This window comes from Deinococcus budaensis (genome assembly GCF_014201885.1).
In the GTDB taxonomy this organism is placed as follows: Bacteria; Deinococcota; Deinococci; order Deinococcales; family Deinococcaceae; genus Deinococcus; species Deinococcus budaensis.
On the sequence record NZ_JACHFN010000007.1, the window covers coordinates 56,630 to 110,670 of the forward strand.

Annotated in this window: 57 protein-coding genes (2 of these 57 running past the window's edge); 25 read left to right on the plus strand and 32 right to left on the minus strand. The window is 71.1% G+C overall.

From position 1 onward, the window contains the following. From HNQ09_RS10470 to HNQ09_RS10480, 3 genes are all read right to left on the minus strand, one after another. On the minus strand, positions 1–10 hold the start of the coding sequence (locus tag HNQ09_RS10470) for a peptidoglycan-binding protein (protein ID WP_184028837.1). Its footprint begins 1,502 nt before the window's first position; only the first 10 of its 1,512 coding nucleotides appear in the window; it begins with the start codon at positions 8–10; the stop codon falls past the left edge of the window. A gap of 236 nt (positions 11–246) precedes the next feature. Beyond that, a complete protein-coding gene (locus HNQ09_RS10475; protein ID WP_184028839.1) occupies positions 247–654 on the minus strand; it encodes a hypothetical protein in 408 nt (135 codons plus the stop codon). Positions 655–1,344: 690 nt separating this feature from the next. Then, positions 1,345–1,821, minus strand: a complete 477-nt coding sequence (locus tag HNQ09_RS10480; protein WP_184028841.1) for a hypothetical protein — start codon at positions 1,819–1,821, stop codon at positions 1,345–1,347. Between the two features lie 268 nt (positions 1,822–2,089). Here HNQ09_RS10480 and HNQ09_RS10485 point away from each other — a divergent pair, with 268 nt between their 5' ends. The 6 genes from HNQ09_RS10485 to HNQ09_RS10505 all read left to right on the plus strand — a co-directional run bounded on the left by HNQ09_RS10485 (position 2,090) and on the right by HNQ09_RS10505 (position 6,406). Further along, positions 2,090–2,986 (plus strand): ABC transporter ATP-binding protein, encoded by an 897-nt coding sequence (locus tag HNQ09_RS10485; RefSeq protein WP_184028843.1) that lies wholly within the window; start codon positions 2,090–2,092, stop codon positions 2,984–2,986. Beyond that, entirely contained in the window at positions 2,983–3,771 is a 789-nt protein-coding gene (locus HNQ09_RS10490) for an ABC transporter permease (RefSeq protein ID WP_184028845.1), read from the plus strand. The genes HNQ09_RS10485 and HNQ09_RS10490 overlap by 4 nt, the downstream gene beginning before the upstream one ends. A gap of 70 nt (positions 3,772–3,841) precedes the next feature. Beyond that, a complete protein-coding gene (locus tag HNQ09_RS10495) occupies positions 3,842–4,582 on the plus strand; it encodes a hypothetical protein (RefSeq protein WP_184028847.1) in 741 nt (246 codons plus the stop codon). Continuing rightward, on the plus strand, positions 4,579–5,364 hold the full coding sequence (locus HNQ09_RS10500; protein WP_184028849.1) for a hypothetical protein: 786 nt from the start codon (positions 4,579–4,581) through the stop codon (positions 5,362–5,364). Before HNQ09_RS10495 ends, HNQ09_RS10500 begins: the two co-directional genes overlap by 4 nt. Next, positions 5,361–5,732 (plus strand): flavodoxin family protein, encoded by a 372-nt coding sequence (locus HNQ09_RS18905; protein WP_246363285.1) that lies wholly within the window; start codon positions 5,361–5,363, stop codon positions 5,730–5,732. Before HNQ09_RS10500 ends, HNQ09_RS18905 begins: the two co-directional genes overlap by 4 nt. Beyond that, positions 5,729–6,406, plus strand: coding sequence for a phosphoenolpyruvate carboxykinase domain-containing protein (locus HNQ09_RS10505; RefSeq protein WP_246363302.1), 678 nt, complete (start codon positions 5,729–5,731; stop codon positions 6,404–6,406). Before HNQ09_RS18905 ends, HNQ09_RS10505 begins: the two co-directional genes overlap by 4 nt. A 17-nt stretch (positions 6,407–6,423) precedes the next feature. Here HNQ09_RS10505 and HNQ09_RS10510 read toward each other — a convergent pair whose 3' ends face one another. The 7 genes from HNQ09_RS10510 to HNQ09_RS10540 form a co-directional block, all read right to left on the minus strand. Next, a complete protein-coding gene (locus HNQ09_RS10510; RefSeq protein ID WP_184028854.1) occupies positions 6,424–7,674 on the minus strand; it encodes an SLC13 family permease in 1,251 nt (416 codons plus the stop codon). A 52-nt stretch (positions 7,675–7,726) separates the two neighbouring features. Then, positions 7,727–8,563 (minus strand): AfsR/SARP family transcriptional regulator, encoded by an 837-nt coding sequence (locus HNQ09_RS10515; RefSeq protein WP_184028856.1) that lies wholly within the window; start codon positions 8,561–8,563, stop codon positions 7,727–7,729. 220 nt (positions 8,564–8,783) lie between these two features. Then, the gene (locus tag HNQ09_RS10520; protein ID WP_184028858.1) at positions 8,784–9,269 is read right to left on the minus strand and encodes a universal stress protein; all 486 of its coding nucleotides are present in this window, start codon (positions 9,267–9,269) and stop codon (positions 8,784–8,786) included. A gap of 123 nt (positions 9,270–9,392) precedes the next feature. Continuing rightward, positions 9,393–9,617: a hypothetical protein gene (locus HNQ09_RS10525; RefSeq protein ID WP_184028860.1), complete on the minus strand. Its 225-nt coding sequence runs from the start codon at positions 9,615–9,617 to the stop codon at positions 9,393–9,395. A 169-nt stretch (positions 9,618–9,786) separates the two neighbouring features. Beyond that, on the minus strand, positions 9,787–10,683 hold the full coding sequence (locus HNQ09_RS10530) for a DUF6544 family protein (protein ID WP_184028862.1): 897 nt from the start codon (positions 10,681–10,683) through the stop codon (positions 9,787–9,789). Further along, positions 10,680–11,507 carry a 2-oxo acid dehydrogenase subunit E2 gene (locus tag HNQ09_RS10535; protein WP_184028864.1) on the minus strand — a complete coding sequence of 276 codons (828 nt, stop codon included), beginning with the start codon at positions 11,505–11,507 and terminating at the stop codon, positions 10,680–10,682. Before HNQ09_RS10535 ends, HNQ09_RS10530 begins: the two co-directional genes overlap by 4 nt. Positions 11,508–11,581: 74 nt before the next feature. Beyond that, complete coding sequence (locus HNQ09_RS10540) at positions 11,582–12,907, minus strand: hypothetical protein (RefSeq protein ID WP_184028867.1); 1,326 nt, start codon at positions 12,905–12,907, stop codon at positions 11,582–11,584. Between the two features lie 178 nt (positions 12,908–13,085). On the opposite strand from HNQ09_RS10540, the gene HNQ09_RS10545 reads away from it, so the two are divergent. Further along, on the plus strand, positions 13,086–13,343 hold the full coding sequence (locus tag HNQ09_RS10545; RefSeq protein WP_184028869.1) for a hypothetical protein: 258 nt from the start codon (positions 13,086–13,088) through the stop codon (positions 13,341–13,343). Between the two features lie 88 nt (positions 13,344–13,431). On the opposite strand, the gene HNQ09_RS10550 is transcribed toward HNQ09_RS10545, so the two are convergent. Then, positions 13,432–13,626, minus strand: a complete 195-nt coding sequence (locus tag HNQ09_RS10550; protein WP_184028871.1) for a hypothetical protein — start codon at positions 13,624–13,626, stop codon at positions 13,432–13,434. Between the two features lie 222 nt (positions 13,627–13,848). Between HNQ09_RS10550 and HNQ09_RS10555 the strand changes: the two genes are divergently transcribed. From HNQ09_RS10555 to HNQ09_RS10565, 3 genes are all read left to right on the plus strand, one after another. After that, positions 13,849–14,184: a DUF4342 domain-containing protein gene (locus tag HNQ09_RS10555; RefSeq protein ID WP_184028873.1), complete on the plus strand. Its 336-nt coding sequence runs from the start codon at positions 13,849–13,851 to the stop codon at positions 14,182–14,184. 61 nt (positions 14,185–14,245) lie between these two features. Beyond that, the gene (locus HNQ09_RS10560; RefSeq protein ID WP_184028875.1) at positions 14,246–14,866 is read left to right on the plus strand and encodes a hypothetical protein; all 621 of its coding nucleotides are present in this window, start codon (positions 14,246–14,248) and stop codon (positions 14,864–14,866) included. A gap of 15 nt (positions 14,867–14,881) precedes the next feature. Next, positions 14,882–15,814 (plus strand): LiaF transmembrane domain-containing protein, encoded by a 933-nt coding sequence (locus HNQ09_RS10565; protein WP_184028877.1) that lies wholly within the window; start codon positions 14,882–14,884, stop codon positions 15,812–15,814. 145 nt (positions 15,815–15,959) lie between these two features. On the opposite strand, the gene HNQ09_RS10570 is transcribed toward HNQ09_RS10565, so the two are convergent. The 6 genes from HNQ09_RS10570 to HNQ09_RS10595 form a co-directional block, all read right to left on the minus strand. Beyond that, positions 15,960–16,433, minus strand: a complete 474-nt coding sequence (locus tag HNQ09_RS10570) for a methyltransferase family protein (protein ID WP_184028879.1) — start codon at positions 16,431–16,433, stop codon at positions 15,960–15,962. 11 nt (positions 16,434–16,444) lie between these two features. After that, on the minus strand, positions 16,445–16,921 hold the full coding sequence (locus HNQ09_RS10575) for a DUF6691 family protein (RefSeq protein ID WP_184028882.1): 477 nt from the start codon (positions 16,919–16,921) through the stop codon (positions 16,445–16,447). After that, complete coding sequence (locus HNQ09_RS10580; protein WP_184028884.1) at positions 16,918–17,493, minus strand: YeeE/YedE family protein; 576 nt, start codon at positions 17,491–17,493, stop codon at positions 16,918–16,920. The genes HNQ09_RS10575 and HNQ09_RS10580 overlap by 4 nt, the downstream gene beginning before the upstream one ends. 54 nt (positions 17,494–17,547) lie before the next feature. After that, positions 17,548–18,348 (minus strand): TSUP family transporter, encoded by an 801-nt coding sequence (locus tag HNQ09_RS10585; protein ID WP_184028886.1) that lies wholly within the window; start codon positions 18,346–18,348, stop codon positions 17,548–17,550. Then, a complete protein-coding gene (locus tag HNQ09_RS10590) occupies positions 18,345–18,662 on the minus strand; it encodes a rhodanese-like domain-containing protein (RefSeq protein ID WP_184028888.1) in 318 nt (105 codons plus the stop codon). The genes HNQ09_RS10585 and HNQ09_RS10590 overlap by 4 nt, the downstream gene beginning before the upstream one ends. 64 nt (positions 18,663–18,726) lie before the next feature. Beyond that, positions 18,727–20,121, minus strand: coding sequence for an MBL fold metallo-hydrolase (locus tag HNQ09_RS10595; RefSeq protein WP_184028890.1), 1,395 nt, complete (start codon positions 20,119–20,121; stop codon positions 18,727–18,729). A gap of 61 nt (positions 20,122–20,182) precedes the next feature. On the opposite strand from HNQ09_RS10595, the gene HNQ09_RS10600 reads away from it, so the two are divergent. Beyond that, the gene (locus HNQ09_RS10600; RefSeq protein ID WP_184028892.1) at positions 20,183–20,449 is read left to right on the plus strand and encodes a metal-sensitive transcriptional regulator; all 267 of its coding nucleotides are present in this window, start codon (positions 20,183–20,185) and stop codon (positions 20,447–20,449) included. A 62-nt stretch (positions 20,450–20,511) separates the two neighbouring features. Here HNQ09_RS10600 and HNQ09_RS10605 read toward each other — a convergent pair whose 3' ends face one another. Both HNQ09_RS10605 and HNQ09_RS10610 read right to left on the minus strand, forming a co-directional pair. Continuing rightward, the gene (locus HNQ09_RS10605; protein ID WP_184028894.1) at positions 20,512–21,606 is read right to left on the minus strand and encodes a peptidoglycan recognition protein family protein; all 1,095 of its coding nucleotides are present in this window, start codon (positions 21,604–21,606) and stop codon (positions 20,512–20,514) included. A 63-nt stretch (positions 21,607–21,669) separates the two neighbouring features. Then, positions 21,670–22,671 carry a peptidoglycan-binding domain-containing protein gene (locus HNQ09_RS10610; RefSeq protein WP_246363286.1) on the minus strand — a complete coding sequence of 334 codons (1,002 nt, stop codon included), beginning with the start codon at positions 22,669–22,671 and terminating at the stop codon, positions 21,670–21,672. A gap of 501 nt (positions 22,672–23,172) precedes the next feature. Between HNQ09_RS10610 and HNQ09_RS10615 the strand changes: the two genes are divergently transcribed. The 4 genes from HNQ09_RS10615 to HNQ09_RS10630 all read left to right on the plus strand — a co-directional run bounded on the left by HNQ09_RS10615 (position 23,173) and on the right by HNQ09_RS10630 (position 27,782). Further along, positions 23,173–23,592, plus strand: a complete 420-nt coding sequence (locus tag HNQ09_RS10615; RefSeq protein WP_184028896.1) for a hypothetical protein — start codon at positions 23,173–23,175, stop codon at positions 23,590–23,592. A 334-nt stretch (positions 23,593–23,926) separates the two neighbouring features. After that, positions 23,927–25,765, plus strand: coding sequence for an N-acetylmuramoyl-L-alanine amidase (locus HNQ09_RS10620; protein WP_184028898.1), 1,839 nt, complete (start codon positions 23,927–23,929; stop codon positions 25,763–25,765). Between the two features lie 583 nt (positions 25,766–26,348). Further along, entirely contained in the window at positions 26,349–27,512 is a 1,164-nt protein-coding gene (locus tag HNQ09_RS10625) for an AI-2E family transporter (protein WP_184028900.1), read from the plus strand. A 69-nt stretch (positions 27,513–27,581) separates the two neighbouring features. Then, positions 27,582–27,782: a hypothetical protein gene (locus HNQ09_RS10630; protein WP_184028902.1), complete on the plus strand. Its 201-nt coding sequence runs from the start codon at positions 27,582–27,584 to the stop codon at positions 27,780–27,782. 242 nt (positions 27,783–28,024) lie between these two features. Here HNQ09_RS10630 and HNQ09_RS10635 read toward each other — a convergent pair whose 3' ends face one another. Then, positions 28,025–30,733 (minus strand): ATP-binding protein, encoded by a 2,709-nt coding sequence (locus HNQ09_RS10635; RefSeq protein WP_343057738.1) that lies wholly within the window; start codon positions 30,731–30,733, stop codon positions 28,025–28,027. Between the two features lie 493 nt (positions 30,734–31,226). On the opposite strand from HNQ09_RS10635, the gene HNQ09_RS10640 reads away from it, so the two are divergent. Next, positions 31,227–33,401 (plus strand): GMC family oxidoreductase N-terminal domain-containing protein, encoded by a 2,175-nt coding sequence (locus HNQ09_RS10640; protein WP_184028906.1) that lies wholly within the window; start codon positions 31,227–31,229, stop codon positions 33,399–33,401. Between the two features lie 34 nt (positions 33,402–33,435). Next, positions 33,436–34,929, plus strand: a complete 1,494-nt coding sequence (locus HNQ09_RS10645) for an aldehyde dehydrogenase family protein (RefSeq protein WP_184028908.1) — start codon at positions 33,436–33,438, stop codon at positions 34,927–34,929. A gap of 83 nt (positions 34,930–35,012) precedes the next feature. Here the strand turns inward: HNQ09_RS10645 and HNQ09_RS10650 are convergent, their stop codons facing one another. Continuing rightward, positions 35,013–35,426, minus strand: coding sequence for a response regulator (locus tag HNQ09_RS10650; RefSeq protein WP_184028926.1), 414 nt, complete (start codon positions 35,424–35,426; stop codon positions 35,013–35,015). A gap of 78 nt (positions 35,427–35,504) precedes the next feature. Then, on the minus strand, positions 35,505–36,557 hold the full coding sequence (locus HNQ09_RS10655) for a tyrosine-type recombinase/integrase (RefSeq protein ID WP_184028928.1): 1,053 nt from the start codon (positions 36,555–36,557) through the stop codon (positions 35,505–35,507). A 401-nt stretch (positions 36,558–36,958) separates the two neighbouring features. Between HNQ09_RS10655 and HNQ09_RS10660 the strand changes: the two genes are divergently transcribed. Both HNQ09_RS10660 and HNQ09_RS10665 read left to right on the plus strand, forming a co-directional pair. Continuing rightward, positions 36,959–37,489, plus strand: coding sequence for a hypothetical protein (locus tag HNQ09_RS10660; RefSeq protein ID WP_184028931.1), 531 nt, complete (start codon positions 36,959–36,961; stop codon positions 37,487–37,489). 385 nt (positions 37,490–37,874) lie between these two features. After that, positions 37,875–38,747: a site-specific integrase gene (locus HNQ09_RS10665; RefSeq protein ID WP_184028934.1), complete on the plus strand. Its 873-nt coding sequence runs from the start codon at positions 37,875–37,877 to the stop codon at positions 38,745–38,747. Positions 38,748–38,752: 5 nt separating this feature from the next. Here the strand turns inward: HNQ09_RS10665 and HNQ09_RS18690 are convergent, their stop codons facing one another. Next, positions 38,753–39,337: an SDR family NAD(P)-dependent oxidoreductase gene (locus HNQ09_RS18690; protein WP_246363287.1), complete on the minus strand. Its 585-nt coding sequence runs from the start codon at positions 39,335–39,337 to the stop codon at positions 38,753–38,755. A gap of 156 nt (positions 39,338–39,493) precedes the next feature. After that, positions 39,494–40,237 (minus strand): SDR family oxidoreductase, encoded by a 744-nt coding sequence (locus tag HNQ09_RS10675; protein ID WP_184028937.1) that lies wholly within the window; start codon positions 40,235–40,237, stop codon positions 39,494–39,496. 247 nt (positions 40,238–40,484) lie between these two features. Between HNQ09_RS10675 and HNQ09_RS10680 the strand changes: the two genes are divergently transcribed. From HNQ09_RS10680 to HNQ09_RS10690, 3 genes are all read left to right on the plus strand, one after another. After that, positions 40,485–41,420 carry an AraC family transcriptional regulator N-terminal domain-containing protein gene (locus tag HNQ09_RS10680; protein ID WP_221269751.1) on the plus strand — a complete coding sequence of 312 codons (936 nt, stop codon included), beginning with the start codon at positions 40,485–40,487 and terminating at the stop codon, positions 41,418–41,420. Positions 41,421–41,592: 172 nt separating this feature from the next. Further along, positions 41,593–42,195 (plus strand): TetR/AcrR family transcriptional regulator, encoded by a 603-nt coding sequence (locus HNQ09_RS10685; RefSeq protein WP_184028943.1) that lies wholly within the window; start codon positions 41,593–41,595, stop codon positions 42,193–42,195. Positions 42,196–42,283: 88 nt separating this feature from the next. Next, on the plus strand, positions 42,284–43,276 hold the full coding sequence (locus HNQ09_RS10690) for an NAD-dependent epimerase/dehydratase family protein (RefSeq protein ID WP_184028946.1): 993 nt from the start codon (positions 42,284–42,286) through the stop codon (positions 43,274–43,276). Between the two features lie 368 nt (positions 43,277–43,644). Here HNQ09_RS10690 and HNQ09_RS10695 read toward each other — a convergent pair whose 3' ends face one another. Continuing rightward, positions 43,645–44,541 (minus strand): SDR family oxidoreductase, encoded by an 897-nt coding sequence (locus tag HNQ09_RS10695; RefSeq protein ID WP_184028948.1) that lies wholly within the window; start codon positions 44,539–44,541, stop codon positions 43,645–43,647. Between the two features lie 2 nt (positions 44,542–44,543). Next, on the minus strand, positions 44,544–44,702 hold the full coding sequence (locus HNQ09_RS10700; RefSeq protein WP_184028951.1) for a hypothetical protein: 159 nt from the start codon (positions 44,700–44,702) through the stop codon (positions 44,544–44,546). Positions 44,703–44,870: 168 nt separating this feature from the next. Here HNQ09_RS10700 and HNQ09_RS10705 point away from each other — a divergent pair, with 168 nt between their 5' ends. Then, complete coding sequence (locus HNQ09_RS10705) at positions 44,871–45,458, plus strand: TetR/AcrR family transcriptional regulator (RefSeq protein WP_184028954.1); 588 nt, start codon at positions 44,871–44,873, stop codon at positions 45,456–45,458. 305 nt (positions 45,459–45,763) lie between these two features. On the opposite strand, the gene HNQ09_RS10710 is transcribed toward HNQ09_RS10705, so the two are convergent. From HNQ09_RS10710 to HNQ09_RS10725, 4 genes are all read right to left on the minus strand, one after another. After that, positions 45,764–46,423, minus strand: a complete 660-nt coding sequence (locus tag HNQ09_RS10710) for a class I SAM-dependent methyltransferase (protein WP_184028957.1) — start codon at positions 46,421–46,423, stop codon at positions 45,764–45,766. A 105-nt stretch (positions 46,424–46,528) separates the two neighbouring features. Next, positions 46,529–47,458, minus strand: coding sequence for an NAD(P)/FAD-dependent oxidoreductase (locus tag HNQ09_RS10715; RefSeq protein ID WP_184028961.1), 930 nt, complete (start codon positions 47,456–47,458; stop codon positions 46,529–46,531). Further along, complete coding sequence (locus HNQ09_RS10720; RefSeq protein ID WP_184028964.1) at positions 47,448–47,909, minus strand: Rrf2 family transcriptional regulator; 462 nt, start codon at positions 47,907–47,909, stop codon at positions 47,448–47,450. Before HNQ09_RS10720 ends, HNQ09_RS10715 begins: the two co-directional genes overlap by 11 nt. Positions 47,910–48,200: 291 nt before the next feature. After that, positions 48,201–49,103 (minus strand): alpha/beta fold hydrolase, encoded by a 903-nt coding sequence (locus tag HNQ09_RS10725; protein WP_184028967.1) that lies wholly within the window; start codon positions 49,101–49,103, stop codon positions 48,201–48,203. A 158-nt stretch (positions 49,104–49,261) separates the two neighbouring features. On the opposite strand from HNQ09_RS10725, the gene HNQ09_RS10730 reads away from it, so the two are divergent. Continuing rightward, on the plus strand, positions 49,262–49,825 hold the full coding sequence (locus tag HNQ09_RS10730) for a TetR/AcrR family transcriptional regulator (protein WP_184028970.1): 564 nt from the start codon (positions 49,262–49,264) through the stop codon (positions 49,823–49,825). A 581-nt stretch (positions 49,826–50,406) separates the two neighbouring features. Here the strand turns inward: HNQ09_RS10730 and HNQ09_RS10735 are convergent. Continuing rightward, on the minus strand, positions 50,407–51,441 hold the full coding sequence (locus tag HNQ09_RS10735; protein WP_343057740.1) for a LacI family DNA-binding transcriptional regulator: 1,035 nt from the start codon (positions 51,439–51,441) through the stop codon (positions 50,407–50,409). 660 nt (positions 51,442–52,101) lie between these two features. Here HNQ09_RS10735 and HNQ09_RS10740 point away from each other — a divergent pair. Next, positions 52,102–53,847, plus strand: a complete 1,746-nt coding sequence (locus HNQ09_RS10740) for a glycosyl hydrolase family 28-related protein (protein WP_425485875.1) — start codon at positions 52,102–52,104, stop codon at positions 53,845–53,847. A 171-nt stretch (positions 53,848–54,018) separates the two neighbouring features. Here HNQ09_RS10740 and HNQ09_RS10745 read toward each other — a convergent pair whose 3' ends face one another. Continuing rightward, positions 54,019–54,041, minus strand: partial view of a TetR/AcrR family transcriptional regulator gene (locus HNQ09_RS10745; RefSeq protein ID WP_184028976.1) — the end only. The gene runs 628 nt beyond the window's last position; only the last 23 of its 651 coding nucleotides appear in the window; its start codon lies off the right edge, out of view; the stop codon is at positions 54,019–54,021.

The window sequence follows — 54,041 nt, forward strand, 5'->3', positions numbered from 1 at the left end:
GGGGGTGCATGGCCCACCAGACCCCGCGGCGGGGCCAGCACGCGCGGCAGCGGCACCCCGCCGGATGCACGTGCCGGACGATCCGCCGCCTGCCTGCCTCGGCCCGGCGGGGCTGACTCCTGAAGCGGGTGGCCTCGTCTCCCAGCTCGGTGGCGCGGGTCTGACACGCGGCGCACCCGCAGCCCGCGCGGTGGGTCGGAGGGCTGCCCACCGGGAGAACCTCCCCCTGCCTGCTGCCATTTCTGTTCATGTTCTCCCCTTTCGCAGAGCGGGCCACGGCCCCTGCCTCTCAGCGGGGCAGGCGGCCCCGAACCCGGGGTTCCTGGAAGACGGCGGGCGACCTCGCCGGGGCAGGACGCCCCGCTTCTGCCGTTCGAGCTGGCGCTGAAGGTGCGCCGAGGGGGGCAGGTAGCGGTCGGTGGTCGGAGCGTTGTCTGTCACATCGGCGCTCAAGTCCACACCCGCAACGGCGCGGTAGGCGTAGATGTACCCCTGGAGTTTCTGTCGCCAGAACCGCGCCCAGGCACCGGCTTGAAGCGCGTTGGCCGTTCTCCAGTTGCCAAGACGAACCGACAACAGGAGCTGTTCGCCGAACTGGGCCAGGTTGGCGAAGTGCGTGACCGAGCTATCGGTCCAGCCCTGGATGTTTTTCATGGCGACTTCACCATGACGATGGTGGACGCGCTGACGCGGTGCAAGGTCACGGTGGGTACTTTCTACAGCGCAGGCACAGGCACGCTGGAGGCCTGGGCCAAGCGGTGCTTTGATACCGCCAACGGCCAAGACACGGGCTGCACCCTGGGGATGGCCCGCAAGTATGCCGAGAGGTGCGGGTGCCCTGAGGCGCAAATGCGCCGCCGCCTTTCACCGCCAGCTCGCGGCGCGTGGCCTTGCCGCGACCGAGCATTACGCCGTGTGTGCCCAGGTCCTCCACCGCCATTGCGGTCAGAGCGAGGGCCTGGGCGGCCAGCCCGACGGGGGGAAAGACGCTGCATCCCCACCCCAATGGGAGCCAGCGCCTGTACGCCCACCACCCCCACACCGACCACTTGCCGCCGCCCTCCCCGCATGGGGCGCTGTTTCTGGGTCAGCCAGTTGGTGAAGCCCTCGAAGCGGGAGTGCCCCGTACGCCGCGTCCGTCCTGGTCATGGGTCGAGGGTGGGCCCTGGAGGTGACAGGGCTGTTCCCGCGGTGCACCGAAGCGCAGCGGTGTGCCCTCCCGCCGCGGTGGGCGGCCGCAGTCTCCCACTGCGCGAAAGATCGAACGGGACCCCGCATCCAGCCCCCGGGACTGGCCGGGGTCCGGCTCCTACACTTCGGCTTCATCAATAGGGGAAAGGCCGCTCAGGCCACCGGCAGGTGCCGTCTCGCGCCGGTCCAGACGTCGAGCAGTGAGCGGGAGAAGGGGCGGGCCAGCAGCAGCAGCAGGGCGAGCGCGAAGGCGAGGTTCCCACTCGTGAGCACCCCCAGCGGGACGATGGCGAGCGCGAACAGCGCCCCCAGCACGGCGCCCCAGCGCACCCACGCGGTTCTTCCCAGCAGGGCCAGGCCGACGCCCGCCTCGAACACGGCGAGGGCCAGCACGAAGGCCGCCGGGGCGAGGCCCACCACGGAATGGAAGAACCAGGCGTACAGCGGCACCGGGGAACTCCCTCCAAAGGTGACGTACGAGCCGGGGTCAGTAACGCCCACATACACGTTGACGCCCGACATGACGAGCATAAAGGCGGCCAGGACGTACCGGGCTGCGGCTGGCCGGAGCAGGCTCAGCGCGGCCAGGCCGAGCGCGAACAGCCACCAGATCACCACAGGCGTTAGCATCTTCATCGTTTCCTTCCCCGGGCGGGCTGACCCGGACAGGCTCAGCCTCCCCCGATCCAGTTACGGGAGGGTTACCGCCACCCCAGGCCCAGGAGTGCCGCTGGTGGGGCGGTGAGGTGGGGCCAGGACGGCCTGTCTCCCGTCGTAACGGCCGGGTAACTTTCCTATGGCACGGTAAGGTCGCGCCTGAGCAAAGCCCGCGTGGCCGCCGCGACCACCGCCACGCAGCCCCCGGGCCGGGGAGCTGGGCGACCAGGGGAGGATCACGATGACGACCGCCGCCGTGGAACTGCGTCGGGCCACCAAGCGCTTCGGACCTGTCCAGGCCCTGGGCGAGGTGAGTCTCCGGGTCGAGCCCGGCGAGGTCGTGGCGGTGCTCGGCCCCAACGGGGCGGGCAAGACCACCGCCATCAGCCTGCTGCTGGGCCTGCGCAAGCCCAGTTCCGGCACCGCGCGGGTGTTCGGGCTCGATCCTCGCCTTCCCGCCAGCCGCGCCCGAATCGGCGCCATGCTTCAGGACCCCGACACGCCGGGCCCGCTGCGGGTGCGCGAGTTGATCGAACTCTTCCGCCGCCTGTACCCCCGCGCCCTCCCCGCACGGGAGGTGCTGGGCCTCGCCCGCCTTCAGGACAAGGCGGACGCCTACCCCGCCCAGCTTTCCGGGGGGCAGCGGCAGCGGCTCTCCTTCGCCCTGGCGATCTGCGGCGACCCGGAGGTCTTGTTCCTCGACGAACCCAGCACCGGCCTCGACGTGGAGGCCCGCCACGCCCTGTGGGAACAGGTCGCCCGGCTGGCCGAGGCCGGTAAGACCGTCGTGCTCACCACCCACAACCTGGAGGAGGCCGACGCGCTCGCCGGGCGGGTCGTCGTCCTGAGCCGGGGCCGCATCGTGGCCGACGGCACCCCCGCCGAGATCAAGGCGCGGGTGGGCGGCAAGCACGTCCGCTTCCGTCTGGCGGGGGCCATCCCGGCACTCCTCGCGGCGCTGCCCGGGGTGGACCGCGTGGACGTGGCGGGCGAGGCGGTGAACCTGTACACCCGGCAGGCCGAGGATCTGCTGCGGGCCCTGCTGGGCACCGACTGGCCGGTGCGGGACATCGAGGTGACGGGCGCGGGGCTGGAGGAGGCGTTCGTGGAGATCACGAGGGAAAGGAGCCCCGCATGACCACCACCCATCTGCCCACCGCCCTGCCCGCGCGGCGTCCCCTGCGGGCCTTCGGCTCCCTCGTGTGGTGCGAGACCCTCAAGGTGGCGCGCAATCCGGCCCTCATGGTCCCTATCCTCGCCCTGCCGCTGATGCTCTTCGCCTTTTTCGGCTGGCCCGCGGTGGGGCAGCGGGATGCCACGGGGCAGGACGTCGGCACGGCGCTGTTGGTGGGGTTCGCGGCCTACAGCATGATGATGGTCGGCCTGTTCTCCTTCGGCGTTTCGGTCGCCACGGAGCGCGGGAGCGGCTGGCTCACCCGGCTGCGGGTCACGCCGCTGACCCCACTCGCCCTTTTCTCGGCCAAGGTCGTCATGGCGCTGCTGGTCGGTCTCCTCGCCCTGGTGCTGCTGTTCGCCTTTGCGGCGGGGGTGGGCGTGGCGCTGCCCCCGCTGACCTGGCTGGCCTTGCTCGGGCGGCTCCTGCTGGGGACGCTGCCCTTCGTGGTGTTGGGGCTGTGGATCGGGTACGCCTTTGCGCCGGGAGCCGCCGCCGGGGTCGCCAACCTGATCCTCCTCCCCGTCGCCTTCGCCTCGGGCCTGTTCGTGCCGCTGGACAGCTTGCCCGGCTTTCTGCGGACCCTCGCGCCGTACCTCCCCGCCTACCACAGCGCGGGCTTCGCCCAGGGCGCCCTGCGTGGCGAGGCGGGGCTGGATCACGCCCTGTGGCTTATGGCCTACACGCTGGCCTTCGCGCTGCTGGCGCTGTGGGCCTACGGGCGGGACGAGGGCCGGACTTATGGCTAGAGCGGCCGGGCCGGGCGAGCCACGCGGAGGGCGCGGCGCCGGTTCTGACCCTCAGGAGAGAGGAGCTGCGGTGAGCGCATGGCCGACAGACCCGGCGTGGCGCCCGCTCTACCGGGTGGGAGCGGCCTGCGCCGCCCTCTATGTCCTCCTGCTCCTGATTCCGCTGGTGCTGCTGGGCGTGGCCCCCCAGCCCCCGCTCTCGGGTGGAACGGCGATGCTCGACTACATCGCTGCCCACAAGGCGGTCTACCTCACCGAATTCGTCTCTTTCGTGGGCCTCAGCGTGCCCGCCATGGTCGTCTTCCTGGCGCTCACCGTAGCCCTTTGGCCCCTGAACCGGAGCTTCGCCGCGCTGGGAGGGCTGATCGGCATCGCCTCCGAGATCGTCGCGCTGGCGTACAACAGCAGCCCGCCCTCGCTGAACGGCGGCCTCCTGCTCCTCAGTGATCAGTTCGTGGCCACCACAGACCCCGCGCGCCGCAGCGCCCTCGCCACTGCCGCCGAGGGGTTGATGGCCGTCAGCAACGCCGTGAACGCTGCCGGTATCCTCACCGCGCTGGGCATCGGGCTGATCTCCCTGCCCATGCTGCGGGGGATCTTCCCTCGGCGTGTGGCCTGGCTGGGCATCGTGACCGGCGCGGTGGGCCTCGTGTGCGAAGCGCTGCGGGACCTGATCGGCGCCTGGTATCTCGTGTACGGCCTGCTGCTCCCGCTCTGGTTCCTGGCGGTGGGCTGGAGGCTGTCCCGGCTGGGCATGACCCAGGACGCGGCGAGGAGCACGGCCCACTCCACCTTGGGAGGACAGCGATGAACACAATCAGCTCGGACCCCTCGTTGGCTCGGCGGCAGACACCCGACGTTCTGGCTGGGGCAGGAGACGCCCCCTGGAAGCCGCTCTACCGGGTGGGCGCGGTGGCGGCCCTGGTCGTGGCCGCGCTGACCGTGGCCGGCGTGGTGACGTACGTCGTCTGGCCCCCGCCCCAGGGAACGGTGGCCGAGTGGTTCGCCCTGTTCCAGCGGAGCCCGCTTGAGGGGATGCTGGGGCTGGACCTCCCGGTACTCCTCTCGTTCCTCGCCAACATCCCGGTGGTCCTCGCCCTCGGCCTGGCCTTGCGGCGATCCGGCCCAGCGCTGATCACCCTCGCGGGGGCGCTCGCCGCCGTGGCGATCTCCACCCACCTCTCGTCGAGCCGCCTGTTCGAGATGCTCGCGCTGAGCGGGCAGTACGCCCGGGCGACGACGGACGCCGGGCGGGCGACCCTGGAGGCCGCGGGACAGTCCATGCTCACGACCTACCTCGGCGCGTCGGCCGGGCCGAACCCCCTGCCTGGATGGCATTACCAGGGCACCGCCTTCAACCTGAGCTTCGTCCTGTGGGCGGTCGCCGCCGTGTTGATCTCGGCCCTGATGCGGCGGGACGGGAGCTTTGGGCGGGTCGCCGGACCGCTGGGGATGGTCGGCCACGCCCTGGCGCTGGGCCTCTTCCTGCCGGGGGTCGGGGTCTGGCTCTCGCTGCTGTCGCTGCCCCTGCTGCTGGTCTGGTACCTCCTGATCGCGCGGGGCCTCTTGCGGCGGGGAAGGGGGACGGCATGAACACCCTGGTCGTCTACGACTCGCAGCACGGCAACACGGAGCGGGTCGTGCAGGCCATCGGGCGCGCGCTGGGTACCCCAGGGGAGGCCCAGGCCGTGCGCGTGGGTGAGGTCTCCCCGGGACGCTTGACGGGCTTGGAGCTGCTCGTCGGCTCCCCGACCCAGCGGTTCCGGCCCACACCCGCCATCACCGGGTGGCTGCGGTCCATTCCGGCGAATGGACTCGGGGGCGCTGGCGTGGCCGCCTTCGACACCCGCATCCCGGTGGCGGAGGCGGGGTCCGTCCTCCCGGGTTTCTTCGCCCGCCTCGCCGGGCCGGGAGCCTACGCGGCCCAGCACATCGCGGAAGGCGTTTCACCGCCCCGCTGAGCCAGTGCCCCTCGGCGGACCCCGCCTACGACGACTCGGCGGGCGTGCCCATCGAGGCTTTCATCTTCGGCGGGCAGCGCAGCACGGCGATGCCGCTGGGGTACCAGTCCTTCAACTGGACCTACGGGGTGTACGCCGCCGCCACGATGGGCAGCGAGACCACTGCCGCCGCGCTGGGCGCCACCGGGGAGGTCCGGCGCGACCCCTTTACGATGCTGCCTTTCGTCGGCTACCACATGGCCGACTACTTCAACCATTGGCTGGACTTTGGGCGTCACCTGCCGAACCCGCCGCGCGTCTTCCTCGTGAACTGGTTTCGCCGGGGCGACGGGGGGCAGTTCCTGTGGCCGGGCTTCGGCGAGAACATGCGGGTGCTGAAGGGGGTCGTGGACCGGGCCCACGGCCGCGCCGCTGCCATCGAGGGGCCGCTGGGCTGGATGCCCCGCTACGGCGACCTCGACTGGCGCGGGCTGGACTTCAGCGAGGAGCAGTTCAACACCCTGATAAGCGTGAACCGGGGCGTGTGGCAGCGCGAGCTGACCGAGCACGACGCCCTGTTCACCCGCCTGTACGACCAGCTGCCCAAGGAGTTTCTCTTTATCCGCGGGCTGGTCGTGTCGGGGCTGTGGCGGGCGCCGGAACACTGGGGGCCGGGACGGCCCCGCAACGGGTGACCGCCGATGCCGGGCCGTCACAGCAAGTCGAGCAGGACCCAGGCGAGCCCGGCCCCCAGGACCGCCATCGCCAGGCCCCAGGCCAGCAGCAGGCGAAAGACCCGCGCCCGGTCCACCTCCGCGGGCAGGGCGGCCAGGCAGAGGGCCCCGAGCGTCGAGAGGGGGCTCACGTCCACCATGTGGGAGCCCACGTCCACCGCGATGACGCCGCCCACCAGGCTGCCCGCCCCGACCTTGTGCAGCAGGTCCGGTACCAGCGGCACGAGCAGGGGCATCACCACCCCGGAGGAGGAGCTGCCCAGGCTCAGCAGCCCGGCCACAAAAGCCAGCAGGGCGTGAAAGAGGCCGGGCGCCGCGAGGCGGGCGAGCAGGTCGGTGGCGAGGTCGAGGCTGCCCGTCCCCTCCAGCAGGTTCACCAGCGTGCCGATCCCGCCCACGAGCAGGATCACGCCCCAGGGGAGGTCGCGGACGGCGCTCTCGGCGTCCCCCGCCCGCAGCAGGGTGAGGAGGGACGCCAGCACGAAGGCGGCGGCCGCGGCATTCACGCCCAGCAGCACCACGAGCACCAGGAACGCGGCGAGGACAGCCAGGGTGAGGCGGCGCACGGGGGTCAGTGGGGGAACGTCGGGAGGGTCGGCCGTCCCGCCCGCACCCGCCCGGACCCGCAGCCCCCCCAGCAGGAGGTAGGCCAGCCCGGCGCTGAGGGACTGGAGGGCGGCGACCCCCGCGAACACGGTGAGGGGCAGGGCGGGGTCGTTCAGCCCGAGGCCCTCCAAGAGCGTCACGTTGAGGCTGCCCGTCACCGCGACGGGGGAAAAGGTGCCCGCGTTCGCCCCAGTGCACAGCAAGATGGCCATCAGCAGCGGGGAGACCCCCGCGCGGACGGCGGCGGGGAGCGCCACGGGCGCGAGCAGGGCCACAGCGGCGATGTTGCCCGGCCCCAGCGCGGACAGCGCGAAGGCCAGTCCGAAAAATGTGAGGGGCAGGCGCTGCCCGCTGGGCCCGGCCGCGCGCAGCAGCCCCCCGGTCAGGACATCCAGCGTGCCGTTGCCCCCCGCGAGCCCGAACAGCAGCGAGACGCCAATCACCGTGAGGACCAGGGTGGACGGGAAGAGCCTGGCGATCTCGGCCGGGGCCAACCCGGCGCCCCAGCCGCCGACGGCGAACGCCGCCGCCAGCCCCAGCAGGCCCACGTTGAGGTCCGTCCGGACGATCCCGAGAAACAGCGTGGCGCCCAGCACCAGCAGCGCGAGGAGGGCGAGGGTCATGCGGGCAGGCTACCCCCGCCCCCGTTCCAGGTCGTTACGGGTGAGCTGGGGCCTAGACCAGGGTCAGCAGGTCCGCGAAGGGGCCGGCGCACCTGCCGTCACTGGTCAGCGGGCAGTTGTGGGTGAGGGGCGCGTCCGCCCGCTGCCCCCGCTGACAGATCGGCTCGCCCGCCTTGACCTGCTCGGCGAGGGCCACCGTCTCGGGCATCGGCGTATCACCTACCTCGGCGTGCAGAAAGCGCACGAAGCGGCGGTAGTGCTCGGTCGCCGCGTACTTGCCCTCGATCACCGAGAGGCAGGTCATCAGCTTCTGGTGGTGGTTCTCCCCGATGTAGGGGTCGGCCCGCAGCGCCGTCACCATGTCCCGCACCGCGAGGTCGCAGTGCAGGTGTTCGCAGTGCAGCAGGGACCGCTCTATGCACGCCCGCGTGTACACGGCCCGGTACTCCTCCCGGGCGGCCTCGGCCCACTCGGCCCGCAGGTGGGGCAGGAAGTCCCCCGTGTAGGTCTCGATGGCCCGGTTCAGCGCGAAGAACCGGGCGTCTCCCTGCGCGTGTTGCGCCCGGTCCAGCGAGGCGTAGAGCTGGAAGACGTCGCTGGCGCGCAGCACCTCGTCCGAGAGGTGGTAGGTGCCGGACTCCTCCACGACGCTCTCGGGGCTGCCCAGGGCCGCGCGGACGCGGTGCAGCGCGACGCGAAAACGGTTGCCGCTGCGTTCTCCGGCGTCCTCCTGCCAGAGCGCGTCGATGATCTCGTCTCGGGTCGGCCCGGCGGGCCGGGCCAGCAGGAAGAACACGAGGTTACGCGCGCTCTCCGCCCCCCACTTCACGGGCAGGCTGTCCCACAGAACTTCGACGTGTCCCAGCGACCGAAGCGTCAGACCAGCCATGCACCACCTCGGGAAGGGCGTGGAGGGGAGGGAAAGGGGTGCCTGCCAAACCGCAACCTTAACGTTCTTTCATCTTAGGTGGCCTCCTCGTGAGAAGTAATGAGAAGACCAGCGGCGGTCATACGGGCGAGCGGGACGGACATTGAATGCCCGCCGCCGTTCCCGGGGGGAGGGGCCACCGCGAGGCACCGGCACCTCACTGCTGGATTCCCCCCCCACTTCACGGCTCGGACCGCGCTCCGTCAACGCCAGGATGGGCGGCACGGTGACGGTCGCCCAGCACCTGAACCCAGCGGGACGGGACGGCCTCAGAGGGTGGGCGGCTTCCGGTCAGGTGCACGGGCAGGGCGCTGAGCCGCGCGAGATTCACCGCGAACTTCCCGAGGGCGTCGTCGGTGAGGCCCCCCGCCCCGCTGATCCCCAGGACGATCAGGTCGGCGGCGTGCTTACGGGCGTAGTGCGCGATGGCCCCCTGCACGTCGTGATCCCTCACGGGCAGGACGACCCGGGCGGGCGGGCGGCGCGCCCCCGCCGCGAGCGTTTCCAGGTGACGGTCCGCCGAGGTCCGTTCAGGGGGGGTGTCGCGTTCCAGGATGTGCAGGAGAGTGACGCGCCCACCCAGGGCGCGGGTGAGATCGTAGGCGTGGTGTGCCGCAGGGTGGCAGGCGGGGTGGTGATCCACGGGCACGAGAAGGTGCCGGAACATAGGTGCTCCTTTCCCACAGTTCGGGGCTGCTGCCTCACCCGGCCCGTGGGGTGTAACCGGGGGGTTACGAACCCCCCGCGGGGCCGGATGCGGAGGCCCGGAGGGCAGGCTCGGCGCGACCCATCACCCCGGGCTCCCCTGAAGCCGGGGCGCGAGCAACAGCCCCGCGGGGATGACGACGCTCACCAGGCTGCCGGGGTTCGGCGGGCCGGAGTCCAGCCCCGTGAGCACCAACGGCAGCAGCGTCGCCGCGAGCAGGGCGGGCTGCCACCAGGTCCAGCCGAACACGAACGCCAGCGCGGCCACCAGGAAGCCCACGGCGGCCACGACCCACAGTGCGGCGAACACCGCCGTGCCCCCGTGCCCAGGTCGAGGTGCCCATCCACCACCGTCGTCGTGTACGGCAGCCCCTGGACCTCCGCCAGCCGCAGGTACGCCGTGAAGCCCATCAGGTGAATCAATCCGTGCAGGGCGGGGACCAGCCCTGCTCCCCAGTGCAGCATGTTCGTCATCCCCCTCACTGCCCCCTCTGCCGCACGTACTCGCGCACGTCGGCGTTGTAGACGACCTCCTCGGTGGTGAACACGGCCCACGGGCGGCCCTGGTCCAGCCAGAGTGCCGCGCTCTCCCGCGGCAGCGTCATCCCGCCGAACTCGCCCCAATCCAGCGTCTGGTTGAGCCAGAGGGTCTTCTCCTGGCTCGCCGGCCCGTGGTAACGCATCGACTCGAAGAGGGTCGGCCGTCCGGTCGCGGGGTCGAACCTCACCACGTACGTCTCGCGTTCCTCTCCGAAGGGCACGCTCAGCAGCGCCGTCTCGTCGTTCACGGCCGTCCAGTGCACGCGGGGATCGGTGAGGTACACAGAGGGCATCCAGACCGTCTCCGACCACAGTCCCAGGTTCGCGCCCTGCGCCCCCTTGGGATCGCCGACGCTCGACGGGAAGGGGCGGGGCAACTCCTGGCGACTCACCCCGTCCAGGTACGACTCGTTCACCCGCAGCAGGGGGAGGCCGAACCACGTTGCCTCGATGTAGTGGCGGTAGTTCCGCCCAGACTCATGGACGAAGCGGAAGCGCGCGGGAAAGGCCGGGCCGCCGGGAATGAAGCGTAGACTTGCCCGGCCCGTGACCACGGCGGAGGTGATCACCGGGATGAACTCGCCGTACGTCTGGCGGTAAAAGCGCTGGACCGGGGCAGGCAGCCCGGCGGGCAGGGGCACCGCCTCCGGCGTGCTCAGCCTGGCCGGGTACGCGGGGAAGGGCTGGGGCTGGACCTGCAAGCCCGCCCATCCCAGCAGGGCGAGACCGGCGAGGATACCCGCGCTCCACCCGAGGGGACGGCGCCAGCCGACACGGCGGCGGGCGGCGCGGCCCGCGGAGTGGGCGGCGGTGATGCGAAGGTGTCGGGTGTTCATACGGCCTCCATCTCGGACCGGGTCGTGGCCCCGGCCAAGTTCTCCAGGCCCTCGGCGCGCTCCAGCCGTTCGCGCAGGTCCCGCGCGAAGCGGGCGGCGGGCGCGCCGTCCACGAGGTCGTGGTCGAAATCCAGCGTCAGGCTCAGCAACTCGCGTGGCACGATTCTCCCGTCCACGACCGCGGGTTTCTCCCCGATGCCGCCGACGGTGACCGACAGTGTGTGGACGGGCAGGGCCAGGCCCCAGCCGCCCCCCGGGCCGAACATCCCCAGGCAGGTCAGGCCCACGGTGCCGAATCGCGCCTTCCACACGTGGGGGTGGCGGCTCACCCAGCTGTAGACGGCGCGCCGCACGGGACCGGGCAGCCGCAAGAACAGGTCGGCCAGCCGCGCCTGCCGCCCGCTGGGACTCGCCCCCGGGTGGGCCTGCACCGCGCGCAACTCGTCGTGCAGCTCACGCAGGGAACGGCGGTTCGCCGCGCGCAGGATGTGGGCGAGTGGAAAGGACCGACCCTGGGCCGTGACCTCGACGATGACGCCCACGTCCACGTCGTCGAACACGACGATGCGGCCCCGCCCGTCGCGGTAGGCGTGCAGGCTCCGGTCGGCGTCCACGGCATGGGCCAGGCAGGAAGCGATGAAAGCGGTGAAGGAGCGCGTCTCCCCGGTGGCCGCGTGGTGCTGCCGCAACCGCTCGCGGGCGGAGGTCACGTCCACCTCGATCAGGCCGCGAATGGTGGGCCTGTGCCGAGCGAAACGCGCCGCGTCCACGACCACCTGCCGCGAGCGGGGGAAGGGGAAGACGTGGGAGGGGCTTCGGCTCATGGTCGGTCCTTTCTCGCGCTGTGGATCAGCCGCTCCCCGCCGCCCGCGCCCGAACGGCGGGAAGGAGGACCCGCCTACGCTGGATGGGGAGGAGGCAGGTTCGCCAGACGCGGCTCACGCGGCCTGCGCCACCACAGCCACAGGGCGCCAAGGGTGAGCAGCAGCGCGCTAAAGGTCACCAGCCCTCCCAGGACGGGCACCTGGGCGAGCAGGGCCAGGACGAGGGCGCCCACCAGAACGGCCGTGAGAGGCTGAACCGGATGCCCAGGCCGCACCGCTCCGGCCAGCCACCTCCCTAGCAGGAAGGCAGCCAAGCCCTGGGCGGCAAACCACGCTGCCCAGGTGAGCAGCGCCCCGACCCCCAGCAGCACGGGCGCCCCGATCAGTGCGAGGGGCAACCCCAGATTCCACAGCCCCAGCACGCTGAGCCCCACAGCGACGAGCACGGTGGCGCCCGCAAAGGTCAGCACCGCGAGGGGGAAGCCCACGAAGGTGAGCGCCCCGTACCCCAGGCTGGCCCCCGGCAGGGCGCGCAGCCGCGCGGTGATCGCCGTGAGGGGACCGCGCGCCAGCCACACCAGGAGCAGCCCCGCGAGCGCGACGGCCACGAAGTCACGCAGGAAGTTCAGCCCCACGTTCGTCGTCTTCACGGCCACCGGCGCCCGCACGTTCGGCACCCGCGGGGCGGCCAGTGGCGCGTACTCCACCCGCCCCGCCACGGCGCCCTGCGGGAGGGTGGGCCGGTCCGGCATCCGCAGGGTGAGGTTCCCGTCCACTCGCCCGCCTTCGCTGAAACGCACGCCGGAGGGGAGGGGGTCGGGGCGGGCCACCCCGGGCGTCCAGTTCTGCGGCCAGGTGGCGCGGTTGTCCACATCGAAACGGGCGTCGCCGCCGATGGGGCCGCCCACCTCCACCCCGTAGGCGCCGACATAGGCGTTGCGGGCGACGGTGCCGTTCAGCCTGGTCTGGGCGCCGCCAAAGGCCACGTCCCGCCCAATCCGCGCGCCGGGCGCCACGTCGAGGCCCACCCCGGCGGCGAGGAGGTCGCGCCCGATGGCCGCGCCCCCGCCCACCCGCAGCACCGAGCCCGCGAGCCGGGCGCTGCCCGTCACCCGGCCTCCCAGGGTGACGCTCTGCCCGGCCGCCCAGACGTTGCCGCCCACCGGGCCGTTCACGCGCACGGTGTTCCCCGCCGTGATCAGGTCGCCGGTGACGGCGCCGTCAATCTGCACGTCCTGGCCGGCCACGTACAGGTCATCGCGGATCACCTCGCTGGCGGGGACGCGCACCACATCCCCCGTCCGCCACGACAGCCCGGGCGCGCTTCCGCCCAGGGCAAGGCCGACGAGCAGGGCGCTCGTCCGGTGGGTCAACTTCACTCGTTCTCGCTGGTCGCGCATGGCGAACCCCCTGGGGCCACACCTGGGCCTGCCCTCCGGCGCGGCTTCCACCGGGTGTTCCCGACCCCTCTGGCCTGGATGCTGGGGCCTGCCTGTTACGTGGGGGTTACCACCCGGGACTTCACTGGGAGCGCCCGCCCTGCACGCGGCGGACGTGGGCCTCTCGGTTTCAGGGGTAGTGGACGTGCCGCGCGAGGCGGCGGACTTCGTGCTGCTCTTTCGCGACCTAGCGGTGCTGGGACGCGGCATCCGGCGGGGGCGGGTGACCTTTGTTCACCCGCTGAAGGCCGTGTTCACGACCACCCGCGCGAACTTCGGGAACTATGCTGAGCATGGCGGGCACGGCCCTGTGCCTGCCATGCCTGCCGCCGCTGCCCAAGCCGACTCCGCTGAACGACTTCCTCCCGGACCTGCCCAGCATGGCAAGTGCCGCTGACCGGGTGGACCCCGAACTCGGCGCTGGCCCGCGCCACTGGGATCCCCGCTTCATCGGGCGCTTGGTGACGGTCTTCGGGCCCGTCCGCTCAGCCTTCGACTTCCTGACTGTCGGGGTGCGGCTCTCCCTGCTGCGAGCCAAACCGGCCGAGTTCCGCACTGCGTGGGTTCGCGGAGTCGCTGCTCACCGAACTCGTCGTCACGCTCATCATGCGGACGCGCCGCGTGCCCTTCTGGCGCACCGTTCCCGGGAGGCTGCTGGGCGGGTCCACCGTCCTCGTCATCCTGCTCGCGCTGATCTTGCCCCACACCCCCCTCGCCCCGGCGTTCGGGTTCGTGCCGCTGCCGCCAGGGCCGCTCGCGGCCATCCTCGGGATCACCGTCCTTGTACATGCTGGCCACGGACGCGGTGAAAGGTGCTGTCTACCGCCGGGTGGGGGAGGCGGGGGCGGTAACCCCCCGGTAACACCCGGGGCCGAAGCTGGGCCTGGAAAGGAGGGCTTGCCATGACGGACCAGACGAAGACGGCCCCGCAAAACACGCCCGCCCAGGCCCCGCCTCCGGTTGTGGAGGAGCTGGAGGTGACCGGCGCGGAACTCGTGGCGCAGGTGCGCCACCTCGCCCGCGAGGGAAATGCCCGGCGGGTCACCATTTTCAGCGAGGAGGGCGAGGAGCTGCTCAGCATGTCCCTCACCCTGGGCACCGTGGCGGGCGGCCTGGTGGTGCTCTCCGCGCCCGCCCTCGCCGCGCTGGGGGCGCTGGCGGCCCTGGTGACCCACGTGAAGGTCGTGGTGACCCGGGACACGCCGGACGCGGGGCCTCCGGTTCGCGCTGATCCCTGACGCCCGAAATTCATCCTTCCCGGTCCGGGCCGCGGCCGCACAGCGGCCCAGAGGAGCCCCTATGCAACGGCGAGAGTTCACGAACGGGTGGGGCTGGCTGCTGCTCGGCATCGGCCTGCTGGCCCTGCTCGCCAACTTTGGCGTGTTGACCAGCGTGTCCGGTCTGCTGTGGGGCGTGCTGTTCGGCCTGGGCGGCGCGTTCTTCCTGGGGCTGGCCCTGCGCCGCGCCGGGGACTGGTGGGCCTTTATTCCCGGCGGGGTGCTGTTCGGGCTGACGCTCGCCACGGCCTCGAACGGGGCCACCTGGGGCGGAGCCGCCTTTCTGACATCTATTGGGGCGGGCTTTCTGCTCATCGCCGGGCGGCACCCCGAGCACTGGTGGGCCGTCATCCCCGGCGGGGCGGTGCTGTCGGTCGCGCTGACGGCCGCTTTCCCGGGCCAGTTCGGCGGGGCCCTGCTCTTCCTGGGGCTGGCGCTCACGTTCCTGGTGCTGGCCCTGCTACCCCCGGCGCGGACCCATGGGGGGACCCACCGCTGGGCGTGGTACCCCGCCGCTGGGGCCCTCGCGCTCGCCGTGCTGAGCGGCGGTTGGTTCTCGGGCGCCCTGGGCACCCTGTGGCCACTCGCCCTGATCGCCCTGGGCGGCGTGCTGCTTTTCGTCCCGCGCCGCGGGCGGCGCTGAGAGGGGGAAGACGGTATGAGTGATCCTGTCGCGTCCGGTGCGGGCGGGGGGCTGGGGAGACGGCCGCCCTCCCTGGTGGGGCCCCTGGTCCTGATCGCCCTGGGGCTGCTGTTCCTGCTGACCAACCTGGGGGTGCTGTCCCCCGGCGTGTGGGACACCCTGTGGCGGCTGTGGCCCTTCGCCCTGATCGCCGTGGGGGTGGAGGTGCTGGTGGGGCGCCGGACCCGCTGGGGCGGCCTCGCCGTGCTGGGGGTGTTCGCCGTCGCCGCCGTCGTGGGCGTGTGGTGGAGCGTCCGGACCCCCGCGGGGGCTGCGCTGACCGATCAGCCAGTCCGGGTCGCCGTGCCCGCCGGGGTCCACCGGGCGGAATTGACCCTGCGCTCCGGGGTCTCGCAGCTCGCCCTGCGGGCTGGGAACCGGGGCGACCTCGTGAGTGGGCAAGTGCAGATTGCCCGGAACGAGCGGCTCACGAACGAGTCCAGCCAGCGCGGGGGGACGGCGGTGGTCCAGGTGGCCGTGAGCGGGTCCTCGTCCGGCAGCTTTACTGGGCAGAACACGCCGCGTTGGACCCTCGCGCTGGCCCCCACGCTTCCCTGGACGCTGAACGTCTCGACCGGGGTGGGGCGGGCGGACCTCGACCTGCGGAACCTGCGGGTGACGGACCTGACGCTCGCGGGCGGGGTGGGTGAGACGACGGTGACCCTCCCGGCGCGGGGCGAGACCCGGGCGGACATTCGCAGCGGGGTGGGGGCGCTGACCGTCCGCCTCCCGGCGGGGCTGGCGGCCCGGGTGGTCGCCAACGCGGGCCTGGGCGCGGTGCAGGTGACCCTCCCCGTCACGCGGGATGGGGACACCTCCGTGATTGGGGACCCGGGCACCAACCCCAACCGGGCAGAGGTGCGGGTGAACGGGGGCGTGGGGCGGGTCCTCATCGAGCGCGCACCCTGAGACGCTCGGCGGGGATCGGGGGCCCCCACTCGCTCCCCGCCGCCAACCTCACTGGGGGAGGGCGCCTGGCGGTCCGCCCTCCCCCGGAACACCCGCCCGGTGACGGCAGGGGCGAAGTGAGAACGGCCGGGGCCACCGGGCACCGTCAGTACACGCCGGGGAGGAATCGGCGAACGCGCCGCTGGTAGGCCGGGTACTCTGGGAAGTGCCGCGTCAGGCGGCGTTCCTCGTCCCGGGCCTTGCGGTCGAACAGGAGGGCAAGCCCGCCGCTCAGCCCCAGCGCCCCCCGGTGCCCGTGAGCCAGCGCCCAGCCCAGCGAGGCCAGGAGCAGCCCTCCGTAGACCGGATGGCGGGCCAGGGCATAGGGGCCAGTCTGCACGAGCTGCCCTTCCGTCCGTGGCTCGGGCAGGGGCGTGAGGTTGGGGCCCAGGCGCAGACCACTCCAGCCCACGAGGGTGCCTCCAGCCAGCACCAGGGCGGTGCCCGCGACCCGCAGCCCCCGTGGCGTCCCCCAGCGAGGTCGCAGCAGCGGCAGGGCCACGATCCCGGCGAGCAGGAGGGCCTGGGCCGCCACGTACCCTTCTCCCCGGGCGTTCCAGCGGTGTTCGAATGCGGTCATGTGGTCCCTCCTCAGTGCGGGAGCCGGTCTTTCAAGACGCCATACAGATACGTCCCCAGCAGCGCGAACGCCAGCACGATCAGGATGGGCCACACCCCGGCCCCCAGCAGCACGAAAATCGGTCCCGGACACACGCCCGCCAGCCCCCAGCCCACCCCGAAGGTCAGGCCGCCGAACACGTAGCGCCGCCAGCCCTTGTCCTTGGCGGTCACCTGAATCGTCTGCCCGTCCCGACTTTTGAGGCCACTGCGGCGCAGCAGCATCGTGGTCACCATCCCGGTCAGCACCGCCGAGCCGATCAGCCCGAACATGTGGAAGGCCTCGAAGCGGAACATCTCCTGAATGCGGTACCAGCTCGCCGCCTCCGATTTGACCAGCACGGCGCCGAAGTATAGCCCGGCGAGGAGGTAGGCGAGCAGGCCGGTCGCCGCGCGGGTGGTGGAGGTGGACTGGGGGTGAACACCGGAAATGTTGGGGGCACTGGTCACCGGATCACCGCCATGAAGAGCGGGAGCAGGAAGTTCGCGCTGAGGATGCCGCCCACGAAAAAGGACACCGTGGCGATCAGGCTGGGAGCTTGCAGGGTGCTCAGCCCGGTGATGGCGTGCCCGGAGGTGCAGCCGCCCCCGTAGCGGGTGCCGAAGCCGACGAGCAGGCCGGAGAGGGCGAGCAGCAGCCACACGCCGGGACTGCCCAGGTCGGTCAGTTCGGCGGGCACCAGGCCGGGCCGCAGCTCCACGCCGAGGTCCCGAATGGACTGCGCGCCCGCCGCGCTCAGCCGGGCAGGTTCCGGGTCGGCGAGCAGCGCGCCCGCCACGAAGCCGCCCAGGATCAGGCCGCCCGCGAACACGAGGTTCCACCGTTCCCTCCGCCAGTCGTAGCGGAAGAAACCGGGCCTGACCCGTTCGGGCAGCAGGATCGCGCAGGCGTGGCGCAGGTTCGACGAGATGCCAAAGGACTTGTTGCCGAGCCACAGCAGCAGCGGCACCGTCAGGCCGATCAAGGGGCCGCCCACGTACCAGGGCCAGGGCGAGCGCAGAAAGTCGAGCAGTTCAGTCATGCGGGCAGGAACCTCGAAAAAGGGGGGGTGAGGAGGTGGAGTTCGGGCACGGCCTTACCGGGCCAGACGCGCCTGGGCGGCCGCAGGAGGACTGAGCACCCTGGGCACGTTCGTCGCCAGCACGTACAGGCCCATCACGACCAGGAAGCCCGCAAAGCCGCGTTTCAGGCTGTCGTTGGAAACCTTCTTACCCAGCCGGGCACCCAGAAAGCTCCCCGCGATGCCGATGGCGGTGAAGGTCAGGATCAGGTCCCAGTGCATGGACAGGTTGTGCTCGGCGAGGACGTGCGTGTACTTGGAAAAGCCCGCGAAGCTCTTGGCCGCGATGATCAGCAGGCTGGTCCCCACCGCGAGGCTCATGGGCAGTCCGCCCAGCAGCACCAGCGCGGGGATGATCAGAAATCCCCCGCCCACGCCGACCAGCCCGGTCAGGACGCCCACGCCCAGCCCCTCCAGGCCGATCTTGAGAGGAGAGCGGGGATGGGGGGCGGGCTGAACCTCCCCCCGCTGCGGGCGGAACATCATGGCGGCGGCGAGCAGCATCACCACGGCGAACAGCAGCAGCTGCACCGCGCCGGAGAGGAACACGCTCAGGGCCGCGCCCAGGAAGGTGCCCGTCACGCCGGGAACGCCGAACCACAGCACCGAGCGCCAGTCGATCTGCCGCTTCAGCGCGTAGGGGATGGCCCCGACCAGGCTGATGCCGCCCACGATGGCGAGCGATTCGGCAATCGCCAGCTTCTCCGGCTCGCCCACCAGGTAGACCAGCACCGGGACCGTCAGGATGGAGCCGCCCGACCCCAGCAGCCCCAGCGAGAGGCCGATCAGGGCCGCGCCGACGAGGGCGAGGATCACGGCCGCCCGCCCCGGTGCAGTTCCCGGCTCCCCTGCACCCAGGCCGCCGTGCCGCCCGAGCGGTTCAGCAGGCCCGTCTTGCCCAGCCTCGCCAGAGAGGCCGCCGCCTGCGAGGAGCGGTGGCCGCCCGCGCGGATCAGAACGGTGTTCGGCCTGGTCCCGTCCTCGCGCCCGGCGAGTTCGCTGAGGGGGAGGTTCACGGCGCCGGGGACGTGTCCGGCCTCATACTCGCCGCGCTCGCGCCCGTCCACGAGGCGGGCACCCCCGCGCCGCCTGCCCCCGAGTTCAGTGATGAAGATGTGCTGGTAGGTCATGGGACCACTCGCTTTCATGGAAGACGGAGGCGGCGCGAATCCTGCCGCCTCCGGGAAGGGCGTTTCAGGCGGGTTGTTCCTGCCTCTGGGCTTTTGCCCAGGCGTCGTACCCCCCGGCGAGTTCCAGCACGCCGAAGCCCTCGGCGCGCAGCAGGCTCGCGGCGGCGGCGCTGCGTGCCCCGCCCTGGCAATGCACGACGATCTCACGGTCACGCGGCAGGGTGCCGAGCTTCCAGGGCAGGCGTCCAGCGTGGAGCTGCCGGGCGCCGGGGATGTGCCCCTCCTCGTACTCGGTCTTCGCTCGAACGTCCAGAATCAGGGCGTCCGGGTGTTGCGGCAGCTCGGTCGCTGGGATGGGCGGCGCGGGGACCGTTTCCAGATCCTCGGCGCTGGAGACGAAGCCCACCACCCGGTCCAGCCCCACCATCCACAGGCGGCGGCGCAGGGCCTCGGCACGGCCCTCGGGGGCCAGCAGAATCAGCTCGCGGTCGGGGGTCAGCAGCCACCCCGCCCAGGTCTCGAAGGTCTTGCCGTCGGGGAGGTTCACGCTCCCCACGGGCGCGGCGGCCTGATGCTCTTCCTTCTTGCGGGTGTCGATGAGGCGGGCACCGGCGGCGAGCTTCGCCTTCACGTCCTCGGCGCTCAGCTCGGCCAGCGGCTTCACCTCGCCCAGCAGAGCGGGGCCGCCCCGGTTTTCCAGCTTCATCCGCCCGTAGTACAGCGGCGCGTCAGGCTGGCCCGAGAGCAGCTCCTTCGTGAACGCCGCCTCGTCGCCCCGCTCGACCATATGGCCCCACCAGCTCAGCGCCCGCTCGTAGCCGACGGTTGTGGTGGGCACCGCCCCCAGCGCCTTGCCACACGCACTCCCCGAGCCGTGACCGGGCCAGACCTGCACGTAGTCGGGCAGGGTCAGGAACCTGTCGCGCAGACTGGCGAACATCTGCCGCGCGCCCTCGAAGCGGGTGTCCTGGCCGCCCGCCGCCTCGTCGAGCAGGTCGGGTCGGCCCAGATCGCCCACGAACACGAAGTCGCCCGTCAGGATCATGCCCGGCGTGTCCCCGCGCGGGGTATCGGTGACGAGGAAGCTCAGGTGCTCCGGCGTGTGACCGGGGGTATGCACCGCCTGAATGCGGACGTGGCCGACCATGAAGGTGTCGCCGTCGCGCAGCCTCTCCTGGTGGCCGTCCTGATAGGTGTACCGCCAGCCCTCGCCGCCCTCGTCGGAAAGCAGGAGCCGCGCGCCCGTGGCCTGGGCCAGCTCCCGGGCGCCGGAGAGGTAGTCGGCGTGGATGTGCGTCTCGGTGACGTGGGTGACCCGCAGCTTCTGGGCCTGGGCCTCCTCCAGATACCGGGAGATGTCCCGCACCGGGTCCACCACCAGGCACTCGCCAGTCTGCTGACAGCCGACCAGGTAGGACGCCTGGGCCAGGTCGTCGTCGTAGAAACGTTGGAAGTACATGCCCGGATCGTATACCCCCTCCCCCTATCCTGTCAAATACCCCAGGGGGTATACTGGAAGCATGACCGCGAGCGTGCCCGTGAGTGACCATCAAGCCGAGAAGACGAGGATTCTTAACCGCCTGCGCCGCCTGGAGGGGCAGATTCGGGGCCTCCAGAAGATGGTGGAGGAGGAGAAGGGCTGCGTGGAGGTGATGAGCCTGTACGCCAGCGCGAGGAGTGCCCTGGAGTCCACCGGGGACGTGATTCTGGAAACCTACGTCGAGATGTGCCAGGCGCGCGGCGAGAAGCCCGCCGACCTCGTGAAACTGCTCAAGCTCGCCCGCTGAGGAGGGCGGCGCGCAGCAGGGGCCGCCCTGCGCGCGTGAGGTGGGGCTGACCTGCGGGGGGGTCAGCCCACCAGGGCCAGCCAGGTGTTCGGGCCGACCACGCCGTCTGCCGTGAGGCCCTGCGCCGTCTGGAAGCTGCGAACGGCGCTTTCCGTGCCCGGCCCGAAGGCGCCGTCCAGCATGACCCCGTAGCCTCTGGCTTGCAGCTGGCCCTGCGCCGCCCGCACCGCCTCGCCGCTGTCGCCGCGCCGCACGGTCAGGACCAGCCGCTCCCAGGTGGCCGACCCCACCACGGCGTCGGGGGTCAGGCCCGCCGAGGTCTGGAAGGCGCTCACGGCCGTCCCGGTGCCGCCGCCGTAGTTCCCGTCCACCGCGAGGGTCTGGCCCCGGGCGCGCAGCAGGGACTGCACGCTGCGGACGCGCTCGCCGCTCTGGCCGTCCCGGGTGGTGGGCCACACCCGCACGCTGACGCCCAGCCGCGCGGCCACGTCGCGGCGCAGTTGCGGCAGTCTGGCATACAGCACGTCTCCCGGGCAGGAGGTGTTCAGGAAGTCGCGGTGCCCGTAGATCTCGGTTGCCGGAATGCCGTACTGCCCGCACAGCCAGGCGCATGTGCGCACCAGCGCGTCGTACTGGGCGGCCGGGGGAGACACGCTGGTGTAGGTGCCCTCGTTCTCGATGCCGACCGACACGTCGTTGAAGCTCTCGCAGTGGGCGCCGCGCACATGCTGGGTACCCGTCTGCGCCGCTTCCAGGCTGCGGTGACGGCCCTCCAGCACGTACCCGCCCCGGCTGATGGTGAACTGCTGGCCGGAATCGGTCCAGCCCCGGTCGAAGTGAGCCTGCTGAATCGAGCGCGCCAGGCTGTGGGCCTGCGCCTGCGAGAGGTCGCTGACGTTGGCGCTCGCGGTGTGATGCACGATGATCCTTGTGGGCCGCGTGGCGAGCAGGGTCACGGCTTCCCGGGGCGCCTGGGCCTTCCAGGCGGCCGTGGTGGCGATGGCCGGGCTGGTCACTGCCTGGCCGTCCAGCCGGTTGACGGGCGCGTCCGGGTCGAGCCTGGCCGCCTTGTTCAGGCCGCAGCCCGCCAGCAGCAGACTGCCGCCGAGTGCCGCGCCCCAGCGCAGGACCTGGCGGCGGGTGGGGGGGGTGTTCATTCGGCCTCCTCGGGAAAGCGGCGGGCGACCTCGCTGCGCGCCACCGCTGCCTGCTGCCCTGGGTCAGTTCCAGGCGCAGTGGACGTGGTTGCTGTGGCCGCCGGGCGGGTCGTAGTAGGCGTTGAAGGTCTGGCCGGGATCGGACCCGGCGGCCAGGCACGCGTTGCGCGCGGCGGTGTGGGCGCTGTTGGGGGTGCTCAGGCTCACCCCGTTCCAGATGCCGATGTCGAGTGCCAGACCGGCGTAGTGGTCCGAATACGTCGAGTGGACCCCGCCCGCGATGGACGTGATGAAAAAGGAGTTCCCGGCGTTCGCCATGGTCAGCATGCCCTGGAGCATCGAACGCTTGAGGTACACGGTGAGGCCGCAGTTGGCGTCGCCCGCGCAGCCGCGCCTGGCCGCCAGGCCGTTCGCTGTGTCGACGACGTTCTGGCGCGGGTTGCCTCCGGACGTGCTGCTGCTGGTGCCCAGCGTGACGCGCCCGCTGTTCAGGATCTGCGAGGCGAGGCTGGCGGTGGTGCCTGTTGCCCCCGTGCTGCTGCCGGTCACCAGGGCATGCCAGGTGTTGAGGCCCGCCACGCCGTCCACAGTCAGGCCCCGCCTGCTCTGAAAGTCCCGCAGCGCCGTGTTCGTGCCGCTCCCGAAGACGCCGTCTACCGTGACGGCGCTGTAGCCGTAGCCGCTGCGCAGCTGGTCTTGCACCGCCCGCACCGCGTTGTTGCTGTCCCCCTGCCGCACGGTGACGATCAGCTTTTCCCAGGTGTTGCCGCCCACGGTCCCGTCCACCACCAGGCCGTTCGCCCGCTGGAAATTCCGCACGGCCGTGTCGGTGCCGCCTCCGAAGGCGCCGTCCACAGAGAGGCTTTGCCCCGCGTGGCGCAGCAGGTATTGCAGGGTCACCACGTCGCGCCCCGAGTCGCCGGAGCGCAGCGCCTGCCAGGTCAGCACCGACTGGGCACCCAGCAGGGCGTCAGGCGGGGTGGCGGCGGCCGGTTGCGCCCGCTGCACCCCGCAGGCCGAGAGAGAAAGGGTGAGGGCGGCCAGGATCAGGGTCGAACGCATCATGCACTCCTCGGATGTCTGTCAGGGCACTGGCCTGGAACCGGCAGGCGGAGCGGGGGCCAGGGGTGGGTTCAATCCGGAACCTCCAGAAGTGGAGATGCGGGGAGGATGCCCGGGTTGTGCGGACAGGCGCGGTCTATCACCACACCTGTGATGAAGGTGTTGGGGGGAGAAAGCCCTGAACGTGGCCGTCGGCAGGCCGCCCACGACCGGCACAGCGTCCAGGGAGGATGCCCGATCCACGGCGCTCGCCTGCCCGGAGGCCTTCTCCCCAGGTTGACCGGGTGCCCCCGCTCTCAGGCGGTCAGAGCGCGGGAAATAGGGGAGGGGCCGCTTCTCCGCGGGTGCGCTCAGGCCAGACTTCCCGGGCAAACCCGCGTCTGCGGCGGGGGTCTCGGGGGCGGGTGGTCCCCGGCCCGCCGGGGCCTTTCAGGCCGGGCCTGCCTCCGGGCGCCGGTCGGTCCAGGACCCACCCGGCGCTTTTGCTGCGTAGTCTGGGCAGCGATGACCACTGGCGCCCAGAGTGAACGGATGAACGCCTTCGGGCAGGCCCTGATGACCCTGATGGTGGAGCACGGGGTCGCGGCTGTGCGCCCCAGGGAAGCGAGCGGCCTGCTGGGCCTGACGGAGAGCGGCAAGTTCGTGAGCGCCGACCTGGCCTTCGAGTTCCTGGCCCCCGCCGATCACCGGGCGGCCGCTGCGGCGCTGGGCGTCGTCCCGGGGGTCCCGGCGGGGGAGGCTGGCGCGCGGGACCTGGCCGACGTGCAGGGGTTCGTGCGCGCCGTGGGGCTGCTCTACGACAGGTACGGGGTGCACAGCCTCGAATTCGGGCCAGGCGCGCTGCTGGGCTTCCGGCCGGGCAGGTCAGGCATGACCTTCGTCACCGACCACGTCGCGGTCACCCTCCAGCGGCGGGAGCCGTAACCCGGAGCCGTCCACCTGAGTTTCCGCCCCTGACGCCGAACCCTGCCCCGTTTTTGCCTGTCCGCCCCGTTTGCGGCTGCGCGCGCTCACAGCGCCGGGCCACCTCTCCACCACCTCTCAGGCACGCGGCTCAGCCTGCGCCCCGGCTCATGCGGGGGGGACGCCCACACCTCCACAACCGGGGCGCCCGGGCGACGTTCCGGCTTCAGGCCGTCTGGCTCGGGCCGGGCGCTGCTGAAGGAGGCCCTGCTGAATCACAGCTGGCCCGTTACAGTGGGTCGCGTTCCCCGTCCAGGCCGTGTTGCCGGGACCGACCGCTTCTTCAGGAGGTTTCATGCTGCGCCGTTGTCTGCTCCTCACCCTGCTGCTGACGGGAGGCCCCGTGGCCCTGGCCCAGACCGCTCCGCCTGCCCCGGCCTCCGCCGTGGGTGCCCCGGCCCTGCTGCCCCCCATCAGTGACGCGCCGATCTTCGTGGCCTATCCGCCGGACCGGCACACGGTCCCCTTTGACCATGTCCTGCTGGAAGGCAGCGTGCAGCCCGGGGCGTCCCTGACCCTGGGCGGCCAGCCGGTCGACGTGGGCGCCGACGGCCTCTTTATCGAGTGGGTGCCGTTGAACCCCGGCGAGAACGTCCTGGTGCTGGAATCCGCCCGGGGCGGCACGGTGGCCCGCCAGGAACTGCGGGTGACCAGCGCGCCGCCGCAGGTTCTGACCGGCGCCGCGCAGATCGTGGCCGCCAGCCTGCTGCCCGCCGCCGACCGGGTGGCCTACGTCCAGCCCCAGAGCCTGGAGGGCCGGGCCGTCCCTGTGGCGTTCACGGGCACGGCGGGTGGGCGGGCGTCCTTCCGGGTCGGGGACCTCGGCCCCTTTCCGATGACCGAGAGCGCGCCGGGCCGCTACGAGGGCACCTTCCTGCTGCCCGAGCGGCTGGCCGCCGCGCCCGTGGCGTTTACGCTGACCGCCGCCGACGGCACCACGGCCACGGCGAGCAGCCCCGGCCAGCTCAGCGTGACGGCGACCGGTCCCCGGGTGGCGGAGGTCACGGCGACCATCCCCGGGCGGGGGGTGCAGGCCGGCACCTTCGTGTGGCGCAACGGGCCGGGCCGCAACTACGTGGTCTATCCCCGCCCCGGCGCGCTCTCGGTGGTCGTCGGAGAGGAGGGCACGACCTACACCGTGCAGGTGTCCGGCACGCTGACCCTGAGCGCCCCGAAAACGGCCCTCACCCTGCGCCCGGAGGGCACGCCGCTGCCCCGGGCGGTGTTCACCCGCATCGACGTGAAGGCGGGCGAGACCCACAGCGAGGTGCGGCTGAACCTCCCCACCCGGGTGCCCTTCACGGTCGAGCAGGCCGCCGCGCCCGGCGCGTCCAGCCTCGACCTGCGGCTCTTTCACACCGTCTCCGACGTGGATTACATCGTGTCGGACTTCCCGGCTGGCCCGGTCCGCGACGTGCGCTGGACCCAGGAAAGTGACGGCGTGGCCCGCGTGCGGGTGGACCTCCGCGGCGCGCCCTGGGGCTACGACGCGACCTACGAGGGCACGACCCTGGTGCTGCGGGTCCGCAACGCGCCCACCCTGGACGCCCGCGCGCCGCTGACGGGCCGCACCATCGTCTTGGACCCCGGCCACGGCGGCGACGAGTTCGGCGGGGCCGGACCGCTGCGGGTGCCCGAGAAAAACCTGATGCTGCCGCTCTCGCTGCGGGTGGCCGAGCTGCTGCGCGCCAGGGGCGCTGCCGTCGTGCTGACGCGCGAGGCCGACGTGACAGTGCCCATCTACAACCGCCCGCTGCTGGCCGAGGAGAAAAACGCCGACCTGCTGGTGAGCATTCACGCCAACGCCCTGCCCGACGGGGTGGACCCCGCCACCAAGCGCGGCAGCGGCGTGTACTACTACCACCCGCAGGCCCGCGCGCTCGCGGACGCCCTGCAAGCCAGCCTGGTGGAGCGGCTGCCGGACGTGGGCAACGACGGCGTGCACTACCAGAACCTCGCTCTGGTCCGGCCCACGACCCAACTCAGCGTGCTGATCGAGACCGCCTTCCTGACCGACAAGGGCAACCTGCGGCTGTTGATGAGCGCGGCGGGCCGCGAACGTTTCGCGCAGGCCATCGCCCTGGGCATCGAACGCTACTACCGGGAAGCGGCCCTGGGGCGCCCGGGGTCTTGAGGTGCCCGCCGAGGCCTCCGGGCCTTGCGACCAGACCCTCATGAACAGCTGCGCGGAGACGCGCTTCCGGCCCCGTCTCCCGCAGAACCTGGTGTCTGTGGCGTTCGGGCGATCGTTCGGCGTCCATCCAGCGCCAGCGGCGCCGGGAACTCGCGCAGACCGTGGCGTGACCCCGCCACCTCCGGGTCAGGCAGGCGCATCCCGCCTGAACGGGCGCACCTGCTGCCCCTCTCACCCATCCATGCGGAAGGCTCGTCCGTTCCTGCGTTTCACTCCTACGGCCACCTCTGTCAGACGCGCGTTGAGACGGCTGCACACTTGTGGACGGCCAGCAGATGCCCCATTCCGATGCAGTCCCAACATGGGGTTCACGGTTCCCCGACTTCAGCAGTTCCTCACCGCCTGAGGGCCTCCCCCCACCTGAAAAGAGAGTTCAAGCGGCCAGGAGAGCCTTTCATGCCAGAGAAACTGGCGAGATCAGGGGCGGGGCCACCCACCAGGACTTAAGCTCAGCGCATGATGAATATCTCAGGGTCAGGCCTGGCCCGGCCGCTTGCCGGTCCCACCTCTGCGGGGAGCGGCCATGCGGCCTGCGCCTGAGGAAAACAGGCCCAGGGAGGCGTCCGGGCAACCCCGTCTGGTCATCGTCAACCTGCTGCCGACCGCGCTGATCGTCCTTGCCCTGCTGCTGGCGCTGAACTTCTTCGGCCTCGTCGCCACGCCTCTCCTCGTCATCACGCTGGCGGTGCTGCTGGCCGCCGCGCTCAACCCGCTGGTGCTGTGGGGCCAGACCACCCTGCGCCTGCCCCGTCCCGTCGCGGCGATCCTCACGGTGGCGCTGCTGCTGGGCAGCCTCGCCTTGCTGGGCAGGCTGCTGGTCCCGGTCCTGATCGCGCAGGTGTCCAGTTTCGCGGCGGGGCTGCCTGCCGACGCCTTTCTCCTCGGGCAGCGGGTCGACGCGTGGCTGAACGAGCGTCCCACCCTGAATGCCCTGCTGGGCGAGAGCGTGCTGGACGACGTGAGTTCGCGCGCCACGGCGCTGGTCACCGGGCTGATTCCCCAGGTCGTCAACCTCGCCCTCAGCACCGCGGGCACCCTCGCGCTGGGGGTGTTCGGACTCGTCATCCTGACCTTCACGCTGGCCCAGCCCGCGCCGCTGGTGCAGGGCCTCCTGAGCGCCGTTCCCGAAGCCCGCCGGGAGTGGGTGGGGGCCGTCGCGGCGCGGGTGATGGGCAGCCTCAGCCGCTGGGGGCGCGGGATGCTGCTGCTGATGCTGGCCGTGGGCGGGGCCAACGCGCTGGGCCTCTGGGCGCTGGGGGTGGACAACTGGCTGCTCTACGGGGTGATCGCGGCCTTCGGCGAGATCGTGCCGACGGTCGGTCCCATCTTCGCGGCGCTGCCGCCCATTCTCGCCACCCTGGCCGACGAGCCGGGCAAGGCCCTCGGGGTCGCCCTGCTCGCCCTGGTGATTCAGCAGGTCGAGAACTACGTGCTGGTGCCGTTCGTGCTGGGCGGCAGCGCGAACCTGCACCCGGTGTCGGTCACGGCGGGGGTGCTGCTGTTCGGCAGCGTGTTCGGGCTGGTCGGCGCCTTCCTGACGGTGCCCTTCCTGATTCTGATCAAGGCGCTGTACGAGGAAGTGCTGCTCGCCCGCCGCCGCCCCGCCTCCGAGGCGGATGCCCAGGCCATCGTCGAAGGGGCCTCTGCCGAGGCGCACCCGGAGAGGCACGGGACAGGCGGAGGGTGAACCCGGCCGCTTCTCCTGGAGGAAGTCTGCCGGCCGGTGGGATTCGGGGAGGGAGAGAAGCCCGCTCCGGTGGCGATACCGGCCGCGCAGGTGTTCGAGCTGAGCGTGCTGGGTCCCGGCGGGAGCCGCCCGTCGCGGGACGTGTCCGTGCTGACGGCGTCCCTGATCGCCGACAATACCCTGATGAACTACACCCTGATCCTGCCAGCGAACAGCCGGGGGCGGCCGCTGGACGATCAACGCCGGCCGTCTGCCGTAGGGGAGTGGTGACGCCGTGAAGCGGTGAGCCAGTCCCGAGCCTGGCAAGTCAAGCCCGGGCAGAGGTGAGGCGCAGCAGCTCTGCCCTGACGGGGCAACACGGACGTGCTGAGCGCAGCAAAGGGGAACCATATGCCTGGATAGCGTTCCCACCGCCGTTTGGGCCGCCGCACGGCTGTCGTGGAAGAGTTCGTGCCGGTCAACCGAAGGGGGCGGGGCGCTGGTTCGCCGTCTCCCTCCTGCCTGGCCGGAAGCTACGCTCCGGGCAAGGTGAAGAAGAAGGAGGACCCCTGTCCCGGGGTGCTCTCCAGCCACAACCGGCCGCCGTGGCGCTCGACGATCTTTTTGCACACCGCCAGCCCGATGCCGGTGCCCTCGAAGGCCTCGCGGCCGTGCAGGCGCTGGAAGATCACGAAGATGCGCTCGAAGTACTGGGGTTCGATGCCGATGCCGTTGTCGGTGACCTGAAAACGCCATAGTCCGTCCCCGTCGCGCTCGGCCGTCACGCGGACCTGGGGCCGCACCCCCTCGCGGTGGTACTTCAGCCCGTTGGCGATCAGGTTTTGCAGCAGCTGGTCGAGCTGGGGCGCGTCCGCGAGCACCATCGGCAGCTCGCCGCGCGAGAGATCCGCGCCCGGGGGGGCCGACAGCCCAAGGCGGCTGGCCACCGTGTCGAACACGGCCGCGCTGTCTACCGGCCGCAGTTCTCCCCGCTGGGTGTGCACCCGCGAAAAGGCCAGCAGGTCGTCGACGAGCTGCTTCATGTGTTCGCCGCTGTCCACGACCTGCCGCAGGTACAGCTGCCCGCGCTCGTCGAGCACGTCCCCGTACTTGCGCAGCAGGATGCCCGCGAAGCTGGTCACGGCCCGGATGGGGGCTTGCAGGTCGTGCGAGGCGACGTAGGCGAACTGCTCCAGCTCGGCGTTGCTGCGCCGCAGCTCCTCGTTGGCGTGCAGCAGGGCCTGCTCGGCCCGCTTGCGCTCGGTCACGTCCTTGACAAAGCCCACCATGTGGGTGACCTGCCCTGCGGCGTCCCGCCGGAAGTAGCCCTCGTCTTCCACCTCGCGGACACTGCCGTCCCGCCTCACCACCCGGAAAGGCAGGCGGAAGGTGTCGCTCCACTGGATCACCCGCGCGATCTCCCGCTGAAAGCCCCCGCGGTCGTCCGGGTGAATCAGGAGTTCGGTCCAGTCGGCCAGGGTGCCGCCCAGTTCCTGCGGGGCGTATCCGGTGATCTGCTCGACCGCGCCGCCGTACAAGATGGCGTCCGTCGCCGGGTCCCAGTCGTAGAGCAGGGCGCCGGAGCCGCGCACGGCGACCTCGTAGCGCTCGCGCCACTCGGCCACCTCGCGGGTGCGCGCCTCCAGCTCGGCCACCCCCCCGGCGCGTTCCAGCGCCAGGCCCAGGCTGCGCACCACCGATTCCAGCGCCGCCTGGTCGGGGCGGGTCCAGTGCCGCACGCCCCCGAACAGCACCACCGCGAAGACCCCCCGGGGCTGCCCGTCCACCAGCACCGGCAGGGTCGCGGAGGCGCCCAGGTGGCTGACCATCCCGCCGAGGTTGTCGGTGTCGCGGGCGTACTGGTCCTGGTAGTAGGGCGCGCGGCTGCGGTAGGGGATCAGCAGGTTGTTGGCCTCGTGGTAGGGCAGCCCCGCGTCCGCAGCCGCCTGAAGGGCCGCGTTGCGCAGCTCGCCCGTCTGGCCACGCAGCACCCAGCGCTCCCCCTGCGGCTCGAAATACAGGGCGTAACCCTCGGGCAGCAGCGAGAGCGCCACCGCCTGCGCGCGCCGGACCAGCACGTAGGGGTCCACCTCCACGCTCAGGTCGCGCGTGAGGTCCGCGAAGCTCTCCAGCGCCCGGTTGCGGGCGTCGAGTTCGGCGGTCTGGCGCGCCTGCTGCGCCGCCTGCTCGGCGCGTTCCAGCGCGAGGGTCAGGCCCCGCCCCACCGCCCGCACCAGCGCCCGGTCGCGCCCGGACCAGCGCCGGGTGTCCTTGAGGCCGATCAACAGCAGGTGCCGGACCTCGCCGCCCACGACCAGGGGATAGGCGGCGGCCTTGCCGTAGGCCTCGCTGTGCTCGATCCCCTCGCGCCCGGGGTCCCAGCTGTCGGTGAACACCGCGGTCCCCGTTTCCAGGGCGCCGCGCAGAAAAGGGGTGCTGTCCGGCAGTCCGGCCCTCAGGCGCTCAAGCAGGGCCTCGCCCATGTCCTCGCTCCAGGCCTGGGCCTTCCAGAGGGCGCCCTCGCGGGTGTAGTAGCCGACGCTGGCGCCCCCAAAGCGGGTGTGCAGCGCGGCGATGGCCTGCCGGGTCAGGTCCAGCACGTCAGTGGTGGTGCCCACCGCCTCCGTAAAGGCCACGAACGCTTCCTGGGCGCGGGCGTCGGTCAGGGCGCCTCGGGTCCGCTCCTCGACCTGCCGTTGAAGGTTTTCAAGCAGCTGGCTGCGCCCCACCGCGACGGCGCACTGGGCGGCCAGGGTCCGCAGGAACCGCACCTCCTCCGGGGTGAAGTGGTGGGGTTCCCGGAAGTCCAGCACCAGGACCCCCAGCGGCCGGTCGTCGAGAAACATCGGCAGCACGGCGGTGGCGACGACCGCCACGCTCCCGCTGCGGGCCGCGAGCTGAGGATAGGCCCGCACCAGGTCTTCCTGATGCTCGAACAACAGCGCCTCACGGCGGCCCAGGGCGTCGGCCGCCGGAGCGTTCTGCGCCAGGGGACCCGCCTGCCAGAGCGTGAGCACCCCCTCCGCGTGGCCTTCCACGGCGGCGAGGTTCAGGCGCTCCCCGGCCTCGTCGGTGAGCAGCACCGCCCCCGCGACGGCGTTCAGGGCCTGGCGCGCGGGGGTAAGCACCACCCGGAACACGTCCTGCTGGGTCCGGGCGGCCGCCAGGGCCTCCGTGACCGCTTGCAGGCGCTCGCCCAAAGAGGGCGGCGCCGAATGGGTCGGGGCGAAAGGTCTGGACACCGGGCCAGGATACTGTCGCCCGCCGCCGGGTGCGGCCCTTGGCCTTGGCATCCCCGGGCGGCGGCCGCCTCCCACTGGCCCAGAGGCGCGTGAGGGAGGTGCGTGCGTGAGGATGGACGCCTCGCGCGCTTCACATCTCTGCCCAGGGAGTCCCCACAGGCGTGAGGGCCGCCTGGACCGCCCGCCCCCGTCGCCTCCGTGTAGGGGAGAGGAACACGAGCTGAGAGCTATAAATCAGTATATACGAGGCATACTTCCTCCCTTCGCCCCCTCCCACCCCCCACCCTTTCCTCCCCGCCTTGCGCCGCCCCTCGTCCGCCCACTACAGTGGGCCGTACCCACAGTTCTCCTCGGTCGGGCGGGGCCAGCCCCGCGCTGCTTCTCCGGCCCCTGCGCCGCTGCCCCGACCCTCTCCGGTGGCCTCTCACCCGTCCCGTCTCCTCCCCCCGCGCGGGTGTAGCTGGACCCGCCGCCGCCCCCCAGGAGCCTTCCCATGACTGCACCTGCCGACTCTCAGGCCGACTCTCAGGCCGTCTCCCAGGTCACGCCGCTGCTCACGGCGACCCAACAGGCCACCCTTAAAGCCTTTGCCGATACGGTCTTGCCGCGTGTGGACGGCCTGGACCCGCCCGAGTTCTGGGGGGTGGCCGCGTCCGATCTGGGCGTCCACCAGGCGCTCGCCCAGTATCTGGACACCCAGCTTCCGCCCGAGGTGCGGGGCGGCCTGCTGGGGCTGCTGGACGCGATGGCGTCCCTGAGTTTCGCCGCCCAGAGCCAGGCGGTACGCGAGGCCATCTTGCGCACCGTGGCGGGCCTTTCGCCCGAGGCGGCAGGGGGCGTGGGCGCCCTGCGGCAGCTCACCCTGCTGTTCGGCTACGGCCTGACCGACGAGCGCGGCCAGAATCCGCTGTGGCCCCACCTGCGCTATCCCGGCCCTCCCGGCCCGGCACCCCAGACGCCTAAGACCATCACGCCGCACGAACCGGAAGACGGCGCCGTGCTGGAAGCTGACGCCGTGGTGATCGGCTCAGGCTCGGGCGGCGGCGTGGTGGCGGCGTCGCTCGCGCAGGCCGGAAAAAGCGTGGTGGTGCTGGAGGCGGGCGGGTATTTCAACGAGGCGGATTTCCACGGCCTGGAGCTGAACGCCTACCAGACCCTCTACTACCGGGGCGGCTACCACCCCACCGCCGACGGCAACGTCACCCTGGTGGCGGGCGCTGGCCTGGGCGGCGGCTCGACCGTGAACTGGTCGAACTCGGTGCGCCCCAGAGACGACGTGCGGCGGCGCTGGGCGCACGAGCACGGCCTGACCGACGTGGCGGAGCCGAGCTACGACGCGCACATCGACGCGGTTCTCGCCCGCATGGGCGTCAACGACCGGTGCAGCGACTTCAACGGGCCGCACCAGCGCCTGCAAGAAGGATCGCAGAAGCTGGGCTATCAGTTCGTGAAGGCGGCGCTCAACCTCGATCCCGGGCGCTACGACCCTGACCGCGCCGGCTACGCGGGCTTCGGGGACGCGACCGGCGCCAAGCAGGGGACCCTGAAGACCTTCTTGCAAGACGCGCACGACGCGGGCGCGCGCATCCTGGTGCGGACTCAGGCCGAGCGGATTCTGGTCGAGGAGGGCCGCGCGGCGGGTGTGCAGGCCACGGCGACGGTGGGCGGCGAAGCCCGCCGGATCACCGTGCGCGCGCCCCAGGTGGTCGTCGCCTGCGGCGCGCTGGAGACGCCCGCGCTGCTGCTGCGCTCGGGAATCGGCGGCCCGGCGGTCGGGAAGTACCTGCGGCTGCACCCGGTCGGTATGGCGGTCGGCGTGTACGGGGAAGACCAGCGGGCGTGGTGGGGACCGCCCCAGAGCGCGATCATGAAGGAGTTCGCGGACCGCGAGGAGGGCTACGGCTTCATCATCGAGAGCGTGCAGTACGGCACCGCGCTGCTGGCCTCCGGCACTCCGTGGACCGGGGGGGTGGAGCACAAGGCCGTGATGAGCTTGCTGCCGCGCATGGCCTTTTTCATCAACATCACCCAGGACCACGGGCATGGGCAGGTCACGCTGGACGCGGCGGGCAACGCGGTCCACACCTACGCCCTGACCGACGACCTCGACGCGCGCAACTTCCGCGCGGGTCTGGCCGAGTGCGTCCGGTTGCACGAGGCGGCGGGCGCCGAGGAGATTCACGGCCTGGCGCCCGGCCTCGCGCCGTGGAAGAGGGGAGAGGACCTCGAGGCCTTTATCGCGGCGCTGGTGAGTGTGCCTCCCGGCGCGGGCGGCCAGACCATGTTCAGTGCCCACCAGATGGGTTCGGCGCGCATGGGGCTGGACCCCCAGACCAGCGTGGCGGACGTCAGCGGCCAGCTGCACGACGTGCCCGGCGTGTGGATCGGGGACACCAGCGCCTTTCCGACGTGCAGCGGCGTGAACCCGATGGTGTCGTGCATGGCCCTGGCCCACCGCACCGCCAGCCGCCTGCTGGCGGTCATGGACGGGCCGCCGCTCGCCGCGTCCCCGGCGGCAATGGGCACGCCCGCGCCCGCCCCGGCGCCGCTCCAGCTGCATCGGGTCGATCAGGCGGTGCAGCCCGCCTCCGGCCTGACGCCCGAAGCGGTCAGCTCCGCCTCCTCCTCGCCCGCCGCCAGCGACCTGCCCGGCGTCACGCCGCTGTGACCCCTCGCCCCGTCCACCTCCAGGGAGACTCCAGATGACTGCCCATCCCCAGGCCAACGCCGACCCCGCTGCCCCGCCCCTCGCCCCGCCCGCCTTCCACCGGCGCGACCGCTTCCTGATTGGGGGCGAGTGGGTGGCCCCGCTGGGGACAGGCACCCTGGAGGTCGTGAACGCCGCCACCGAGGAGGTGATGGGCCAGGTCCCCGAAGGCACCCGCGAGGACGCCGAACGGGCGGTCCAGGCAGCGCGGGCGGCCTTTGGGGGCTGGTCGCAGACCCCAGTCGAGGCGCGCGCGGCGCTGCTCGACCGCGTGAGCCGGGGCCTGAGCGCCCGCCAGAGCGAGATCGCCACCCTGGTCGCGCAGGAGGTGGGGATGCCGTTCATGCTCAGCAACGTCATCCAGGTGGGCCTGCCCGCGATCACCTTCGCCTCGATGGCCGAGGAACTGCGCCGCTTTCCCTTCGAGGAGCCGCTGGCCAGCTCCGTGCTGCTGCGCGAGCCGGTGGGCGTGGTCGCCGCGATCACCCCCTGGAACTACCCGCTGCACCAGATCGCCGCCAAGGTCGCGCCCGCGCTGGCGGCAGGCTGCACGGTCGTCCTCAAGCCCAGCGAGGTCGCGCCGCTCAACGCCTTTGTGCTGGCCGAGATTTTGCAGGCGGCGGGGCTGCCGCCGGGGGTCTTCAACCTCGTCACCGGCACGGGCGCGGTGGTGGGCGAGGTGCTCGCCTCGCACCCCGAGGTGGACATGGTGTCCTTTACTGGCTCCACGGCGGCCGGGCGGCGGGTCAGCGAGCTGGCGGCGCGCACGGTCAAGCGGGTGGCGACCGAGCTGGGCGGCAAGAGTCCGTACCTGATCCTCGACGACGCGGACCTGACCGGCGACGCCCTGACGCAGGCGGTGGTCAGCGGCGTCAGCGGCTGTTACCTGAATTCCGGCCAGACCTGCTCGGCCCTGACGCGGATGCTGGTGCCGCGTTCCCGGCTGGCCGAGGTCGAGGCGGTGACGCAGGCGGTGGTCTCGCAGGTGCGGGTGGGCGACCCCTTCGATCCGGCCACGACCCTGGGGCCGCTGGTGTCGGACGTGCAGCGCGAGCGCGTGCGGGCCTACATCCGCCAGGGCGTCTCGGAAGGCGCGCGGCTGATCGCGGGCGGGCCGGACGCGCCGACCGGGCTGGAGCGCGGCTACTACGTGCAGCCCACGGTCTTTTCCGACGTGACGCCCGAGATGGCGGTCGGCCAGGAGGAGATTTTCGGCCCGGTCCTGGTCATCCAGCCCTACGAGAACGAGGAGGACGCCATCCGCATCGCCAACTCGACCGCCTACGGCCTGTCGGGCGGCGTGTGGTCGACTGACCGCGAGCGGGCCGTGCGGGTGGCGCGGCGGCTGCGCACCGGGCAGGTGTCCATCAACGGGGGCGCCTTCAACCCGGTGGCGCCCTTCGGCGGCTACAAGCAGTCGGGCAATGGCCGCGAGTTCGGGCGCCTGGGCCTGGAGGAGTTCCTGGAGGTCAAGGCCCTGCAATTCTGAAGCCGGGGGCGGGGAGGGGGGCGTCCCCACCCGCCCCCCGCGTCAGCGGGCCTCGCCTCCTCCCGTTCAGGTGCCCCCCCCGTTCAGGTGTGCGCGAGCTGGGCCGCGCGCCAGTAGTCCAGGCAGGCGTCGATCTGCTTGAGAAAGTCGCCGAACCCCGGGGCCTTGACCAGGTACGAACTCGCGTGCAGCGTGTAGGCCCGCGACACGTCGCCCCGGTCTCCCGACGTGGAGAGCATCACCACCGGAATCAGGGTCAGCTCGGGGTCGGCCTTGAGCTGTTCGAGCACCTCGAAGCCGCTCATGCCCGGCATGTTGATGTCCAGCAAGATCACGTCCGGACGTTCCGGCGCCGAGCGCAGCCAGTCCAGCGCGACCGCACCCCGGTCAAAACACCGCAGGGTGCAGTCCGGGCACAGCTGCTCGAAGGCTTCCCGGGCCAGCCACTGGTCGGTGACGCTGTCATCGATCAGCACGAAATGATGGGGGACAGGCACACCTCAAGGTAAAGTCTGCATTAAGTTTTCAGGTGCTGGCGGCTCACAGTTATGGCCGGGGGGCACCGGGCCGCGCCCTCAATCGGCCTCTTCTGCGGCGGCCAGCGCTTCCAGCCGCACGTCGGCGTCGAGCTTGGCGTAGATCGCGCTGGTGGTCACCGAGGCGTGCCCCAGCACGTCGGACACCACGTGCAGGTCGCGGGTCGCCCGGTAGAGCCGGGTTCCGGCGGTCCGGCGCAGGGTGTGCGCCCCCCACATGTCCGGCGGCAGGCCCAGGTTCCGGAAGTAGCCGTTGACGATGGTGCGCAGCCCCGCCGTGGTGAGCTGCTGTCCCCGGTGGCCGCGGTGAAAGGAGACGATCAACGCGCCCTGGTCCTGCGGCAGGTCGCCCGCCAGCACCAGGGCCTGCCGCAGCTGAAGCCAGGCCGCCAGCACCTGCGCCGCCGCCGGGGGCAGGGGCACGCGCCTGGCTTTGCCGCCTTTGCCGCGCGTGACGTGGACCTCACGCAGGCCCAGCCCCACGTCCGCGACCCGCAGGTCCACGATCTCCTGCGCCCGCAGCCCGAGGGTGGCCCCCAGCACCAGGATCGCCCGGTCGCGGGCGGTCACCGCCGGATCGGGTGCGGCCTCCGGCGCGGCCAGCAGCGCCCGGTACTGTGCGGGCGGCAGCGCGCGCTTGCGGGCATGGGCGGGCGTGGGGTCGCGCGGGGCCGGCACCGCCAGCGTGGGATTTTCCCGCACCGCCCCTGCCCAGTGCAGCGCCCGGTACAGCGCCCGCACCCCGTAGAGGTAGGTCGCCACACTGCCCAGGGTCAGTCCCGCAGCCTGGCCGCCCTGGCGCAGCCGCTCGCGGGTGTGGATCACGTAGGCTTCCAGCTCGTCGGGGGTCAGGTGCTGCACGCTCAGGCGCGGCGCCCCGGGCGGTCCCGCGTAGGCCAGGAAGTCGCGCACCGCCACCCCGTAGGTCCGGAGCGTCTGAGGACTCACCCCGCCCGCCCGGCGCGACTTGACCCGCAGGTGATGGCCCAGCAGGTCGAGCAGCCCTTCAGCGTCCTGGGTCTGCGCGGCCCGCAAGGCCTCGCGGCGGCGGTTGTCGGGGTTGGCCCACCTGGAAGCGAGGACGAGGGTCACCCTCTGACTATACTTACGCTTAGGGCTATAAACACAAGTATCCCCCGTCTTCCAGCGGAAGTGGCTGGAGCCGGGTGTTCCAGCAGGTGTCCTGAGCTGTGGCGAGAGCTGGAGACCGACCTTGAGGCCGAGCTGTGTTGGGTGGGGGGTGCCGGAGAGTGTCAGGTCGAAGACGGGGGCTTGCCCTGGTTTGCAACGCACAATATTGATCCGTATCTAACGTGCTGCGTTCCGGGGCGAGTTACTGTCAGGCCCGGTTGGTCAGGCTCTGCATCATGAGGATGTCAGTGCCAGAGCCGCCAGCGCGGCCTGAAGGCAGAGGGCTGCCAGGTGCTGTCTCCTGCGGCCTGTGACTGCGCCGTGGTAACAGGCCTGTAACCCCCGGAGCGCACCCTTGACCCATGATCAGGACTCAGAACAGGCGGCAGCGGCGCTTCCCCTCTGGGGGCCTGGCCGCATGGCTGACCCAGGAGCAGCGTCTCGTGCGGGCAGGGCGGCGGCAGGTGGTCGGCGTGGGGGTGGTGGGCGTGCAGGAGGCGCCGCCGATGGTGACCGTCGCGCAGGCGCTGGCGCCCATCGGGGTGGGGATGCAGAGCCTCTCTCCCGCCGGGCTGGCCGCCCAGGCCCTCGCTCCGACCGCGATGGGTGCGCAGACTCTGCCGCCCGGGACCCTGGCGGCCCAGGCGCTCGCCCCCACGGCGGTGGGGGTGCAGGTGACCCTTCCCGGGGCAGTCTCCATGCAGGCGGTGTCGATATTCGCGGTCGGCGTGCAGGTCGTGGCGCCGGGCGGGGTGGCTGTGCAACACGTCGGCCCAGGCGGCATCGCGGTGCAGTTCATCGCTCCCGGCGCCCGGGCGCGGCAGGTGATGGCCCCCGGCGGGTTCTGTCTGCGTGTCCCTTTTCTGGGCCGTCTCCCTTCTGCTGAAGCGTAGACCACGGCGCGTTCAGGGAGTTTGCATCTCTCTCCGGGGGCGGTGTGACCTGCTGAACGTGGAGGCGCTTCACTCCAGAGCACTGTGTCTTCAGGGAGATTAGATTAGCTCGAATACCTGCCTGCAAGCTCAGACAGTATCTTCTCGATCCATCTGTTCGTATGCGCTTCCTGCGTGCTTACGCTCCAGCCTGAGTATTTCTCCTTCATTGTCCTGAAGGGCATTTCCAATGCAGATGGCCCATGTTATCCGCTTGAGCGGCCGCCAAAGCGCGACAGGAGAGCAGGGGGTCCGAGAAGGGCGCGACTGGACTGGAATAGACGGGGAACCTGGTGATGGTACTTAATCTAATCTCCCTGAAGATTTTGAGGCTTACACTGCCGGTATGGTTCACCCTGCCGATGACCGGGCCGCCCGGCTCACCCGCGCCATGGTGCATGCCGACCTCGACGCCCTGCTCGGCCTCACGGCTCACCTCTGGTCCCGTCCCAGCAAGAACGTCTATACCTTGCTCCTCCCCATCTTCCAGGCCGCCCAGGAAGGGGGCCTCAGCCTGCTGCGCCCCCCCCAGGATTTCCACGCCTGGCTGCTCACCGCCGCCCGCCGCCCCGGGGTCACCGGCGTGCCCGTTCGCCCGAACACTGTCCGCACCCGGCTGAACCTGCTCTCGCGCCTGTACGACCACCTTATCGACGAGGGGCTGATCAGCAGCGGCCACCCCATGCGCGGCCTTCAGCGCCCCCCCGCCGAACCCAGCACCCGCCCCCTGCCTGTCCCCGAGGACATCAGCAAGCTTCTCGCCCTCACCGACACCGCCGAGCACCTTCCCTTGCACGTGGCGCTGACCCTGATCTACCGCCACGCCTTTCAGGTCACCGAGCTGCTCAGCCTGACCTGGGGGGCGTACGAACCCCGCGACGGCACCCTGCTGCGCCGCCGGAACATCACCCGCCTGAGCCGGGAAGCCCACCACGCCCTGGACCGCCTGTATGCCCGCGCGGGCGCCGCCTACGCCCAGGAACACGAGCGCCTCTTTCCCTACACCGACCACGACACCCTGCGCAAAGGCATCTTCCAGGTGAGCTGGGGCCAGGCCCCCTTCATCTCCCCCACCGACCTGCGCAAGGCCTCCCTGCGCGACTTCCCGCACACGCTGGAATCCGCAGGCTTCGCCCCCGGCAGCCAGCAACAGTTTCAGCGCGCCGTCACCCTGGCCGAGCAGGCCCTCACTCGCGCCGCGCCAGGGCAGGAGGAGTGAACGGTTCACGGCGTGTAGGACGGGACATAAGAACCCCTTGCCGGGGGGCACAGCAATCCTCTCACGTCCGAATCGGGCACCGTCACGGCTTGCGCCGGGCAGCAGGGCAGGCGGCAGCCTACACGACCGGCCCTGGCGGCCTTGCTCCCGAAGCTCCAGACCCCTTCCAGCGAGGCGGAACGGACGCCGCTCCTGGAGGGGCTTGGGCGGCTGCCGCAGGAACGGAGGAGACGGTCACGCGGCGCTGAGGAGGGCGTGCTGCCCCGGGTGCTGAAGCCGCCCACCCATAGGACCAAACCGTGACCCTGACGGCGAAGGGGGGGGGCCGCGCGGTTCAGGCGCTGGGTGCCCAGCACGTGGGTGCCGTAGACCTGCGCGAGTTGCTCGGGCGTGAACGCCTCGGCGGGGCCGCTTCCCATGTGCCCGGCGTTGTGGATGAGCACGTCGAGCCTGCCTGCGTCCCGCACGATCTGGGCGAGGGCGGCGTCCACCGAATCCCGGGAGGACAGAGGACACGTCCAGTTCGGCGGTGCGCAGGTCCACTCCGGACTCGCGGGCGTAGGTCTGGGCGTCGCGGACAGCGCCTGCATTGCGCCCCTGGGTATCGCGCCCTGGGTACCGCGGATGCCCACGTAGACGACGTGGCCCGCCTTCGCCCCGCTGCCAGCGCACGCGCCGTGAACGCCCCGAAGCCGCTGCTCGCCCCGCTGAGGCTCGCCCCGCTGAGGACGATGCTCTCGGGCAGCTCAGATCGCCCCCCCGTTGACCCGAATGACCTGACCGTTGATCCAGCGCCCCGGCCCGGCCAGGAACGACACCACCTCGGCGATGTCCCCCGGGGTGCCCAGGCGCTCCAGCGGGTTCATCTTCGCCAGCCGCTCGACGGTGGCCTCATCCTTTCCGTCCAGGAACAGGTCGGTGGCGACAGGGCCGGGGGCCACCGCGTTCACGGTGATGTCGCGGCCCCGCAGCTCCTTGGAGAGGATGCGGGTCAGGGCGTCCACCGCCCCCTTGCTGGCGGCGTAGGGCGCGTAGGTGGGCAGCGCCAGTTCGACGACCGAGCTGGAGAGATTGATGACCGCGCCGCCCGCGCGCACCCGGCGGGCCGCCTGCCGGTTCACCAGGAAGGTGCCCCGGACGTTGACCCGGTGCAGCCGGTCGAAGTCGTCCACCTGAAACTCGGCCAGCGGTTTCAGGCGCATGATGCCCGCCGCGTGCACCACGACATCGACGCCGCCGTAGGTCTGCTCGGCGGTGGTGAAGAGGGCCTCGGCGGCCCCCTCGTCGGACACCTCGGCCCGGACGGCGGTGACGGTTCCACCGGCGGCTTGAAGGGCGGCCACGGTCTCCTGCGCTTCCCGGTCGTTGCTGGCGTAGGCGATGATGACCGCCAGGCCGTCGGCGGCGAGGCGCTCGGCGCTCTGGCGCCCGATGCCGCGCGAGCCGCCGGTGACGATGGCGACGCGGCGGGGCGCAGTGGGAGTGGTCATGGAACGTTCCTCCAAAAATGAGAGTGACGGAACCCGGCCCAGTGCCAGGGCCAACGGGTCAGGTGACGAACCCGCAGGAACGCGAGAAAGGGCAGTCTCCCCTGTTCCTGCCCAGCTACTTTCCTGCGAAACCTGCCTCCTCCAATAGGGCGTTGCTGGAGAAAACTTGCCTGATTCTGCAAATCGGGGCGCGGCAAGGTGGGGTAATGCGCGGTGAGAGCCTGTCAGGGCAGGCAGAATGGCGGGCGTGTCCGCTTCTCCTGCCCCCCGGACCCAGCCTGCTCCGCCACCGACCCTGACCGGGGTGCTGACCCGTCACGCGACCGGGCCGGGCCTGCAAGCCACCCCCGTGCCCGGGCTGCACCTGTACCGGGCGGGGGGGGCGTCGGAGCCGGTGCACACGGTCTATACGCCCTCGGTGTGTCTGGTCGCGCAGGGCCGCAAGCTCGTGCAGCAGGGGGAAACGTCGCTGACGTACGGCCCCGAGGACCTGCTCCTCGTCTCGGTCAGCCTTCCGCTCACCGCCCGAATTCTCGAGGCGTCGCCCGAAAAGCCCTACCTCGCGCTGCACGTGGACCTCGACCCGGCCCTGATCGCGGCCCTGGCGGTGGAGTTTCCAGAGGCGGCGCCGGGTGGGGGGAGCCAGTCCGGCCTGGTGGTGACCGCCCTCGAACCGCTGGTTCAAGACGCCGTGCTGCGGCTCGTTCGCCTGCTGGACAGGCCGGAGCACATTCCCGCGCTGGCCCCCCTGATCCTGCGTGAACTCTGTTACCTGCTGCTGGTCGGCCCCGAGGGGGGGCGGCTGCGGGCGATGGTGCAGGCGGCCGGGCAGACGGGCCGGATCGCCAGGGCCGTTGAGCGCCTGGTGCGGGAGTATGACCGGCCCCTGCGGGTCGAACAGCTGGCGCGGGACGTGCACATGAGCGTGTCGGGCTTTCACCATCACTTCAAGGCGGTGACGGCCCTGAGTCCCCTCCAGTTTCAGAAGCGGGTGCGGCTTCAGGAGGCGCGCCGGTTGCTGCTGGGCCGGGCGGTGGACGTGACCCGCGCGGGCGCCCGGGTCGGGTACGACAGTCCGTCGCAGTTCAGCCGGGAGTATCGCCGCCTCTTCGGAGCGTCGCCCCGGGAGGATGTCGCGCGCTGGCAGGCGAACGATCTCCCCAGGACGCCGCAAACCCGGTGACACCGGGCCTCCTCTCCGTGCTGACGCCAGCTGCCCCCGGCCCAGCCGTGCGGTCGGGAGACGAAGCCCCGGTCACCCCAGAAACCCCAGTCACCCCAACGGACAGCCCCCTTTGACAGAGCGGGCGTCGCCCGTCATACTTACCATTGATAGAATTTCTACAGGAGGCAGAATGACGGCGCAGGCCAGGAGGGCGAGGCAGAAACAGGCGACGCGGGAGGGCATCTTGCGGGCGGCCCTGACCATCGGCGAGCAGGAGGGCTGGCCGGCGGTCACCATCCGCCGCATTGCCGACGCGGTGGAGTACACCTCGCCCATCATCTACCAGTACTTCGCCAGCAAGGAGGCCGCCCTGCAAGCGGTCATGGCGCAGGGCTACGAACGGCTGCGCCTCGCCTTGCAGGCCGCCGGGGCCGAACCCGACCCCGAGCGGCGGCTGCGCGAACTGTGCCGGGCGTACCTGCGTTTCGCGCAGGACCACCCTGCCCTCTATGAACTGATGACCGGCCTCGGGGGGGTCCGGCTGGACGGCCGTGCCCGCCATCAGGCCGCCTCGGGGGTGGTCCGCCTGACCCTGGAGACCATCGAGGCGTGGGCGCGGCACCGGGGGGTCTCGCTGCCCGACTCCCTGGCCGCCAGCGAGACCGCCTGGGGCGTCTTGCACGGGATGGCGACGCTCGGTCTGCTGGAGGACATCGGCTTCGAGCGCGCCCGGGTCCTGGCCGAGAACGCTGTCTCCGCGCTGCTGCGAAGCTGGGAGGCTCCCATGGCCTGATTTTTTTGCCCTCCTTATCTATCATCGGTAGAAGAATTACCGTTGAAAACGTCCACACGACCCCTCGCCGTTCCCCTGAGGAGACCCCATGACCCCCACTGACCTGCATGTCGTCCTCGGCGCTGGCCCTGCCGGCACCACCCTGAGCACCGAACTCGCCCGCCGGGGCCACCGGGTCCGCCTGGTGGACCGCCGCGACGACCCCCCGGTGCCCGCCGGGGTCGAGCACGTCCGCGCGGACCTGAGCGACGCGGACGCCGCCACCTCGGCCACCCGGGGCGCCTCGGTGATCTACCACTGCGTGAACGTCGCCTACCACCTGCAACCCCGCCTCCTGCCCGGCCTCGGTGAGGCCATTCTGACGGCCGCCGAACGTCAGGGGGCGCGGCTGGTCGTGCTGGACACCCTGTACCCCTACGGGGAGGCGAACGGCGAGTCCCTCACCGAGGACACGCCCTGGGCAGCCACGACCGTCAAGGGCAGGCTGCGGGCCGACCTCGACCGGCGCTACCTGCGGGCGCACGAGGAGGGCCGGGTGCGGGTGGTCGCCGGTCGCTCGGCAGACTTCTACGGTCCCGGCGTGCTGAACTCGACCCTGGGGGGAGCGGTGTTTCCGGCCGCCCTGACCGGCGGTGAAGTCCTCACGCTGCTCGACACGAGTCTGCCGCACAGCTACACCTACATCCGCGACGTGGCGCGGGGGCTGGCGACCCTGGGCGAGCGCCCCGAGGGCGACGGGCGCATCTGGCACCTGCCGACCGTCCCGGCCCGCTCCACCGACGAGGTGCTCGAACTGGTCGCCCGCGCCGTGGGCCGCCCCCTCCGGGTTCACAACCTGCGGCGCGCCGAGGCCTATGGCCCCTTCGACCAGACCTTTATGGACAGCTACGCGGAGATGCTCTACCAGCACCGGATTCCGCAGAACATGGTCTCCACCGCCTTTGAGCACCAGTTCGGCGTCTTTCCAACCCCGCTGGAAGAGGGCATTGCGCAAACCTTGGCGTGGTACCGGGAAGTGCTGGCCGGGCAGTGGGCGGCGCCCCAGCGCGCGGATCGTTCGGGACCCAACCCCACCGCGTAGGGCTGCGGGAGGGCGAGTTCTTGGCTCGCAGAGGCCATCGGTGCGCCGGATGAAGGGCGCACCGATGGTGTTCTCTCTCCCGCCGACTGGGCAGACACTCAGGGCAACCCCGACGCAGGCCCGGGCAGTCTCCTGGAGGGGCACGGCCCACCGAAGCCGGTCGGCGAGGGCACAGGATACCGGCCGTGGTCAGTCTGCCTCCAGCACCTGACCCCCTGCGGGCATGACCGGGAATGGACGTGCTCAGCGCCGTTCGTAAGACACTCGGCCGTGTCGTATCCCCGAACACCGGGAGAGGGTACGTTCGGCCAGCGGCGGAAAGCGAATGAACTGTTGACGCTGGGCCGTCGTCCAGCAGCGAACTCCGCTCAGGAGGAACTCTGGAAGTAGTGACCCTGGTCCAGATCCTCCAGCAGTCCCGGCTGGGTCGGCTGCCAGCCCAGCAGCTCGCGGGTCAGTGCGCTGGAGGCCGGGGCGTCGGCGGCCAGAAAGCGGGCCAGCCACCCGAAGTGACCGGCGGCCTCCCCGGCCGGGACCGAGACCACCGGGACGCCCAGGTGCCGCCCGATTCCCGAGGCGATGGCGCGGACCGGCACGCCCTCCTCGGCGACCCCGTGCAGGACCGACCCGGCGGGCGCGCCCTCCAGCGCCCGCCGAAAGAGGCGCGCGGCGTCGAGCCGGTGCACCGCCGGCCAGCGGTTTTCCCCGTTCCCGACGACACCGGACACACCCTTCTCGCGGGCGATGGCGACCAGTCGGGCGACGAAGTTGGGGTCCCCCTCGCCGTGCACCGTCGGCGCGAGCCGCACGACGGACGAGCGCACCCCCCGGGAGGCGAGGGCGAGGGCGGCCTCGGCGGAGGCGACGCGCGGGGAGGTCGCCGGGTCGGGCCGGTCCTGTTCGGTCGTCACCCGCCCCGCCACGGCCCCGGCCAGCCCGGAGGCGATCACCAGGGGCCGGTCCGAGGCCTCCAGCGCGGCACCGAGGATTTCGATGGCGCGCCGGTCGGTCTGTGCGGCAGCCACGGGTTGCGAGAAGTCGTGGTTGTAGGCGAGGTGGATCACACCATCCGCCTCAGTGGCGCCCGCCCGCAGGCTGTCCAGGTCATCAAGATCACCACGGTGCACCGTGACCCCGGCGGCAGCCAGGGCTTGCGCTGAAGCCTCCGAGCGCGCGAGGCCCACCACCCCGTGCCCGGCGGCGAGAAGCTCGGAAACCACGGCAGAGCCGACAAAGCCGGACGCGCCGGTCACGAAGATACGCATGGTCAGACCTCCTGTGCCCGGGATTGTGCCCGGGATGGGGCGGCCTGCGGGCCGCGAAGCAACCACCCCCGGCGGGGCATCACCACGAACGTCATGCTGGGCACCAGCACCGCCGCCGACAGCAGCGTCTGGAGGGAGAGCTTGTCTCTCGGAGGATTCATGGCGGACTCCTTGGGGTGAAAGTGGAGAGCACGACCTGGGACGAGGACGCACGTTCCCGGGCGTCCGACGGCTCGGCGCTCCTTCCCGTCCAGGCTGTCCTGATGACAGCGGCTGACATAAGGAGTCTACCCCAAATGTCAGCCGCTGTCATCACGTACACTCGGGCCATGGGTCGGTGGGGACCAGATGCGCGCGGTCGCCTGGAGGCGGCGGCGCTGGAGCTGTACACCGAGCGCGGCTACGAGCAGACCACGGTGGCCGAGATCGCCGGGCGGGCGGGGCTGACCGAGCGGACATTTTTCCGGCACTTCGCCGACAAGCGCGAGGTGCTGTTCGGGGGGTCGACCCGTCTTCAGGACCTCGTTGTCGGCGCGGTCGAACGTGCACCGGACACCCCGGCGCCCCTCGAGGCCGTCGTCAGGGGGCTGGAGGAGGCGGGCGCCTTTTTCCAGCAGAACGTCGGGCGGTTGAGGCGGCGCCAGGCAGTGATCGACGCGAACGCGGAGCTTCAGGCGCGCGAGCTGAGCAAGTTCGCGGCGCTCGCCTCGGCGCTTCGGGGCGCCCTGCTCCGGCGGGGGGTTGCCGATCCGGCAGCGGGCCTGACCGCCGAGGCCGGGATCGTGGTCTTCAAAACGGCGTTCGAGCGCTGGCTGGGTGAGACCGGCCAGCGGGACTGGTCGTCACTCCTTCGTGAGTCGCTCGACGACCTCAAAGCCGTCGTGGCCGGTGACGAGGCTCAAGCGGACCCGCCGTAGCCCAGGGGGTTGAGGGAGGCTGGCTCTGGAGCAGCGTCCTCCAACCCCCCTCAAAGTGTGCGGGGTCAGGTGGCCGTCAGGGCTTCCGCCCCTCATGACGAGGCTGTTGTCCTGATCGTGCCCACTGCCCTGTCCGGGCCGGTCATCTCGGTCCCTTCACGTTCCGGCGTCTCCAAACAGGCCCGGTGCCAGGGTCGCCGTCCTAATAACCAACGGCTGGAAGGTGGCGCCGCCGAAAGGGGTCCTGGGCGGCTGCCCGCTTGGACACGTTCAAGCGCGTGAAGTCAAGCCACTTGCACAGGTCCTCAAGGCTCCAGTCGCCTCATGGCGATGATGTTGTCCTTGATCGTGCCCGGCTGACCGTCCGGGCTGGTCGTTTCGGTCACGGCACGTTCCGGAGTTCCCAGAAAGATGAGGTCCCACCCCTTGGGGTCGAGGCCGATGGCGTCGAGGGCTTCCTGCGCGGTGGGGTACTCGACCTTCGGCTCCCGTACCCAGGAGGGCGCCGAGGCGTGCTCGATCACCAGCAGCAGACCGCCGGGCCGCACCGCGTCCGCCGCCCGCCGCAGCACCGCGTCCCGAGGAAAGGCCACGGGCGATTGCAGGTAGAGCGCGTACACCAGGTCGAATTGCCCCGCCGGAAAGCTCCTCTCCAGGTCGTGCTGCTCGAAGTGGGTGCGGGCGCTCACCCCCGCGTCGGCGGCGTGGCGGGCGGCGCGTTCCAGGGCGGTCGCCGAGATGTCCACGCCGGTGACCTGCCAGCCCTGCCCGGCCAGCCAGACGGCGCTGTTGCCCTCGCTGCACCCCAGGTCCAGGGCGGTGCCCGGCGTGAGCGGCTCCACCCACCGCGCCAGGATGGCGTTGGGGCGCCCGGTCCAGGGGCGAGGGTGGTCCTGGTACCGCTGCTCCCAGTACGCCTGGGCGGTGGTCGGGGCGGAGCAGCGGTCGCCTGTTCGCTCGTTCATCTTGGGTCCTCCAGAGGGTCAAGCGGGAGAAGGGGACGCCACGACAGGGCGACGAACGCCGCCCGAGCCGGGTCCCGAGGGGAGATTTCGCGTCGTGGTCCGAGGTCAGTCCAGGGCGACCTGCTCCAGTGCCGAGAGCGGCCCGAAGATCAGCGACTGGTGCAGCGAGGCTCCGGCAACCACCCCGTCGGCGGCCGCCATGGAGGCGTTGCCGGTGCCCGGCGTGAGATCGCCCGCCGCATAGACGCCCGGCACGCTGGTCTGTTTGCCCGCGTCCGTCTGAAGCAGCGGTCCCTGCGGCCCGTCCACGAAGGCGCACCCCAGTTGCTCGGCCAGATCGCTCGCCGGACGGATGCGGGACGCCAGAAACAGGGCGCTCAAGGGGACGAGGCGACCATCCGTCAGGCGCACGCCCTCCAGCGCGGGGGCGGTGCCCTCCAGGCCCAGGATGGGCGCGGGTTCGACCGCAATGCCACGTTCGGCGAACTTCGCCCGCGTCACGGCGTCCGGTTGCGGCTGCCCATTCAGGAAAAAGGTCACGGGACCCCAGTCCGAGATCAGGAGCGCCTGGTGGGTGGACTGGGGCATGACGCTCAGCACGCCCAGCCTTCGGCCCCGGACCTCGTAGCCGTGGCAGTACGGGCAGTGCAGCACGGTCTGCCCCCAGCGTTCGGCCACGCCGGGCAGGTCCGGGAGCAGGTCCACGACTCCGTAAGCCAGCAGCAGCTTCCGCGCGTGCAGAGTCTCACCGGACGCGAGGCTGACGGCAAAGCCCTCCGCCTCCTGCCGTGCTCCTGTTGCCAGAGCGTCCTCGAATGTCACGTTCGGGTAGGCGGCGAGATCGGCGCGGGCCTGGGCGATCATCTGGTGGGGGGCCTGCCCGTCCTGACCGAAAAAGCCGTGCGAGTGGGCGGCGAAGCGGTTGCGGGGTCTCCCGCCGTCCACGATGCAGACGGGGCGGCCACTGCGGGCGATCTGCATCGCGCCGGACAGCCCGGCGTAGCTGCCGCCGATGATCAAGGCGTCATAGCCCATGGGGGTTCTCCTGGGGAGCGCAGAGAGAGCGTTGACGGCGGGACTCGAAGTCGCTCGCCAGGGCCGCCAGCGTCAGGGTCTGAAGCCGCGCGGCGATCAAGGCCCCCGCCTGCTGCAAGGTGTCGTCCAGGGCCGCGTTGACGGCCTGTTCGATCAGGCAGGTCGGGTTCTGGGAGCGGTTGCCGATGGCAAAGAGCGTGGGGGACCCGAGCGCCCGGTACACGTCGAAGAGGGTCGTCGGGTCAGGGTCGCAGGCGAGGCGCCAGCCCCCCCCATGCCCCTTTTCGGAGGTCACGAGACCCGCGTCGCGCAGTCCGGCCATCGTGCGCCGCACGACGACTGGATTGCTGTTGAGGGCGGTGGCCAGCCGCTCGGAGGGGATGGCCCTTTGGGACTCCATCAGGTGCAGCAGCAGGTGGAGCACGCTCGAGAGGCGGCTGTCCAAACTCATGACACATGCACTGTTACATAAGGGTTCGGCACTGTCAAGACTACGCCCGCCGTCTCCGCGGCTCGCAGGCTGAACGGCTCAGGAGGTGAGGGTGCCGAGATGGTGGATCAGAACTTCGACGAGTCACCAGCCCGCCCTATCGGACGACGTGGGTTTTCCGTCCACCTCCGTTTGCGTGACGGCCGGGAAAGAAGAGACAGGCTTCCCCGGTGCCATGGAGCAAAGTGAGGGGGCACACCTGTTCAGGAACGAACGGTGTGCCCCCCGCTGGTCACGGCCCTGCCGACAGCCTCACCGCAGGTTGTTGGCCCGCGCCCAATTCAGGATCGCCGTATTGGCCGCGCTCGCCTTCTCGAAGATGGCGGCGTGGGCGGCGCCGGGGAGAATCACCAGCTTGCTCCCCGCGATGTTCTGCTGCATCTTCTGGCTGAACTCGACCGGGTAGACGGTGTCCTCCAGCCCCTCGATGATCAGCGTCGGCACCGTGATGGTCTTCAGGGTCGGGATGGAGTCGGGCCGGGTCGCCAGCACGTTCGCCCCGGCCACGTCGGCCGCCACGCTGGCCTGCTTGACGATGTCGGTCAGGAACGTCACGTCGGCCCTGCGGGTCACGCGGGTCTGTCCGGTCAGCATGTCCTTGAGGAGTTCGGGCGCCAGGGACTGCGGGCCGAACTGGGCCGCCTTCTGCGCCATGCCCTTCCAGAGGTTTTGCTCCACGAGGCTCGCCGGGTTGGCGATGGTGTCGATCAGGATCAGCCCCAGGAAGCGCTCGGGCGCGCGGCGGTACATCTCGAAGGCGATGGGACCACCCATGCTCATGCCGCCGATGATGGCCCTGGGAACGTTCAGCTGGTCCATCACCGCGAGGGCGTCCTGCGCGTAGGTCGCCAGGCTGCCGGGATCGCTGGCGGGCGCGGTGCTGCGGCCGTAGCCCCGGTGGTCGATGGTGATCACGCGGTACCCGGCGGCGGCGAGGGCGTCACGGTTGCGGGAAAACAGTTCACCGCTGAGGGGGTAGCCGTGCAGCAGGAGCATGGGGGTGCCGCTGCCCTGCGAGACGTAATGGATGCGGGCGCCGTTGACGTCAAGGTCCCCCATCTGCTGGGGAGCGGTGCTGCCCCCGGCCAGGGCGGTGCCGAGCAAGGTGGCGCTGAGGGCGGCGAGGAAAAGGGGACGGCGGGGACGGTGCGACATGGGAAACCTGCTTTCGGGAAAGGTGCGCGACCGCACCACCGGACCGCCGGACGCGACCAGGAAGCGGACTCGGTCAGTTTTCTGACTGAGCGTAGGGGGGAGTGACCGCTTCAGCGTGCGGGGCTGCTTCATGGCATCTTGACCTCAGGGGGGAAGGGATGCCGAGCAAACGGGAACAGATCGTCGCGGTGGCGCTGCGGCTCTACCGCGAAGGCGGGGTGGCAGGGACAACCCTCAAGGACGTCGCTGCGGCCGCTGGCTTGCCCGTGGGGAACCTGTACTACTACTTCCGAACGCGGGACGACCTCGTGCGGGCGGCGCTGCAAGCCTGCGAGGGGGAGCTGAGCGACCTGCTCGCCCGGCTGTCACCCCTGCCTCCCCGCGCCTGGTTCGGGGCGTACTTCGACTGGCTGCTGGCGGACCCGGCGGGCGCGGCGCGCTTCGGTTGCCCCTTCGGCACACTGGCCGGGGAACTCCGCGCCCTGGGAGATCCGGCAGCGGCGCAGGCGGCGCAGACGGTGGCGCTCTACCTGGGTGCTGTGCGCGAGCGGACGGTGGCGCTGGGCCGGCCGCTGTCAGACGCCGACGACCTGTTTCTTGCCGTGCAAGGGGCCTACACGGTAGCCCGCGCCTTGAACGACCCCGGGTTCTTCCGGCAGGGCGTAGAGCGGCTGCGGGCGGCAGCGCCCCAGCTGCGCTCCCAGGGCGACCTCGCCCCTTGACCTGCGGCCTGGCCCCTTGACCCGGTTCAGCCTGGAACCAGGGAACGCCTCTTTGAAGCCCAGCGCCAGCCTGCGGTCGAGTTGGCGAGAGAGCTGAAACGGCGCATGCTCGCGCTTCTTCAGGACTGCGCGACCCGGGAGGCGCCCGGCGCCCCGGAATACACCGTCAGCCTGATGCTCGTGCACGGCAGGGTGGAGTGGCCGAAGCGGGGTGAAGCGCTGGAGACGGGACCGTGGAGACGGGACCGGGCGTGCGGTGCGCTTCACCGCCGCTGCACGCGGCTCCTGAAACCCTGGACATGGCAATGCCGAAGAAGGCCCTTGAGCCTGAGCGGTGCAGGGAGCCGGGTGAAGGGTCATCGCGCTGCTCAGTGCGTGCTCAGGTGCCCAGCACGCCCGGCTCATGCAACTTGCCCAGCTTCCCCTGACGCCCCGTCTCTGGCAACTCGAACGAGTACCGCCCTCGACGACCCACCGGAGCCGACTGTTTGCCCTCCCGGTGGCGACGGCGTTGCTTCCCTCCCTCAACAGGGCCGACGTGCCCGCGCCCAGGTGCAGGAGAAGCCCCCCACCGAACTCGCTCAGCTCGCCCCACGTCCCGCCTTGCGCCGCAGCGGTCGCGGGGACCCGGTGGTTCCCCGCACGATCAGGCTGGCCGGGAAGTGGACGTGGGGATCGGGGGGCGCGGTCTGACGCATCAGGCCGATCAGCATCTGCGCGGCCGCCTCGCCCATCCGCTCCAGGGGCTGACGGACGGTGGTCAGGGGCGGGTCGGTCAGGGTGGCCGCGTGAATATCGTCGAAACCGACGACCGAGAGGTCGTGCGGAACGCGCACCCCCAGACGCGCGGCCGCCTTCAGCACACCGATAGCGGAGCGGTCGTTTGCGGCGAAGATGGCGCTGGGGGGCGTGGAGAGGCGCAGCAGTCGCTCGGCGGCCTGCTCTCCTCCCTCCTCGGTAAAGGCCCCGTCTTGCAGGTACGCGGCGGGCACGGCCAGCCCCGCGCCGCGCAGGGCGTCGTGGAAGCCCTGGAGCCGCTGACCCGCGTCGCCGCGCAGGTCGCTGATCAACCCCCGGACGTGGGCGATGCGCCGGTGACCCAGATCGATCAGGTGCTGCGCCGCCAGGCGGCCCCCCGCCTGGTTGTCCGTCTCGACCGTGTAGGGGCCGGGGCCGCCCAGCGTGACGACCGGCACGGCGTTCTGAAAGACCTGGTGCTCCCCGGCGCTGGGAATCACCAGCAGCACCCCGTCGGCCAGCGTGCGGAGCAGCTGCGCCCGCTCACGCCCGATGCGGGCATCGTCCGCCGTCGTGAAGATCGCCAGGTCGAATCCGGCCGCCTCGGCGGCGGCGCTGGCGCTCTGGATGATCTCCGTGACGTAAGGCCAGTTCAACCGGGGAACGATCACCCCGATGATGTTCATGCGCCCGCCCGCCAGCACGCGCGCCGCCGGGTTCACCACGTAACCGGTTTCCTCGATCGCCCGGCGCACCCGCTGCCGCGTTTCCCCGGACATGGCCGCTTTGTTGTTGATCACGTTGGAAACGGTCATCTTCGAGACGCCCGCCACCCGCGCGACGTCCGCCAGCGTGACGGTTGAGATCGGTGGGGCCACAGGTTCTCCTCTTTCCATGCTTTTGCTCAAACCCAGATTTACCGCTAAAGTATAGCGGCCGTTCAGGGCTGTCAAGGCGGACGATCCGGAGGCAGCGAGCGGACCAGTACCTGGCGTCCCTCATGCAGCTCCCAGCGGGCCGCGTGCAGGTCGGCCTTCCAGCCAGGGGCCGCCTCCCCGCGTCCTCCAACCGCCCGGCGCGGTTGACAAATCTTACGACCAGGCTTACTTTATCGGTAAATAAAAGCTGATGGGGAACGGGGGGGGTGATCTCTCAGGCAACCGAACGAGGCTTCACCGGGGCTGTGCGGCGTGAGCCAGCGCAGGACTCTGGTGCAAGGCACCCAGGTCGGGGAGATGGCCCCGCTCCGGCGCCCGGACCGGCCATCGGCGCAGGAAGTTCTTCGGCAGGCTGACGAGGGAGCAACGAGGATGAAAAGAAATGCGGAACAGGCGCGGCCGGACCTCCTCCAGACGGCGGGTGCGTCCCTTTGCGGGGGCGAGGCCCTGCCGGGGAGAGCCAGGCGATCTGCCCTGCTGTCGACCAGTCTGGCCCTGATCCTCAGCGCTTGCGGTGGACCGCAGACGCCCGGACCCACGGCAGAGGGTGGGCCGCTGGCTTCCCAGGCCAGGCCCCCGGCGGGTTCCCGTGACCTGGGAATGAACGTGACCGTCTTCGATCCCAGCATGCCGATCAGCCAGATTCAGGCCGCGCTCGACGCGGCGCACGCGCGGCAGGTGGACAACGAGATGGGCCGCGAGCGGTACGCCTTTCTCTTCAAGCCGGGCACCTACGGCACCGCCACCCAGCCGCTTCAGATCAAGGTCGGCTACTACACCGAAGTTTCCGGGCTGGGCGCGTCCCCCGGTGACGTGATCATCAACGGCAAGGTCGAGGTCTACAACCGCTGCCTGGGGGACGGCGGCACCAGCAACTGCATCGCCCTGAACAACTTCTGGCGCACGGCGTCCAACCTGACCATCGACATCAACGCGCTGGGCCAGGACGGTTGCCGCGCCTCGGCCAACTTCTGGGCGGTGTCGCAGGCAACCTCGCTGCGCCGGGTGGAGGTGCGTGGCGGCAACCTGTCGCTGATGGACTACTGCACCGCCGGGCCGCAGTTCGCCAGCGGAGGCTTTCTGGCCGACAGCAAGCTGCCCTTCGTCATCAACGGCTCGCAGCAGCAGTGGCTGACACGCAACAGCGAGATCGGCGAATGGTCGAACGGCGTGTGGAACCAGGTGTTCGCCGGAGTCGAGGGCGCTCCGGGCGAGGCGGGATTTCCCACGCCGCCCTACACCACGCTGGACACCACGCCGCTCAGCCGTGAGAAGCCGTACCTGTTCGTCGACGCCCGGGGCAGCTATCAGGTGCGTGTGCCTTCTGCCCGGAGGCACACCCGGGGCCTTTCCTGGAACGGCGGCGAGACGCCGGGCCGCACCCTGCCGCTCAGCGAGTTCTTCGTCGCCAGGCCGTCGGACTCCGCGCAGGTCATCAATGCCCAGCTGGCCCGGGGGATGAATCTGCTGCTCACGCCCGGCATCTACGACATCGCCCAGAGCCTCTCGGTCAAGCGCGCGGGGACGGTGGTGCTGGGCCTCGGCCACGCGACGCTGACCGCCGTGGGAGGCCAGGCGGCGCTGGAGGTCGCGGACGTGCCCGGCGTCGTGATCGCGGGCGTGACCATCGACGCGGGGCCGGTGCTGTCGCCGGTGCTGTCGCCGGTGCTGCTGCGGGTGGGCAAGAAGAACGGCAACAACGGCGTCCGCAAGAACGATCCGGCCAACCCGACCACGCTGAGCGACGTGTATTTCCGGGTGGGCGGACCGCACATCGGCAAGGCGGACATCAGCCTGGAGGTCAACAGCGACAACGTGCTGATCGACCACACCTGGGTCTGGCGGGCCGACCACGGCACCGAGGGGTTTTCCGGGGACACCGAGCGCTGGAACACCAATATCGGGCGCAACGGCGCCGTCATCAACGGCGACAACGTGACGGCCACCGGCCTGTTCGTCGAGCACTTCCAGCAGTACAACACCATCTGGAACGGCGAGAACGGCACGGTGATCCTGTACCAGAACGAGCTGCCCTACGATCCACCCACCCAGGCCGACTGGATGAACGGCGGCGTGGAAGGCTGGGCCGGATACAGGGTCGGGGCCGACGTGAAGACCCACCAGCTCTACGGCGGCGGCGTCTACGTCTTTAACCAGAACAACCCGGCGATCCACACCGAGAACGGCTTCGAGGTTCCCCGGACGCCCGGTGTGAGGCTCCACCACATCATGACCGTGAACCTGGGCGCGGGCACCATCGACCACGTGGTCAATGGCGTGGGCGGTCCGGCCGACACCACCAGGACCGGCCTGCCCGTCTACGTCACCGATTACCCCGCGCCCTGACTCGGGAAAAGGGGTGAGCGCAGGTTTGTTGGGGTAGGGGACGCGGTGGGCAGCGGTCGGCGGCGCCGTGTGGTTGCCGTACCGCTGCCCACCGAGCTGGCGTGACCGCGCTGTGGGTCAGGCAGGAGACGGCGGCCTTTGCTCTGCGTCCCCCCACGAGCCGGAAGGGCGTCAGGAACGTGCGGGCGCGGCAG

What these genes read in the sequence shown, in the direction of transcription:
- HNQ09_RS10475 (WP_184028839.1), bottom strand. Translation starts at nt 654, where the DNA reads ATGAAAAACATCCAGGGCTGGACCGATAGCTCGGTCACGCACTTCGCC.
- HNQ09_RS10480 (WP_184028841.1), bottom strand. Translation starts at nt 1,821, where the DNA reads ATGCTAACGCCTGTGGTGATCTGGTGGCTGTTCGCGCTCGGCCTGGCC.
- HNQ09_RS10485 (WP_184028843.1), top strand. Translation starts at nt 2,090, where the DNA reads ATGACGACCGCCGCCGTGGAACTGCGTCGGGCCACCAAGCGCTTCGGA.
- HNQ09_RS10490 (WP_184028845.1), top strand. Translation starts at nt 2,983, where the DNA reads ATGACCACCACCCATCTGCCCACCGCCCTGCCCGCGCGGCGTCCCCTG.
- HNQ09_RS10500 (WP_184028849.1), top strand. Translation starts at nt 4,579, where the DNA reads ATGAACACAATCAGCTCGGACCCCTCGTTGGCTCGGCGGCAGACACCC.
- HNQ09_RS18905 (WP_246363285.1), top strand. Translation starts at nt 5,361, where the DNA reads ATGAACACCCTGGTCGTCTACGACTCGCAGCACGGCAACACGGAGCGG.
- HNQ09_RS10510 (WP_184028854.1), bottom strand. Translation starts at nt 7,674, where the DNA reads ATGACCCTCGCCCTCCTCGCGCTGCTGGTGCTGGGCGCCACGCTGTTT.
- HNQ09_RS10515 (WP_184028856.1), bottom strand. Translation starts at nt 8,563, where the DNA reads ATGGCTGGTCTGACGCTTCGGTCGCTGGGACACGTCGAAGTTCTGTGG.
- HNQ09_RS10520 (WP_184028858.1), bottom strand. Translation starts at nt 9,269, where the DNA reads ATGTTCCGGCACCTTCTCGTGCCCGTGGATCACCACCCCGCCTGCCAC.
- HNQ09_RS10530 (WP_184028862.1), bottom strand. Translation starts at nt 10,683, where the DNA reads ATGAACACCCGACACCTTCGCATCACCGCCGCCCACTCCGCGGGCCGC.
- HNQ09_RS10535 (WP_184028864.1), bottom strand. Translation starts at nt 11,507, where the DNA reads ATGAGCCGAAGCCCCTCCCACGTCTTCCCCTTCCCCCGCTCGCGGCAG.
- HNQ09_RS10540 (WP_184028867.1), bottom strand. Translation starts at nt 12,907, where the DNA reads ATGCGCGACCAGCGAGAACGAGTGAAGTTGACCCACCGGACGAGCGCC.
- HNQ09_RS10550 (WP_184028871.1), bottom strand. Translation starts at nt 13,626, where the DNA reads ATGACGAGGACGGTGGACCCGCCCAGCAGCCTCCCGGGAACGGTGCGC.
- HNQ09_RS10555 (WP_184028873.1), top strand. Translation starts at nt 13,849, where the DNA reads ATGACGGACCAGACGAAGACGGCCCCGCAAAACACGCCCGCCCAGGCC.
- HNQ09_RS10560 (WP_184028875.1), top strand. Translation starts at nt 14,246, where the DNA reads ATGCAACGGCGAGAGTTCACGAACGGGTGGGGCTGGCTGCTGCTCGGC.
- HNQ09_RS10565 (WP_184028877.1), top strand. Translation starts at nt 14,882, where the DNA reads ATGAGTGATCCTGTCGCGTCCGGTGCGGGCGGGGGGCTGGGGAGACGG.
- HNQ09_RS10570 (WP_184028879.1), bottom strand. Translation starts at nt 16,433, where the DNA reads ATGACCGCATTCGAACACCGCTGGAACGCCCGGGGAGAAGGGTACGTG.
- HNQ09_RS10580 (WP_184028884.1), bottom strand. Translation starts at nt 17,493, where the DNA reads ATGACTGAACTGCTCGACTTTCTGCGCTCGCCCTGGCCCTGGTACGTG.
- HNQ09_RS10590 (WP_184028888.1), bottom strand. Translation starts at nt 18,662, where the DNA reads ATGACCTACCAGCACATCTTCATCACTGAACTCGGGGGCAGGCGGCGC.
- HNQ09_RS10595 (WP_184028890.1), bottom strand. Translation starts at nt 20,121, where the DNA reads ATGTACTTCCAACGTTTCTACGACGACGACCTGGCCCAGGCGTCCTAC.
- HNQ09_RS10600 (WP_184028892.1), top strand. Translation starts at nt 20,183, where the DNA reads ATGACCGCGAGCGTGCCCGTGAGTGACCATCAAGCCGAGAAGACGAGG.
- HNQ09_RS10605 (WP_184028894.1), bottom strand. Translation starts at nt 21,606, where the DNA reads ATGAACACCCCCCCCACCCGCCGCCAGGTCCTGCGCTGGGGCGCGGCA.
- HNQ09_RS10610 (WP_246363286.1), bottom strand. Translation starts at nt 22,671, where the DNA reads ATGATGCGTTCGACCCTGATCCTGGCCGCCCTCACCCTTTCTCTCTCG.
- HNQ09_RS10615 (WP_184028896.1), top strand. Translation starts at nt 23,173, where the DNA reads ATGACCACTGGCGCCCAGAGTGAACGGATGAACGCCTTCGGGCAGGCC.
- HNQ09_RS10620 (WP_184028898.1), top strand. Translation starts at nt 23,927, where the DNA reads ATGCTGCGCCGTTGTCTGCTCCTCACCCTGCTGCTGACGGGAGGCCCC.
- HNQ09_RS10625 (WP_184028900.1), top strand. Translation starts at nt 26,349, where the DNA reads ATGCGGCCTGCGCCTGAGGAAAACAGGCCCAGGGAGGCGTCCGGGCAA.
- HNQ09_RS10640 (WP_184028906.1), top strand. Translation starts at nt 31,227, where the DNA reads ATGACTGCACCTGCCGACTCTCAGGCCGACTCTCAGGCCGTCTCCCAG.
- HNQ09_RS10645 (WP_184028908.1), top strand. Translation starts at nt 33,436, where the DNA reads ATGACTGCCCATCCCCAGGCCAACGCCGACCCCGCTGCCCCGCCCCTC.
- HNQ09_RS10660 (WP_184028931.1), top strand. Translation starts at nt 36,959, where the DNA reads ATGATCAGGACTCAGAACAGGCGGCAGCGGCGCTTCCCCTCTGGGGGC.
- HNQ09_RS10665 (WP_184028934.1), top strand. Translation starts at nt 37,875, where the DNA reads ATGGTTCACCCTGCCGATGACCGGGCCGCCCGGCTCACCCGCGCCATG.
- HNQ09_RS18690 (WP_246363287.1), bottom strand. Translation starts at nt 39,337, where the DNA reads ATGCAGGCGCTGTCCGCGACGCCCAGACCTACGCCCGCGAGTCCGGAG.
- HNQ09_RS10675 (WP_184028937.1), bottom strand. Translation starts at nt 40,237, where the DNA reads ATGACCACTCCCACTGCGCCCCGCCGCGTCGCCATCGTCACCGGCGGC.
- HNQ09_RS10685 (WP_184028943.1), top strand. Translation starts at nt 41,593, where the DNA reads ATGACGGCGCAGGCCAGGAGGGCGAGGCAGAAACAGGCGACGCGGGAG.
- HNQ09_RS10690 (WP_184028946.1), top strand. Translation starts at nt 42,284, where the DNA reads ATGACCCCCACTGACCTGCATGTCGTCCTCGGCGCTGGCCCTGCCGGC.
- HNQ09_RS10695 (WP_184028948.1), bottom strand. Translation starts at nt 44,541, where the DNA reads ATGCGTATCTTCGTGACCGGCGCGTCCGGCTTTGTCGGCTCTGCCGTG.
- HNQ09_RS10700 (WP_184028951.1), bottom strand. Translation starts at nt 44,702, where the DNA reads ATGAATCCTCCGAGAGACAAGCTCTCCCTCCAGACGCTGCTGTCGGCG.
- HNQ09_RS10705 (WP_184028954.1), top strand. Translation starts at nt 44,871, where the DNA reads ATGGGTCGGTGGGGACCAGATGCGCGCGGTCGCCTGGAGGCGGCGGCG.
- HNQ09_RS10710 (WP_184028957.1), bottom strand. Translation starts at nt 46,423, where the DNA reads ATGAACGAGCGAACAGGCGACCGCTGCTCCGCCCCGACCACCGCCCAG.
- HNQ09_RS10715 (WP_184028961.1), bottom strand. Translation starts at nt 47,458, where the DNA reads ATGGGCTATGACGCCTTGATCATCGGCGGCAGCTACGCCGGGCTGTCC.
- HNQ09_RS10720 (WP_184028964.1), bottom strand. Translation starts at nt 47,909, where the DNA reads ATGAGTTTGGACAGCCGCCTCTCGAGCGTGCTCCACCTGCTGCTGCAC.
- HNQ09_RS10725 (WP_184028967.1), bottom strand. Translation starts at nt 49,103, where the DNA reads ATGTCGCACCGTCCCCGCCGTCCCCTTTTCCTCGCCGCCCTCAGCGCC.
- HNQ09_RS10730 (WP_184028970.1), top strand. Translation starts at nt 49,262, where the DNA reads ATGCCGAGCAAACGGGAACAGATCGTCGCGGTGGCGCTGCGGCTCTAC.
- HNQ09_RS10740 (WP_425485875.1), top strand. Translation starts at nt 52,102, where the DNA reads ATGAACGTGACCGTCTTCGATCCCAGCATGCCGATCAGCCAGATTCAG.